Source organism: Pseudomonas sp. 2FE (genome assembly GCF_005503735.1).
Lineage (GTDB): Bacteria > Pseudomonadota > Gammaproteobacteria > Pseudomonadales > Pseudomonadaceae > Aquipseudomonas.
This window is the reverse complement of the sequence record NZ_SCMO01000001.1, coordinates 337,845-394,643: the sequence shown is the minus strand read 5'-3', so window position 1 is coordinate 394,643 and position 56,799 is coordinate 337,845. Positions and strand designations below refer to the sequence as shown.

At 63.8% G+C, this 56,799-nt stretch carries 52 protein-coding genes (2 of these 52 running past the window's edge); 21 read left to right on the top strand and 31 right to left on the bottom strand.

Going from position 1 to position 56,799, the window contains the following annotated elements:
- The 12 genes from maiA to FFS12_RS01900 form a co-directional block, all read right to left on the bottom strand.
- Positions 1-370, bottom strand: partial view of a maleylacetoacetate isomerase gene (gene maiA / locus FFS12_RS01950; protein WP_137885289.1) — the 5' portion only. 272 nt of this gene lie to the left of the window's left edge; 370 of the gene's 642 nt are visible here — the first part of the coding sequence; the start codon lies at positions 368-370; its stop codon lies beyond the left edge, outside the window.
- 37 nt (positions 371-407) lie between these two features.
- Complete coding sequence (locus tag FFS12_RS01945) at positions 408-1,391, bottom strand: fumarylacetoacetate hydrolase family protein (RefSeq protein WP_137885288.1); 984 nt, start codon at positions 1,389-1,391, stop codon at positions 408-410.
- A 74-nt stretch (positions 1,392-1,465) separates the two neighbouring features.
- Positions 1,466-2,605, bottom strand: a complete 1,140-nt coding sequence (locus tag FFS12_RS01940; protein WP_137885287.1) for a homogentisate 1,2-dioxygenase — start codon at positions 2,603-2,605, stop codon at positions 1,466-1,468.
- An 83-nt stretch (positions 2,606-2,688) separates the two neighbouring features.
- Positions 2,689-3,783 carry a 4-hydroxyphenylpyruvate dioxygenase gene (hppD, locus tag FFS12_RS01935; protein ID WP_137885286.1) on the bottom strand — a complete coding sequence of 365 codons (1,095 nt, stop codon included), beginning with the start codon at positions 3,781-3,783 and terminating at the stop codon, positions 2,689-2,691.
- Positions 3,784-4,024: 241 nt separating this feature from the next.
- A complete protein-coding gene (locus FFS12_RS01930) occupies positions 4,025-6,508 on the bottom strand; it encodes an EAL domain-containing protein (protein WP_137885285.1) in 2,484 nt (827 codons plus the stop codon).
- Between the two features lie 405 nt (positions 6,509-6,913).
- Positions 6,914-8,245, bottom strand: a complete 1,332-nt coding sequence (locus FFS12_RS01925) for a hypothetical protein (protein ID WP_171011792.1) — start codon at positions 8,243-8,245, stop codon at positions 6,914-6,916.
- An 87-nt stretch (positions 8,246-8,332) separates the two neighbouring features.
- A complete protein-coding gene (locus tag FFS12_RS19815) occupies positions 8,333-8,482 on the bottom strand; it encodes a hypothetical protein (RefSeq protein WP_171011791.1) in 150 nt (49 codons plus the stop codon).
- A 298-nt stretch (positions 8,483-8,780) separates the two neighbouring features.
- Entirely contained in the window at positions 8,781-10,562 is a 1,782-nt protein-coding gene (locus FFS12_RS01920) for an ABC transporter ATP-binding protein (protein ID WP_137885283.1), read from the bottom strand.
- Positions 10,555-11,157 carry a DsbA family protein gene (locus FFS12_RS01915; RefSeq protein WP_171006442.1) on the bottom strand — a complete coding sequence of 201 codons (603 nt, stop codon included), beginning with the start codon at positions 11,155-11,157 and terminating at the stop codon, positions 10,555-10,557. The genes FFS12_RS01920 and FFS12_RS01915 overlap by 8 nt, the downstream gene beginning before the upstream one ends.
- A gap of 36 nt (positions 11,158-11,193) precedes the next feature.
- Positions 11,194-12,132 carry a rhodanese-related sulfurtransferase gene (locus FFS12_RS01910; RefSeq protein ID WP_137885282.1) on the bottom strand — a complete coding sequence of 313 codons (939 nt, stop codon included), beginning with the start codon at positions 12,130-12,132 and terminating at the stop codon, positions 11,194-11,196.
- A 164-nt stretch (positions 12,133-12,296) separates the two neighbouring features.
- Positions 12,297-12,602: a BolA family transcriptional regulator gene (locus tag FFS12_RS01905; protein WP_137885281.1), complete on the bottom strand. Its 306-nt coding sequence runs from the start codon at positions 12,600-12,602 to the stop codon at positions 12,297-12,299.
- A 12-nt stretch (positions 12,603-12,614) separates the two neighbouring features.
- Entirely contained in the window at positions 12,615-13,136 is a 522-nt protein-coding gene (locus tag FFS12_RS01900) for a DUF2059 domain-containing protein (RefSeq protein WP_137885280.1), read from the bottom strand.
- A gap of 503 nt (positions 13,137-13,639) precedes the next feature.
- On the opposite strand from FFS12_RS01900, the gene FFS12_RS01895 reads away from it, so the two are divergent.
- The 3 genes from FFS12_RS01895 to FFS12_RS01885 all read left to right on the top strand — a co-directional run bounded on the left by FFS12_RS01895 (position 13,640) and on the right by FFS12_RS01885 (position 16,754).
- Positions 13,640-14,653, top strand: a complete 1,014-nt coding sequence (locus tag FFS12_RS01895) for a DUF2804 domain-containing protein (RefSeq protein ID WP_137885279.1) — start codon at positions 13,640-13,642, stop codon at positions 14,651-14,653.
- 93 nt (positions 14,654-14,746) lie between these two features.
- Positions 14,747-16,141, top strand: coding sequence for a class II fumarate hydratase (locus FFS12_RS01890; RefSeq protein WP_137885278.1), 1,395 nt, complete (start codon positions 14,747-14,749; stop codon positions 16,139-16,141).
- On the top strand, positions 16,134-16,754 hold the full coding sequence (locus tag FFS12_RS01885; protein ID WP_137885277.1) for an NAD(P)H-dependent oxidoreductase: 621 nt from the start codon (positions 16,134-16,136) through the stop codon (positions 16,752-16,754). Before FFS12_RS01890 ends, FFS12_RS01885 begins: the two co-directional genes overlap by 8 nt.
- A 50-nt stretch (positions 16,755-16,804) precedes the next feature.
- Here FFS12_RS01885 and FFS12_RS01880 read toward each other — a convergent pair whose 3' ends face one another.
- Positions 16,805-17,773, bottom strand: coding sequence for a DMT family transporter (locus FFS12_RS01880; protein ID WP_137885276.1), 969 nt, complete (start codon positions 17,771-17,773; stop codon positions 16,805-16,807).
- A gap of 294 nt (positions 17,774-18,067) precedes the next feature.
- Here FFS12_RS01880 and FFS12_RS01875 point away from each other — a divergent pair, with 294 nt between their 5' ends.
- The gene (locus tag FFS12_RS01875; protein ID WP_137818491.1) at positions 18,068-18,277 is read left to right on the top strand and encodes a DUF6316 family protein; all 210 of its coding nucleotides are present in this window, start codon (positions 18,068-18,070) and stop codon (positions 18,275-18,277) included.
- A 70-nt stretch (positions 18,278-18,347) separates the two neighbouring features.
- Here the strand turns inward: FFS12_RS01875 and FFS12_RS01870 are convergent, their stop codons facing one another.
- Positions 18,348-19,532, bottom strand: a complete 1,185-nt coding sequence (locus FFS12_RS01870) for a thiolase family protein (RefSeq protein ID WP_137885275.1) — start codon at positions 19,530-19,532, stop codon at positions 18,348-18,350.
- A gap of 137 nt (positions 19,533-19,669) precedes the next feature.
- Complete coding sequence (gene pap, locus FFS12_RS01865; RefSeq protein ID WP_137885274.1) at positions 19,670-21,157, bottom strand: polyphosphate:AMP phosphotransferase; 1,488 nt, start codon at positions 21,155-21,157, stop codon at positions 19,670-19,672.
- Positions 21,158-21,325: 168 nt separating this feature from the next.
- On the opposite strand from pap, the gene mnmC reads away from it, so the two are divergent.
- The 7 genes from mnmC (at position 21,326) to FFS12_RS01830 (ending at position 29,081) form a co-directional block, all read left to right on the top strand.
- Complete coding sequence (gene mnmC, locus FFS12_RS01860) at positions 21,326-23,317, top strand: bifunctional tRNA (5-methylaminomethyl-2-thiouridine)(34)-methyltransferase MnmD/FAD-dependent 5-carboxymethylaminomethyl-2-thiouridine(34) oxidoreductase MnmC (protein WP_137885273.1); 1,992 nt, start codon at positions 21,326-21,328, stop codon at positions 23,315-23,317.
- Positions 23,318-23,438: 121 nt separating this feature from the next.
- The gene (locus FFS12_RS01855; RefSeq protein ID WP_137885272.1) at positions 23,439-23,705 is read left to right on the top strand and encodes a metal-sensing transcriptional repressor; all 267 of its coding nucleotides are present in this window, start codon (positions 23,439-23,441) and stop codon (positions 23,703-23,705) included.
- A gap of 20 nt (positions 23,706-23,725) precedes the next feature.
- On the top strand, positions 23,726-24,268 hold the full coding sequence (locus FFS12_RS01850; protein ID WP_137885271.1) for a rhodanese-like domain-containing protein: 543 nt from the start codon (positions 23,726-23,728) through the stop codon (positions 24,266-24,268).
- Entirely contained in the window at positions 24,268-25,023 is a 756-nt protein-coding gene (locus FFS12_RS01845) for a sulfite exporter TauE/SafE family protein (protein WP_137818486.1), read from the top strand. The genes FFS12_RS01850 and FFS12_RS01845 overlap by 1 nt, the downstream gene beginning before the upstream one ends.
- A gap of 1 nt (position 25,024) precedes the next feature.
- Positions 25,025-25,717: an MBL fold metallo-hydrolase gene (locus FFS12_RS01840; protein WP_137885270.1), complete on the top strand. Its 693-nt coding sequence runs from the start codon at positions 25,025-25,027 to the stop codon at positions 25,715-25,717.
- Between the two features lie 287 nt (positions 25,718-26,004).
- Complete coding sequence (locus FFS12_RS01835; RefSeq protein WP_137885269.1) at positions 26,005-28,761, top strand: hybrid sensor histidine kinase/response regulator; 2,757 nt, start codon at positions 26,005-26,007, stop codon at positions 28,759-28,761.
- A 92-nt stretch (positions 28,762-28,853) separates the two neighbouring features.
- Entirely contained in the window at positions 28,854-29,081 is a 228-nt protein-coding gene (locus tag FFS12_RS01830; protein ID WP_137818483.1) for a YheU family protein, read from the top strand.
- Between the two features lie 88 nt (positions 29,082-29,169).
- On the opposite strand, the gene FFS12_RS01825 is transcribed toward FFS12_RS01830, so the two are convergent.
- The 10 genes from FFS12_RS01825 to FFS12_RS01780 all read right to left on the bottom strand — a co-directional run bounded on the left by FFS12_RS01825 (position 29,170) and on the right by FFS12_RS01780 (position 38,365).
- Complete coding sequence (locus FFS12_RS01825) at positions 29,170-29,502, bottom strand: YnfA family protein (protein ID WP_137885268.1); 333 nt, start codon at positions 29,500-29,502, stop codon at positions 29,170-29,172.
- Between the two features lie 90 nt (positions 29,503-29,592).
- Complete coding sequence (locus FFS12_RS01820; RefSeq protein ID WP_137885267.1) at positions 29,593-30,021, bottom strand: hypothetical protein; 429 nt, start codon at positions 30,019-30,021, stop codon at positions 29,593-29,595.
- 144 nt (positions 30,022-30,165) lie between these two features.
- On the bottom strand, positions 30,166-31,638 hold the full coding sequence (locus tag FFS12_RS01815) for an inorganic phosphate transporter (RefSeq protein WP_137885266.1): 1,473 nt from the start codon (positions 31,636-31,638) through the stop codon (positions 30,166-30,168).
- A gap of 248 nt (positions 31,639-31,886) precedes the next feature.
- Positions 31,887-33,053: a CynX/NimT family MFS transporter gene (locus FFS12_RS01810; RefSeq protein ID WP_256657244.1), complete on the bottom strand. Its 1,167-nt coding sequence runs from the start codon at positions 33,051-33,053 to the stop codon at positions 31,887-31,889.
- Positions 33,054-33,168: 115 nt separating this feature from the next.
- Entirely contained in the window at positions 33,169-33,978 is an 810-nt protein-coding gene (locus FFS12_RS01805) for an SDR family oxidoreductase (protein ID WP_137885265.1), read from the bottom strand.
- A 171-nt stretch (positions 33,979-34,149) separates the two neighbouring features.
- On the bottom strand, positions 34,150-34,521 hold the full coding sequence (locus FFS12_RS01800; RefSeq protein ID WP_137885264.1) for a DUF2784 domain-containing protein: 372 nt from the start codon (positions 34,519-34,521) through the stop codon (positions 34,150-34,152).
- Between the two features lie 52 nt (positions 34,522-34,573).
- Positions 34,574-34,903, bottom strand: a complete 330-nt coding sequence (locus FFS12_RS01795) for a DHCW motif cupin fold protein (RefSeq protein ID WP_137885263.1) — start codon at positions 34,901-34,903, stop codon at positions 34,574-34,576.
- A 123-nt stretch (positions 34,904-35,026) separates the two neighbouring features.
- A complete protein-coding gene (locus FFS12_RS20075; protein WP_137885262.1) occupies positions 35,027-36,418 on the bottom strand; it encodes a diguanylate cyclase in 1,392 nt (463 codons plus the stop codon).
- Positions 36,419-36,587: 169 nt separating this feature from the next.
- Positions 36,588-37,208: a DUF1326 domain-containing protein gene (locus FFS12_RS01785; protein ID WP_171011790.1), complete on the bottom strand. Its 621-nt coding sequence runs from the start codon at positions 37,206-37,208 to the stop codon at positions 36,588-36,590.
- 236 nt (positions 37,209-37,444) lie between these two features.
- Positions 37,445-38,365, bottom strand: a complete 921-nt coding sequence (locus tag FFS12_RS01780; protein WP_137885260.1) for a LysR family transcriptional regulator — start codon at positions 38,363-38,365, stop codon at positions 37,445-37,447.
- Positions 38,366-38,476: 111 nt separating this feature from the next.
- Here FFS12_RS01780 and gstA point away from each other — a divergent pair, with 111 nt between their 5' ends.
- The 8 genes from gstA (at position 38,477) to FFS12_RS01740 (ending at position 47,602) form a co-directional block, all read left to right on the top strand.
- Positions 38,477-39,079, top strand: coding sequence for a glutathione transferase GstA (gene gstA, locus FFS12_RS01775; RefSeq protein WP_137885259.1), 603 nt, complete (start codon positions 38,477-38,479; stop codon positions 39,077-39,079).
- Between the two features lie 69 nt (positions 39,080-39,148).
- Positions 39,149-40,228, top strand: coding sequence for a nitronate monooxygenase family protein (locus FFS12_RS01770; RefSeq protein WP_137885258.1), 1,080 nt, complete (start codon positions 39,149-39,151; stop codon positions 40,226-40,228).
- Positions 40,229-40,746: 518 nt separating this feature from the next.
- Entirely contained in the window at positions 40,747-42,315 is a 1,569-nt protein-coding gene (locus FFS12_RS01765; protein WP_137885257.1) for an ABC transporter ATP-binding protein, read from the top strand.
- Between the two features lie 34 nt (positions 42,316-42,349).
- Complete coding sequence (locus tag FFS12_RS01760; RefSeq protein ID WP_218568605.1) at positions 42,350-43,429, top strand: ABC transporter permease; 1,080 nt, start codon at positions 42,350-42,352, stop codon at positions 43,427-43,429.
- Position 43,430: 1 nt separating this feature from the next.
- The gene (locus tag FFS12_RS01755; protein ID WP_137885256.1) at positions 43,431-44,363 is read left to right on the top strand and encodes an ABC transporter permease; all 933 of its coding nucleotides are present in this window, start codon (positions 43,431-43,433) and stop codon (positions 44,361-44,363) included.
- Positions 44,364-44,468: 105 nt separating this feature from the next.
- Positions 44,469-45,566, top strand: a complete 1,098-nt coding sequence (locus FFS12_RS01750) for a BMP family ABC transporter substrate-binding protein (RefSeq protein ID WP_137885255.1) — start codon at positions 44,469-44,471, stop codon at positions 45,564-45,566.
- Positions 45,567-45,981: 415 nt separating this feature from the next.
- Positions 45,982-47,292, top strand: a complete 1,311-nt coding sequence (locus FFS12_RS01745) for a PAN domain-containing protein (RefSeq protein WP_137885254.1) — start codon at positions 45,982-45,984, stop codon at positions 47,290-47,292.
- A 124-nt stretch (positions 47,293-47,416) separates the two neighbouring features.
- Positions 47,417-47,602, top strand: coding sequence for a hypothetical protein (locus tag FFS12_RS01740; protein ID WP_137885253.1), 186 nt, complete (start codon positions 47,417-47,419; stop codon positions 47,600-47,602).
- Positions 47,603-47,658: 56 nt separating this feature from the next.
- Here FFS12_RS01740 and FFS12_RS01735 read toward each other — a convergent pair whose 3' ends face one another.
- The 5 genes from FFS12_RS01735 to FFS12_RS01715 form a co-directional block, all read right to left on the bottom strand.
- The gene (locus tag FFS12_RS01735; protein ID WP_137885252.1) at positions 47,659-48,060 is read right to left on the bottom strand and encodes a group 1 truncated hemoglobin; all 402 of its coding nucleotides are present in this window, start codon (positions 48,058-48,060) and stop codon (positions 47,659-47,661) included.
- Between the two features lie 278 nt (positions 48,061-48,338).
- Complete coding sequence (locus FFS12_RS01730) at positions 48,339-49,481, bottom strand: YncE family protein (protein WP_137885251.1); 1,143 nt, start codon at positions 49,479-49,481, stop codon at positions 48,339-48,341.
- 383 nt (positions 49,482-49,864) lie between these two features.
- The gene (locus tag FFS12_RS01725; RefSeq protein ID WP_137885250.1) at positions 49,865-51,523 is read right to left on the bottom strand and encodes a cation acetate symporter; all 1,659 of its coding nucleotides are present in this window, start codon (positions 51,521-51,523) and stop codon (positions 49,865-49,867) included.
- Positions 51,520-51,834, bottom strand: a complete 315-nt coding sequence (locus FFS12_RS01720; protein ID WP_137885249.1) for a DUF485 domain-containing protein — start codon at positions 51,832-51,834, stop codon at positions 51,520-51,522. Before FFS12_RS01720 ends, FFS12_RS01725 begins: the two co-directional genes overlap by 4 nt.
- A 425-nt stretch (positions 51,835-52,259) precedes the next feature.
- The gene (locus FFS12_RS01715; RefSeq protein ID WP_137885248.1) at positions 52,260-53,111 is read right to left on the bottom strand and encodes a glycine betaine ABC transporter substrate-binding protein; all 852 of its coding nucleotides are present in this window, start codon (positions 53,109-53,111) and stop codon (positions 52,260-52,262) included.
- Positions 53,112-53,535: 424 nt separating this feature from the next.
- Here FFS12_RS01715 and FFS12_RS01710 point away from each other — a divergent pair, with 424 nt between their 5' ends.
- The gene (locus FFS12_RS01710) at positions 53,536-55,089 is read left to right on the top strand and encodes a beta (1-6) glucans synthase (RefSeq protein ID WP_137885247.1); all 1,554 of its coding nucleotides are present in this window, start codon (positions 53,536-53,538) and stop codon (positions 55,087-55,089) included.
- Between the two features lie 853 nt (positions 55,090-55,942).
- Here the strand turns inward: FFS12_RS01710 and FFS12_RS01705 are convergent.
- Positions 55,943-56,314: a hypothetical protein gene (locus FFS12_RS01705; RefSeq protein ID WP_137885246.1), complete on the bottom strand. Its 372-nt coding sequence runs from the start codon at positions 56,312-56,314 to the stop codon at positions 55,943-55,945.
- Between the two features lie 337 nt (positions 56,315-56,651).
- Here FFS12_RS01705 and FFS12_RS01700 point away from each other — a divergent pair, with 337 nt between their 5' ends.
- A protein-coding gene (locus FFS12_RS01700; protein WP_137885245.1) for a GNAT family N-acetyltransferase crosses the window boundary here: on the top strand, positions 56,652-56,799 show its start. 341 nt of this gene lie beyond the right edge of the window; 148 of the gene's 489 nt are visible here — the first part of the coding sequence; it begins with the start codon at positions 56,652-56,654; the stop codon falls past the right edge of the window.

The following is a 56,799-nucleotide window of genomic DNA, read 5'->3' as shown; positions in this document are numbered from 1 at the left end:
CCCCCAAGGTGCCGGACAAGTATTGCAACACCCGCAGATTGTTCAGCGGGTGGATATCGCAGGCGATATGCAGCGCCAATGCGCGCACCTGCGCGCGCTGGGCCGGATCGCTCGGGAGCAGTGCCGGTTGCGGGTGGGTTTCTTCCAGGTATTCGAGAATCGCCAGGGACTGCGCGATCTTCGTCTGGCCATCGACCAGCAGCGGCACCAAACCTTGCGGATTCAGCGCCAGGTAGTCGGCCGAATGCTGCTGGCCGCCATCCTTGACCAGATGCACCGGCACTTGCTGGTAGGCCAACCCCTTCAGGTTAAGCGCGATGCGTACCCGATAGGCGGCGCTGGAGCGCCAGTAGGAATAGAGAGTCAGCATGGACATCCTTCCTCAGGTAGTGGTCTGAACCGCGGGATCAATGCGGGTATTTTTCCACCGCCTGCTCGATGGCGCCGAAGATGCTTTGCCCATGGGCGTCGAACATCTCGATGCGCACCCGGTCACCGAACTTGAGGAACGGGGTTTTCGCCTCGCCGTGCTCGACGATTTCCAGCATGCGCTTTTCGGCCAGGCAGCTGGAACCGGCGCTGCGGTCATAGTTCGACACGGTGCCGGAGCCGATGATGGTGCCGGTTCCCAGCGGCCGGGTCTTGGCGGCATGAGCGACCAGGGTCGGGAAGTTGAAGGTCATGTCGACGCCGGCATCCGGCTGGCCGAACAGCTGGCCGTTGATCTGCGAGACCAGCGGCCGATGCACCTTGCCCTCGCGCCAGGTATCGCCCAGCTCGTCCGGCGTCACCGCCACCGGCGAGAAACTGGAGGACGGCTTGCTCTGGTAGAAACCGAAGCCCTTGGCCAGCTCGCCGGGAATCAGATTGCGCAGCGACACGTCGTTGACCAGCATCAGCAACTGAATGTGCGCGGCCGCTTCGGCCGCCGAGGCGCCCATCGGCACGTCGTCGGTGATCACCGCCAGCTCGGCCTCCAGGTCGATGCCCCAGGCCTCGTCGGCCATGCGAATCGGGCTGTGCGGCGGGATAAAGCTGTCCGCGCCGCCCTGATACATCAGCGGGTCATGCCAGAAGGATTCCGGCATCTCGGCGCCTCGGGCCTTGCGCACCAGCTCGACGTGGTTGACGTAGGCACTGCCATCGGCCCAGTGATAGGCGCGCGGCAGCGGGCTGGCGCAGGCGCCCTGCTCGAAGGCGAAGGCGCCGGCCTCCAGGCCATCGTTCAGCCGTTGGTACACCGCGTCCAGTTGCGGACGCTTAGCCGCCCACTCATCCAGTGCCGCCTGCAGGGTCGCGGCAATCGCCGGGACTTTCACCGCACGGCTGAGGTCGCGGGAGACCACCAGCAGCACGCCGTCACGGCCTTGATTCAGAGATGCGAGTTTCATAGTTCAACCTGTAGGGTGCGCCCTGCGCACCACTTGTCTGGGCGATGATCAAGGTGCGCACGGCGCACCCTACTTCAACTGTCTTTCCCTGGCGCACGCCAGGAGTTCACGTATTCGGGGACATCGACCTGCGCGGCGGCCGGGTCTATCTCCAGGGCACGACGGCTGTCGATCATCACCGCCACTTCGTCGGCGAAGTTGGCCGGGGCGTCCTGGCTCTTCTTCAGCGCCTTCGGGTGCGGCCCGTGGGGGAAGCCGCAGGGGTGCAAGGTGACCATCCCGGCCTCGATGTTGTCGCGGCTGAAGAAGTTGCCACGGTGGTAAAACAGCACTTCGTCGTAGTCGTCGTTGTTGTGATAGAACGGCACCTTCAGCGCACCTGGGTCACTTTCGACCGGGCGCGGACAGAACGTGCAGACCACGAAGCCGTTGGCCACAAAGGTGGTGTGCGCCGACGGCGGCAGGTGATAGCGATGGCTCATCAGCGGGCGGATATCCCGCCAGTTGAGACGCACCACGGTGTTGTCGCCATGCCAGCCGACCACGTCCAGCGGGTTATACGGATAGGTCACGGTGCTGATCTGGTTGCGCCGCTTAATGCGCACCTGCCAGGTGTTCTCGTCCTGCTGGGCCTTGAACGCGTCGTCGAGATGCGGATGGTCGAGCACCGCCGGATCGAAGATCGCATGCGGGCCAACCAGGCCCTTGTCCGGCAGTTGATAGGCACCGTCGGTGTTCTCGATCAGCAGCATAAAGGTCGGCTCACTGGCCTCGATGCGCCAGGCGGTGCCACGCGGCACCATCAGGTAATCGCCGTCGCGGAACTCCAGGTGGCCGAAGTCGCAGTAGAAGTGCCCCGCGCCTTCGTGAATAAACAGCAGGTCATCGCCGTCGCCGTTGCGTACCAGGTGGCGCATGGCGCCGTTGGTCTTCCACACCCGCAGCTTCATGTCGCCGTTATGCAGGGTGACCGGCGCTTCCAGCGGGCAATCGCGCTCGCTGGAGAGCTGGTTGAAGTTGAAGGCGTGGGGCCGCAACGGCCCCTCCCAATCGATCCAACCGGTGGGCGGATGCTTGTGGTGCAGGTGTGAAGCCGGGCCGAAGAAACCTTCGCGGCCCATTTCCCGCTCATAAGTGCCTGCCGGGAAATCGCAATGCGCCTGCCGTGAGCACTCGCCTTCACGCAGGGGGAAGCTGATCCATTTACGGCTCATGTCAGAACTCCATCGTAGGGTGCGCTGTGCGCACCATTACCTCGGCCCCGGTGCGCGCGGCGCACCCTACGCCAGGCACCAGGTCACTCGGCCTTGAGAACGCCGCGTTTGACCTGATCCTCCTCGATGGACTCGAACAAGGCCTTGAAATTGCCCTCGCCGAAGCCCTGATTGCCTTTGCGCTGGATGATCTCGAAGAAGATCGGGCCGATCACGGTATTGGTGAAAATCTGCAGCAGGATGCCGTCGTCACCCGGCGCACCGTCGATCAGGATGTTCAGTTCGCGTAGCAGGGCAGTGGGCTCGGTGTGGCCGGCGACGCGTTGATCGACCTTGTCATAATAGGTGTCCGGCGTTTTCATGAAGTCCACACCGTTGGCGCGCAGCTTGCGCACGGTCTCGTAGATGTCCTCGCTGGCCAGGGCGATGTGCTGGATGCCTTCGCCGTGGTACTCGCGGATGAACTCTTCGATCTGCGATTTATCGTCCGCCGATTCGTTGATCGGGATACGAATCTTGCCGCAGGGCGCGGTCATGGCGCGCGACAGCAGGCCGGTGAGTTTGCCTTCGATATCGAAGTAACGGATCTCACGGAAGTTGGCGATACGCTCGTAGAAGCCAGACCAGACGTCCATCTGCCCACGCTTGACGTTGTGGGTCAGGTGATCCAGTTCGATCAGGCCGACCGCATTGTCCTGCGGCGTGCGGCCTTCGATGTACTCGAAGTCGACGTCGTAGATGGTCTTGTCACTGCTCTCGTTGGCATAGCGATCGACCAGGTACAGCAAGGAGCCGCCGATGCCCTCGACGCAGGGGATGTTCAGCTCGCCGAAGTTGGCGTGGCTGCCGACCAGTGTGGCGCCCTGGGCTTCGACATAGGCGGCCGCCTGGGCCGCATTCTTGACCCGGAAGGCCATGGCGCAGGCGCTCGGGCCGTGCTTCTCGCCGAACTCACGGACATGGCCGGTCGGGCTGCCGTTGAGGACGAAATTGATGTCGTTCTGCTGGAACAGAAAGACCTCCTTGGAGCGGTGCTTGGCGGTTTCGGTGAAGCCCATGGCGGTGAACAGCTCACGCAGCTGCTGAATGCCCTCGGGCGTCGGCGCGGTGTATTCGACGAATTCGAAACCGTCGGTACCAATCGGGTTGTGCTGCTCGATCTTGTTCACGGCGTTCATTCCGCCTCCTCGTTGTTCTTGTGGGCGCACCGCCCTGCCCTTGAGACAGCGACGGTGTGGATAGCCTCATAACAACCCTTGCCCGAGGGTCGGACAAGCGCAGTGCCGGGCCTTATCGGGGCTTGCGCTCGGCCTATATGGCAAATTTTCCTTACAACATTGAAAAGCGCCGAGAGCCCTCACTGCAGCGGCTTGCCATCCGTAACGATTATTTGCCAAAGCGGTGCGCTCGGCTGCCAGGTTACTCGCCCTGAACGTACAGGTCGCCAACCGGAGGCTGTGCCGAACCGTGCTCCAGGCTGGCATTGGCCGAGTCGCTTGTTAGCCTGTTATAGCTGGTGAACGGCTGCGGTCGGGCGATGGCATATCCCTGGGCATAGTCGACGCCCATGTCGCTCAGCGCCTGAATGATCTGCGGCGTTTCGACGAACTCGGCGATGGTGCGTTTGCCCATCACGTGGCCGATGTGGTTGATCGACTCGACCATGGCGCGGTCGATCGGGTCGTCGAGCATGTCCTTGACGAAGCCGCCGTCGATCTTCAGGTAGTCCACCGGCAAATGTTTGAGGTAGGTGAAGGAGGACATGCCGGCGCCGAAGTCGTCGAGCGAGAAACGGCAGCCCAGCGCCTGCAGCTCGTTGATGAAGCGGGCGGCGCTGGCGAGGTTGGCGATGGCGCTGGTTTCGGTGATCTCGAAGCAGATCAACTGCGGTGGAATCCTGTACTGCTCGAACTGCTCGCGCAGGAAGTCGAGGAAGGCCTCGTCGCCGAAGGTGGTGCCGGACAGGTTGATGGCGCAGGTGGCGATCGGCTCGACCTGCGCGCCGGCCAGCCGCGCGGCGAGGATGCCGAAGGCGTTCTTCACCACCCAACGGTCGATCAGCGGCATCAGGCCATAGCGCTCGGCGGCCGGGATGAAGCGGATCGGCGGCACCAGCTGGCCCTCCTCGTCGCGCAGCCGCAGCAGCAGTTCGAGATGAGTGCCGCCACCCTCGCCCTGGCCGAGCCGGGCAATTTCCTGGGCGTACAGGCAGAAGCGCTCCTCCTCCAGCGCCTGATGGATGCGCTGCACCCAGGCCATCTCGCCGAAGCGCAGCGACAGCTCTGAATCATCCGGGTGATAGACCTGCACGCGGTTGCGGCCTTTTTCCTTGGCCATATAGCAGGCCAGGTCGGCCGCCCGCAGCGCCTCTGCCAGCGTGGTCCGCGCCTGCGCGATATGCACCAGGCCAATGCTCACGCCGATGTTGAAGGGGCGCCCGCCCCAAACGAAGGGCAGGTCCTGCACGCTCAGGCGCAACAGTTCGGCAATCTGGGCGGCCGGTCCGGGCGGGCAGTTTTCCAGGAGGATGCCGAATTCATCGCCGCCCAGCCGCGCCAGCGTGTCGCCTTCGCGCAGGCGCCGTTGCAGCAGGCTACAGACCTGGCGCAACAGCTGGTCGCCGGCGGCGTGGCCACAGGTGTCGTTGACCACCTTGAACTGGTCGAGATCGAGGAACATCAGCGCGTGCTGCCCCGGATGGCGGTCGAGCTTGCCCAGCGCCTGCTCCAGCCGATGTTCGAACTCGCGGCGGTTGGCCAGGCCGGTGAGCGCATCGTGCGACGCCTGCCAGGACAGGCTGGCGATGTACTGGCGCTCGCGCGTCATGTCATGGAGCACCAGCACCGCGCCAGCGATCTTGCCGTCGATCTGGATAGGCGCGCCGACCAGCGCAACGGCCACCGTGCTGCCATCGAGGCGGACCACCTGCTGCGCGTGGGCGCTGCCGCCGTCGATCTTGCCGTCGAGGATCTGCTCGATCAGCGTCAGGCCCTCCTGCTGGCTGTCCTCATCGACCAGGCGAAACAGCGACAGCAGCGGCAAGCCGCGGGCCTGCTCGGCCCGCCACGCGGTAAGCCGCTCGGCCGCCGGGTTCATGTACTCCATGCGCCCGACGCTGTCGGTGCTGATCACCGCGTCGCCGATCGACGCCAGGGTGGTCTGCGCACGCTCCTTTTCCGCGTGCAGCGCGTGCTCGAACGCCTGACGCTGGGCCAGCAGCTTGCTCGTGCGCAGCACCGCCAGCAGGATCAGGATGGCGGCGGTGGCCAGGTTGGCCGCCAGCAGCAGCCGCTGGATGAAGCGCGAGCCTTCGCCGAGCGCGTCGGAAAAGGCCTTGGCGATCGGCGTGACGCCAGCGTTGATGGCATAGATCTGCGCCTTCCAGCGGCTGATCTCATCGCTGCCGGCCAGGCCGCCGGCTATGCCGGCGTGCATCGCCGCGGCCACGCCGGTCAGCTCCAGCAGGTAGCGGTCGCCGACGACCCAGTGCTCGATGGCTTTTTCCAGATAGCTGAAGTGGCGGAAGTTGCGGAACAACCAGATCAGGCCGGGAATGTCCTGCGGATGGTTGCCGCCCCGTAGGAGGCCGGCGCGGGCCGCTGCCAGATCGGGGTCGGGACGCTCGAGCGCGAGCCGCGCGGCATGATCGCCCAGCGGGATGGCGATGGCCGCCTGGTAGGCACGGTAGTCGGCTTCGAGGAAGTTGTCGCTGTACCGGCAGAGGGACTGGATGGCCTCCTTCTGCCCCTTGGACCACAGGCTCTCGCCACCAACGTAGGCGCGCACCGAGGAGAGCAGATCCAGGCTCAAGCCCGCGAGCAACGCCTGCAGCAACACGATAGCGATGAAGGGCCAGATAAGCCCGAACAGGCGGGGTTTGTCGCGAATCCGTTTCTGCCTCATTGCATCCCTTCCCTATTCAGGCGAACGCCAAGCGATCGGGAGCCGTTCGTACCGCCCCCCTTCCCGACCCGCTCATGGTCCTCTTACGCAGGCCCATGCACGGCTCTAAACCGCAGCGTATCCGCAAGACGGCCCCCGAGTGGCGACAACAGACAGCCTCAGTCTAGCGGGAGAATTTCCGCAGCGCCGGCCGGTGGCCATCCCTCGGCAAAACCGGCTTGCACTGGGCAGTGCTTTCATTGCGCTGCCAGGAACTGGCCAGCGCCTTGGATTGGCATGGCCGGTTGACTCCAGCGAATGAGCACAGGGGCAGCCCATCGCTATGACTTTCAATAGCGGCTCCCACCCATTTGACGCGGGCCATGGGCCAGAATCACCTCCGCAACCGAGCAGGCCTCGCGCCCGCTATTTGCTCTCAGGGGGCGGTTGGCGTGACAAGAGCACGTTGAGCAGGTTGTCCTGAAAGTTAATGTTGCTGGTCAGGAACGCGTGGTCCTCGCACAGGAAGAACGCATAAGCCACCGGCAGAAAACTGTCCTCGTTCTGTGGCGCGCCGGGGTCCAGGGTCTCGCGCGCCAGCAGCGACGGCTTGGTGACGCGGCCATCGCCGGGCTCGATCATCAGCTCGTCGTAGGGCACACCGGGCCGGGGCGCGGCAATGTCTGCTGGCGTGAGTCGCACCGTGTCGCGTCCATTGAGCTGCTCCACCAGCAGCCGGGCAGGCGTCATGTGGCAGCCACCGCCAAAGAGCACATAGCGGATTGGCGACACCGGCTCGGCCACGGACAGCATCCAGGCCAAACGCCGTGCACGCTCCAGCTGAGAAACGAAATAGCGCTGCAGCGCCGGCGCGTCGGCAGCGGTGGCCAGGCTGGGTTCGTAGACCGACCAAGCCATGCGCTGCCAGGTGTTGGGGTCAAACAAGTCGTCGTGACGAGGCTTGCCCTCGATGTCCACCAGCCAGTTGTTGAGCGGGTGGGGAAATAGCTGATAGCCACTGGGAAAGGTGGCCAGAGTGCGCGGCGAAATACGGTTCCACCCGACCTTTTCGCCACTGATGAAGGCGTGCAGTGAGCTGACCGACCCCAGGTTGGGCGTGCCCAACAACACCAGTTTGCGCACCCGGTCCGCCCCATCCATGGTCACCTGCTGGGGCGCGCCGTCCAGCACATCGCGGGTGCCAAAGCGCAGGTAGTAGCGCGCGATCAAGCCACCCATGCTGTGCGCCACCACATCGACGCGTAAGGTCGGGTCGGCGTAATCACGGCGCACGGCCGCAATCAGCCGATCCAGTTCCCGCACGCTGCGCAAGGTGTCTTGCCGCCAGTCGTAGGAAAGGACGTAGTAGCGTCGCTCGCCCTTGCGCGCGGGTGTCCCGGGCTGGGCGCGCGCATAGCCACCAAATTGCGTCAAGGTTCGTAAAATTGGCCGGTAAAAGTCGCGCCGCAGCGCCTGCTCGGCAATGCCCGCAGCTTCCAGCCGCGAAGGCCGTGGCGTATTCGTTTGCGGATCGATTTCGAGGGCCAGCTCCGGGTAAGAGGAGAACAGAATGCGCCACCACGGCCCCGGCCAAATCTCTTCGCCGCTGACCCGGTCGCGCAAGCGGGTGCCAAAGGCACCCGGGATCAAGATGACCGGCGCGGCTTCGGCGTCGGTGGTGCTGAGCTGGTAGAGCCGTTTCAGGTCGGGGCGCGGTGACTCGCTGCAGCCCAGCAGGCCCGCCGCAAGCACCAACATGGCGACCAGCCGTGCGGCCGACTGCGCCAGACTCCGGCGGACAGAACTGTCAGAGTGCATGGGCGAAGCCCCGAGGCTACGATGTTTTCACCGAAGCTCCTGGCGAATGGCCAGCTTCAGGCCGGACCACAGGTCGTTGACCGCGCAGGCTGTCATTGCCCCCTGGCCAGTGAGAGTGTCGCCGCTGGCGGCACCCGTCAGGATATTGGTGCCTTCAATACCGCTTACAGTGGCCATGAGCACGCTCCTTCAACGTTGGCGGCATCTTGACGGTATGAGTCTAGTGCGCGGCGAATACCCAGCCATCTTTCATTTGCAGGAACTGGAAAGCCTTTCGTCCGCAGCCGCCTGCACGTTCTGGCCCTCCTCGCCCGTTTTACGGGGCGAGGAGGCATGCTTTTAGAGCCGCAGGCTCGTGTGCCGATGAGCGCCTGAACGCTCCGCGTTCAGGCCGGGGCGCGGAGCGGGGGCTGGGGGCGAGAGGATATAAGGCGCAGACGCCTGCTTGAGTGAACGGCATTCAGGCTGGACTGCGCTAACCCTGTTGCAGGTGGCCGTACAGCTTGGCGTACAAGCCGCCCTCGGCGATCAACTGCTGATGATCACCATCCTCGGCGATGCGCCCGCCATCGAAGACCAGCACCCGATCCGCCTGTTTCACCGCCGACAGGCGGTGGGCGATGATCAAGGTGGTGCGGCCGTTGAGGAACTGGCCCAGAGCCTGGTGCAGGGCGTATTCGGTGGCGGCATCGAGGGCCGAGGTGGCCTCGTCGAGGATCACCACTTTCGGCTCGGCCAGCACCATCCGCGCGATCGCCAGGCGCTGGCGCTGGCCACCGGAAAGGCGTACGCCGGAGCGCCCGACAATGCTCTCCAGACCTTGCGGCAAGGCGCGAATGGTCTGCGCCAATTGCGCGATTTCCAGCGCGCGCCAGCAGGCCTCATCGCTGCGCTCACGACCCATGGTCAGGTTCGCGCGTACCGTGTCGTTGAACAGCGCGGGATGCTGCAGCACCACCGCGACCTGTTCGCGCACGGTTTCCAGGCCGATCTCTTCCAGGCTGCAACCGCCATAGCGGATGCTTCCGGCCTGGGCCGTGTAGAGGCCCAGCAGCAGTTGCACCAGGGTGCTCTTGCCGCCGCCGCTGGCACCCACTATGGCGACCTTCTCACCCGCGGCGATGGCGAGGTTCAGCTCATCCAGCACCGGCTCATCGTGGTAGGCGAAGGTCAGGCCGCGCACCTCGATACCGAGCGTGTCGCGCCCGTCGAAGGGATCGACGCCACCTCGATATTGCGGCTCATCGGCCCGCGCGAGCAGCTCGTTGATCCGCGTCAGCGCGCCACCGGCGGCGTAGAAGGCATATTGCAGATTCAGCAGCTGTTCGACCGGGCCGATCATAAACCACAGGTAGCTGAACACCGCGAGCATCTGGCCGATCGACAGGTCGGAGAACAGCACGGTGAGCATCGCCGCCGCCCGGAAAATATCGATACCGAACTGGAACAACAGACCGCTGGCGCGGCTGGAGGCATCACTCTTCCATTGCGAGGCCACCGCATAGTTGCGTACCTCTTGGGCGCGTACACCGAGGCGGCCGAGGAAGAAGCCCTGGCGGTTGCCGGCACGGATTTCCTGGATTGCGTCCAAGGTCTCGGTGAGGGCCTGGGTAAAGCGCGAGGTGCTGTCGTTCTCGAGCTTCTTCAGATGCTTGACCCGTTTCCCCAACTGCACCGTGGCGTAGATCACCAAGGGATTGAACAGCAGGATCAACAGCGCCAGTTGCCAGTGCATCCACATCAGGATGCCCGCGGTGCCGGTCAGCGTCAGCACCGCGACCAGGAAGCGGCTGAGGGTTTCGCCGACGAACTTGTCCAGGGTGTCGAGATCGGTGACCAGGTGGGTGGTCACCGTGCCACCGCCGAGGCTTTCGTATTCGCCGAGGGAAATCCGCTTGAGCCGCTCGATCAGGCGAATGCGGATACGGTAGACGATGTCCTTCGACAAACGGGCAAACAGCCGCGCCTGCACCACGTTGAAGACCAGCGCCGAGCTGCGCAACAGCAAGGTCAGCAACACCATCAGGCCGATGTAGCCGACGGCGCTCTCCCAACTGCTGGGCAGGAAACGATCCATGACCTTGAGCGCCGCGTCGCCCTGCTTGAGCAGCACTTCGTCGACCAGTAACGGCAGCAGCAGTGGAATCGGCACGCTGCAGAGGGTCGCCAGCACCGCCACGCCATTGGCAATCAGCAAGGCTTTTTTGTGGCGCAGGGCCAGCCGGCGTATTTCCGCCCAGCTCAGCCGATCAAGCATGCGCGCCCCGCGCCAGCCAACGCGCCAGCAGCGGTGCCAGTTCGCTGAGCGGCTGATAGCCATTGGTCAGCAGGGCCAGTTGGCCATTGCGTTCGGCGAGCACGGTGGGGAAGCCGGCGATGCCCAGATCCTGCACCCAGGTGAAATCGGCGGCGGTGGCGGCGTGCTGTTCGGCACTGTCGAAGGCCGTCGCGAATTCGATGCGCGGCAAGCCGGCCGCTTCCGCGAGTTCGACCAGCACGCTGGCCTGTGTGACGTCGCGGCCTTCGGCGTAGAAGGCCTGCTGAATGCCCTTGACCAGCGGCCAGACGCTGGCCGGATCGAGGGAGCGCGCGGCGACCAGGGCACGGCAAGCCGGCTCGGTGTCGTAGACGAAACCCTCCGGCAAGGCGCCATCGAACCTGAACGGCTGCCCGGTGGCCTGCGCGACCGCCTGCCAGTGCTCAAGAATATAGCGCTGGGTGGTCGGCTCCAGCGCCGCGCCACTGCCGGTCCGCAAGCCGCCGGCCACCATGTGCAGTGGCACGCCCGCGGCCTGCGCCTGTGCGGCGAGCGCCTCGAGCACCGGCGCGAAACCCCAGCACCAGGAGCACATGGGGTCCATCACATAGAGCAGGCGAGCTTGCATGGGTCAGGACTCTGCACAAAGTCGAGGGTTGTAGCCCAGAGGGTGCGGTTGATTGCGCGCCTTGGCCAGTTCGATCTGCTTCTGCCGCTCACGGGCACTGTTGCGGGTCTTCTCGCTCAGCGAGTCCCAGCAGTGCGGGCAGCTGATGCCCAGAACGTAATGCGGCGACTGGCGGTCTGCAACCGAAATCGGGATGCGGCAGGCATGGCACTGATCGTAATCGCCTTCGCTGAGGTCGTGGCGAACGGTCACGCGGTTATCGAACACGAAGCAATCGCCGCGCCACAGGGTGTCTTCCTGCGGTACTTCTTCCAGGTATTTGAGGATGCCGCCCTTGAGGTGATAGACCTCATCGAAGCCCTGGCCGAGCATATAGCTGGAAGCCTTCTCGCAACGGATTCCGCCGGTGCAAAACATCGCGACCTTCTTGTGCTTGGCCGGATCGAAGTTGGCTTTTATGTAGTCGGGAAAGTCACGGAAGCTCTTGGTCTGTGGGTCGATGGCGCGCTCGAAGCTGCCAATCGCCACTTCGTAGTCGTTGCGGGTATCGATCAGCAGCACTTGCGGGTCGGCGATCAGCGCGTTCCAGTCTTGCGGCTCGACATAGGTGCCGACCTGCTGGTTCGGGTCGACGCCCGGTACGCCGAGGGTGACGATTTCCTTCTTCAGCTTGACCTTGGTGCGATAGAACGGCTGCTCGTCGCAGTACGACTCTTTGTGATCGATATCGACGAAACGCGGGTCTTGCCTGAGCCAGGCGAGCAAGCCGTCGATACCCTCACGGCTGCCCGAAACGGTGCCATTGAGGCCTTCTTCGGCAATCAGCAAGGTGCCTTTGATGCCGTTATCCAGCAGGCTTTGCAGCAGGGGCTCGCGCAGTGCAACGTAGTCCTTCAGGGTGACGAACTTGTACAGCGCCGCCACGACGATGTTCTGAGTCATGCAGGTGATTGCTCCAGGTGGTCGTCCACGTAAAGGACGGACCGGGTTTTAGAAATGCTAAGGCTATAAATGACGGCGCCGGCTGGGCCGGCGCTGGGTGAAGTCTACCAGAAAGCCACGCCACCCAGCCTGCGGCCAAGCGGCACAGGGCTAATGGCACACAGCTAATGATCGTGCTTACTGCCACCCAGACAGGTTGGCGAATCAGGCGCATGGCCCAACTCCGCCCACTCTTGCGGGGTATAGGTATGCAACGCCAACGCATGCAGCTGGCCCATCAGTTCGCCAAGGCTGGCATAGACCTTCTGGTGCCGCTTGACCGCATTCAGCCCGGCAAATAACGGGCTGACCACCACGGCCTTGAAGTGCGTTTCCAGCCCACGACTGTGCATATGGCTTTCATCCAATACTTCGAGGTACTGCGGTTCCAGCGCGGCCAGCGCCGTCTGGATACGTTCACGCATGCTCATGCGGGGCTCCGTTTAAGGCTTCTTCGCTTCAGGCTTGGCTTGCGCCGGTTGCAGCTCGGCGGTCATATCGGCGAGCAGCTTGTTCACTTCCGGCACCGCAGTTTCCAGCTTGGACTGGGTTAGCTGGGCCGATTGCGCGGTCAGGGCCGGCATTGCTTCCAGCACTTTCTTGCCCAGCGGCGATTGGTAGAAGGCAATCAGATCCTTCAGCTCTTGCTCGCTGAAGTTGCTGGTGTAGAGCTTGACCATGTCCGGCTTGAGTTTATCCCAGCCGACGGCCTTATTCAGCGAGGCATTGGCCTTGGCCTGATAGCTCTCGAGCAGCGCTTTCTTGGCTTCTGGAGCCTGAGCCTGGGCGAAACGCTGGGCAAACATCTGTTGCACTTGGGCATACACCGGCACGGCCAGCTTGTCGGCATGCGCCAGCTTGAGGAAACGCTCGGCATCGGCAGCGTGGCTGGCCGCATCCGCCAACACCTGACCGCTGGCGCACGCCAACAGAACCGCCGTGCAAAGGGTACGAATCGGGGTCATCGAAATTCCTTGTCTTCTCGGGAAGGGCTAACAGGCCGTTGAAAAAGGTAGCGAGCGACGGCTAGGCAAGGCGAAATCAGCCGCAACGTAGCGCAGCGAAGTAACAGCCAAAGGCTGGCCCGCAGGGCGAGCGTAGCGAGTCAAAAGCGCAGTTTACGTGCTGTAAATGAGCATTTTGAGGCTGATTTCAACGCCGCATAGCGCGCGAAGCCCGCAGTAGTTTTTCAACGGCCTGTTAATGATCAGGGCGAACCCCAGGGTTGGCCATTCTGCGCTCAAGCTCGCCCCCGGCTCAAGCGAGCGAGCGAGTTTGTACACAGGATCACACAGACTGTGTAGTGCAGCGCAGCCGTTGATCCATTGTCAAAGTGCCAGTACTTGCCCATCCTTTAGCGGGGTGGGCATGCTGCGCGCCGTCAAAACCACGGCTACTCTGTCCACTGAAGACACCCACGCCCCGCAAGCTCCTGCGCACCTAAATCCTGCACACATGGACGTGCCCGATGAACAGCTTCACTTCCGCTTTCGCGCCAGAGCCCTGGCGACCGCTGTGCGATGCCCAAGGCCAGCTCTCCCCCAAGGCGATTGGTTGGTCACCGCGACCGCAAGTGCATTGCGCCCTGCCCGGCCACTATGGGCGGCGTAAACGCTGGAATCACTGGTGCATCACCACCCCGCACTGGATGCTCTCGCTGACCCTGGCCGACCTCGACTACCTGGGCTACGCCGCCGCTTACTTCCTCGATTTAGAGACCGGCCACGCCGTCGCGCATACCCAGTTACTCGCCTTCGGCCGCGGCTGTCGGTTGCCGGATACGCCAGTGGCAAGCCACGCGTTCGACCACCCACGCCTGCAATTCAAGGCCGATGAACACCCAGGACGCCTGCGCCTGACGGGCGCCGCGCCGGATATCGATGGCCAAGCGTTGCACGTCGCACTGGATATTCAGCGCCCGGCGCATCTGGAGTCGGCCAATCTGGTGGTGCCCTTCGCCGGCCGCGGCTTCCATGCCACCTCCCGGCAATTGGGTCTGCCGACCAGCGGCAGTGTGCAGTTGGGGCGCGCGCACTACAGCTGCGTACCGGGGCAGAGCTTCGCCGCCCTGGACTTCGGCCGCGGTGTCTGGCCGTTGCACAGCCATTGGACGCGCGCTGCCTTCGCCGCCCCCGGGGGTATTGCCGGTAACTTCGGCTCGGGCTGGACCGACAACAGTGGCCTGTCCGAGAACGCCCTATGGTTCGGCGGCGAGCTGCTGCAGCTGGACGCTCCGGTGCACATCGAACAGGCCCCGCAGAGTCCTTTGGCGCCCTGGCGTCTGAGCAGCGCCGATGATCGCGTCGCCCTGGCCTTCAGCCCGCGTCAGCAGCATCAAGCCCGCCCACAGTTTGGCCCCCTCTATGCCGACACCCGCCAGTGGTTCGGCCGTTTCGACGGCGTACTCCGTGGCCCGAGCGGCGAGCGCGTGCCGGTCGATGGCGCCCTGGGCTGGCTCGGCACTACCCGCGCGCGCTGGTAAAGCGCTAATCGGCACGGCTTTAAATCCAGTGGGCACGGAACCAGAGGTGCGCCGAAGCGCCTAAACTTGCGGAACAGTCCCCGGAGAAGAGCCATGAGCCGCATCGAAACCGACAGCCTCGGCCCCATCGACGTCCCTGACGAAGCTTACTGGGGCGCGCAAACCCAGCGCTCACTGATCAACTTCGCCATCGGCCAAGAGCGCATGCCGCTGGCGGTGCTGCACGCCCTGGCCTTGATCAAGAAGGCCGCGGCACGGGTGAACGACCGCATCGGCGAGCTGCCGCCGGAGATCGCCCGGCTGATCGAACAAGCCGCCGACGAGGTACTGGCCGGCCAGCACGACGAGCAGTTCCCGCTGGTGGTCTGGCAGACCGGCAGCGGCACGCAAAGCAATATGAACGTCAACGAGGTGATCGCCGGCCGCGCCAATGAACTGGCTGGCCAGGGGCGCGGCGGCAAGGCGCCGGTGCATCCGAACGATCACGTCAACCGCGCGCAAAGTTCCAACGACAGCTTCCCCACCGCCATGCACATCGCCGCCGTACAAGCCGTGCAACACGACCTGCTGCCGGCGCTTGCCGAGCTGTCTGGCGGCCTGGCCGAACAGGCGGCGCGGCATGCGTCCCTGGTCAAGACCGGGCGCACGCATTTGATGGACGCCACACCGATCACCTTCGGCCAAGAGTTGTCGGCCTTCGTCGCCCAGCTCGATTACGCGGAGCGGGCCCTGCGCGCCGCATTGCCGGCGGTCTGCGAACTGGCCCAAGGTGGTACGGCGGTGGGCACCGGCCTGAATGCCCCGCACGGTTTCGCCGAAGCGATCGCCGCCGAGCTGACGGCGCTGTCCGGCCTGCCGCTGGTTTCCGCGCCGAATAAATTTGCCGCCTTGGCCGGCCACGAACCGTTGGTCACACTGTCCGGCGCGCTGAAAACCCTTGCGGTGGCCTTGATGAAGATGGCCAACGACTTGCGCCTGCTCGGTTCCGGCCCCCGCGCCGGGTTCGCCGAGGTCAAGTTGCCGGCCAACGAGCCAGGCAGCTCGATCATGCCCGGCAAGGTCAACCCGACCCAATGCGAGGCGCTGTCCATGCTCGCCTGCCAGGTGCTCGGCAACGACGTCAGCATCGGCTTGGCCGCCAGCCAGGGCCATCTGCAGTTGAACGTGTTCAAGCCGGTGATCATCCACAACCTGCTGCAGTCGATCCGCCTGCTGGCCGACGGCTGTCGCAACTTCCAGCGGCACTGCATCGAAGGCCTGGAACCCGACGCCGCACAAATGGCCGCGCATCTGGAACGCGGTTTGATGCTGGTGACCGCGCTAAACCCGCATATCGGCTACGACAAGGCCGCGCAAATTGCCAAGAAGGCCTACAGCGAGGGCACCACCCTGCGCGAAGCCGCTCTGGCCCTGAAGTATCTCAGTGCAGAAGAGTTCGACGCCTGGGTGCGTCCCGAAGCGATGCTGGAGACCGGTCACCATGGTTGAAACGACGAAAAGCGGTGCCACCCCGCTGGAGGGGGACGGCAAGCGCATTCTGCTGATTCTCGGTACACCGAAGAGCCGCAGCCTCTGCCATGCCCTCGGCGAGGCTTACGCCCAAGGCGCGCGCAGCGAAGGCCATGTGGTGCGTCAGCTGAAACTGGGCGAGCTGGAGTTCGATCCGGTGCTGCGCGGCGGCTACGACCAGAGCCAGAACCTGGAGCCCGACCTGCTGGAGGCGCAACGGCAGATCCACTGGGCCGAACACCTGGTGTTTGTCTACCCGGTCTGGTGGGGTGGCCTGCCGGCGCTGCTCCAAGGCTTTTTCGACCGGGTGTTCCTGCCCGGTTTCGCCTTCAAATATCGCGAGCGTTCGCACACCTGGGAGAAGCTGCTGAGCGGGCGCAGCGCCGATCTGCTGGTGACACTCGACACCCCGCCCTGGTATTTCCGCTGGATTTACGGCGCACCGGCGCACCGGCAGATGGTGCGCACCATCCTCGGCGCCTGTGGCGTCAAAACCCGCCGCCTGACCGAGTTCGCCCCGATCCGCCGGTCCTCCGAGGAGCAACGGCAGGGCTGGTTACGCCGCGCCGAGTTGCTCGGCACTCGCGCCTGACGCGCCCGTAGGCTGGGTTTCGCCCTGATGGGCTCTACCCAGCCTACAACCTACACATTGTCGGCTGCCGCCAACCGGGCACGGCGTGCCCGCCAGCCCGCGATAACCGATGGCCCGAGCGCGGTCAACGCCGAACCTAGCACCACCAGCAAGGCACCCGCGTAGGCGATCCAGTTGATCTGCTCGGGGTGCACATGATCGGGCCATAAGCTGGCCGCCAGGGCGACCGAGGCAAAGGTCACCAACGGGGTAATCGCCAGCGTGGCGCTGACCCGCGAGGCCTCCCAATGCGCCAAGGCCTCGGCAAAGGCCCCATAGGCCACCAGCGTATTCAGGCAACAGGCCAGCAACAGCCAGCCTTGCAGCGGGTTCAACGCCACTAGCTGCAACGGCTGCGCCCAGGGCGTGAGCAACGCGGCGCAGGCCAGGTAGATCACCATCATCACCTGCATCGAATTCCACACCGTCAGCAGTTGCTTCTGCGCCAAGCCATAAAAGGTCCAGACGAAGGCCGCCAATAGCACGATCAGCACACCCGTGGTGTATGCCGTGAGCGAGGACAACAGCTCGTGCAAACGCTGGTTGAAGAACAAGCCGAAACCCAGCAACAGCACCGCCAGACCGATGCCCTGGCCCAGACTGAAACGTTCGCGAAAAATGAACAGACTGCTGATCAGGAACAAGATCGGCGCCACCTGGATCACCAACTGCGTGGTGCCGGGGCTGAGCAGATTAAGCCCGATCAGATAGAGCACGTAGTTGCCGGTCAGCCCAGCAATGGCCAGCACCAGCAACCAGATGCCGTTCTTGCCCAGCAGGCGAACACTCGGCAGGCGTTTCGCCGCAGCCAGATAGGCCAGCAGGATCGAGCCGGCGACTAACAGGCGATACCAGGTGACCGTGATGGGGTCCATCACCTGCAGCACTTCTTTCAGTTTGATCGGCAAGATGCCCCAGAGCACGGCAGTGGTCAGGGCGAGCAGCAGGCCGTAGAGCCAACGGCCGGATGAGATGTGCATGGCAGCCTCGAATGCGCAGCGACCGCTAAACCAGGGTAAAACCGGGTGGCGGTCGCAAACGGTCATTCTAGGCTGCGACCGCTGGCCAGCACAGGAACAGTTAAAACCGGTTGCACTCGACAACTGTACCCTTGGCCTCGCCCAAAGCCGTCACATGCTTGACGCCAAAAGAATTAAAACCAGAAAAAATGTGCCGATATTATCGGCAAAATCGACCATTTGTCGCTAACTCCAACAACCGTTCAAACACCGATTAAACTGAGAACTAGTCAGCTCGTCTCGGGAGTCAGCGCTATGTTCGGTCAACGTACCAAAGATCCGGCAGCCGCCACGCACTACCGCAGCGAGCGTGTCAGCGCGGTTAATGGCGAGTATTTTTTTGCAACCCGTGAAGGCACTTTGGAAGGCCCGTACTTCACCCGGGTCGATGCTGAACGCGAGATTGCTATTTATGTCCGTCGGCAAATACAGGGCAACGAGATTATCGAGAGCCGGGCCTTCTAGAACACTGAGCCAGCGATAAAAAACCCGCGCCAAGGCGCGGGTTTTTTATCGCTGAAACGGCTGCGCAGGCTTAGCGCACGACCTCGAACAGACCAGTAGCCCCCATGCCACCACCCACGCACATGGTGACGATGCCATAACGCAGGTTACGCCGTTGCAGCTCACGTACCAGATGGCCGACCTGGCGCGAGCCGGTCATGCCGAACGGGTGGCCGATGGAGATGGAACCGCCGTTGACGTTGTATTTCTCGTTGTCGATTTCCAGGAAATCACGCGCATAGAGGCACTGTGAAGCGAAGGCTTCGTTCAGCTCCCACAGATCGATATCGGCAACGCTCAGACCACGAGCCTTGAGCAGCTTCGGTACCGAGTACACCGGGCCGATGCCCATCTCGTCCGGCTCGCAACCGGCAACGGTGAAACCGCGGAAGAAGGCCAGCGGCTTCAGCCCCAGTTCGAGGGCTTTCTCCAGGCTCATCACCAGGGTCATGGAGGCGCCGTCAGACAGCTGCGAGGCGTTACCGGCTGTCACCGAGCCGTCTTCGGCGAACACCGGTTTCAGCGCCGCCAGGCTGGCCAAGGTGGTATCTGCCCGGTTGCAGTCGTCGCGATCCACCACGCCGTCGAGGATGCTCTTCTCGCCGCTGGCTTTGTCTTCCACCTGGTATTTCACCGCCATCGGCACGATTTCGTCGTCGAACCGACCTTCGGCCTGCGCCCGCGCGGTGCGCTGCTGGCTTTGCAGGGCGTAGGCGTCCTGCTGTTCACGGCTCACGTGGTAACGCCGCGCGACGATTTCAGCCGTCTGCCCCATCGGGAAGTAGATGCCCGGCGCATTTTGTTTCAGCAGCGGGTTGATCAAATTGTCGGTGTTGACGCTTTTCATCGTCAGGGTGATCGACTCGACACCACCGGCAACGATGATGTCGCTGCAGCCGGAAGCGATCTGGTTGGCGGCAATCGCAATCGCCTGCAAGCCAGAAGAACAGAAGCGGTTCAGGGTCATCCCGGCCACCTGAGTGCCCAGGCCCGACAACACCGCGACGTTACGGCCGATGTTGAAGCCCTGCGCACCCTCGTTCGAACCGGCACCGACGATGCAGTCCTCGACCGCGGCCGGATCGAGGTGATTGCGGGCCAGCAGTGCGTTGACGCAATGCGCCGCCATATCGTCTGGACGGGTCAGGTTGAACTTGCCACGGTAAGACTTGGCCAGGCCAGTCCGGACGCTGTCGACTATCACCACTTCACGCATGACGCACCTCGTTGTTATTTGTTTAAAGCAGGTTTGTTTAGAGCATGTTTGCCTAGGGATGCCGGCAGGATAAAACCGGACGCCGCGACTGCGCGACGATCATTCACCCTGCGTATGCGCAACCATCCCCTCGGCCGTCAATCACGTGCGAACGCGGCTTGCAGCGCATCGTTGATAGTGCGTAGCACCTTGACCCGGGCGAAGCGTTTGTCGTTGGCCTCGACCAGGGTCCAGGGCGCGATCTCGGTGCTGGTGCGATCGACCATATCGCCGACTGCGTCGCTGTACAGCGGCCACTTTTCGCGATTGCGCCAATCCTCCTCGGTGATCTTGAAGCGCTTGAAGGAGATCTGTTCGCGCTCCTGAAAGCGCTGCAACTGAGTGTCCTGGTCGATCGACAGCCAGAACTTCACCAGCACTACGCCGGCACGGGTCAGCTGCTCCTCGAAATCATTGATCTCGCCGTAAGCCCGTAGCCAGTCCGCCTGGCTGCAGAAACCCTCGACCCGCTCCACCAGCACCCGGCCATACCAGGAGCGGTCGAACACGGTGAACGTGCCGCGCGCCGGGATATGCCGCCAGAAGCGCCACAGGTAGGGTTGCGCGCGCTCCTCCTCGGTCGGCGCGGCGATCGGCACGATGCGGTACTGACGCGGATCGAGCGCCGCAGCCACCCGGCGAATGGCGCCGCCCTTGCCGGCCGCGTCGTTACCCTCGAATACCGTGACCAAGGCATGCCGGCGCATGCGTTTATCGCGCATCAGCCCCGCCAAGCGCGCCTGTTCGCTCGCCAATTGTTCCTGGTAAGCGTCCTTGTCCATCTGCTGGCTCATGTCCAGACTGCCCAGCAGGCTGCGATTGTCCAGGCTAACGGTCAAAGGCCCGGCATGGGGGTGGCGCTGTGGCCGCTGCTTGCGTTTGAGCGCGGCTTGCAGGCCTTCGAGCAAGATCCGGCCCATGGTCAGGCTGCGGTAATACTCGTCGAAACCCTCGATGACGTACCAGGGCGCATAGTCGCGGCTGGTGCGGCGCAACACATGCTCGCCAAAACGGACGAACTTGTCGTAGGTCTGCGATTGCTGCCAGTCCAACGGGCTCAGCCGCCAGCTACGCAGCGGGTCGTCCTGCAAAGCCTTGAGGCGCGCCTTCATCTGCTGCTTGGAGAGGTGGAACCAGAACTTGAAAATCAGCGCGCCCTCGTCACAGAGCATGCGCTCCAGGTTCTCCGCGCCGTCGATGGCCTGATCCAGTACCGCATTCTTGAAGTGTCCATGGACCCGTCCTTGCAGCATTTGGCTGTACCAGTTACCGAAGAAAATCCCCATCCGCCCCTTCGGCGGCAGCTGCCGCCAGTAGCGCCAGGCCGCCGGGCGGGCCAGCTCCTCGTCGGTCTGCTGGTCGAAGGTGCTGACCTGAATCAGCCGTGGGTCCATCCACTCGTTGAGCAGCTTGACCGTTTCACCCTTGCCGGCGCCCTCGATGCCATTGATCAGCACTATCACCGGGAAGCGCGCCTGTTGCTTCAGCTCGAACTGCGCCTCCAGTAGCGCCTCGCGCAGGGCCGGCATCTCGGCGTCGTAGGTCTCCTGGTCGATGGCGTGACCGATCTCGGCGGACTCAAACATAAATGTGGCTCCGTTCCCTGACTCGACGCGCTCAGCCTAGCGGATTGCCGCAGCGCTTGGGCAGCCCTGAAGCCCGGCCAAGCGCAGCGCAATCCGCGCTAGCGTCAGCTACGAGGCGATAGCTCGCGGATCGGCTAGAATGCGCACTTAGCTGTGACAGAAGCCGATATGTCCGACACTCCGCAGATTCAACCCGACCATGCCCAAATAGCCCACGCCCAAATAGACTGGGACGAGCAAGGTCAGCCGCGCTCGCGCGCGTACGACGACGTGTACTTCTCCAACACCTCGGGCCTGGCGGAAACGCGCTATGTGTTCCTCGCCAACAACGACCTGCCGGCGCGCTTTGCCGCCCTGCCCAGCGGCGGGCGCCTGGTGATTGGCGAGACGGGATTCGGCACCGGGCTGAATTTTCTCTGCGCCTGGCAACTGTTCGAGCAAACCGCGCCAGCCGACGCCCAGCTGCATTTCGTCAGCGTCGAGAAATACCCCCTCAACCGCGCCGATTTACAGCGCGCCCTGCGGCTGTGGCCCGAGCTGGAAGCCTTCGCCAGCGAATTGCTGACGCAGTACGTCGCCCTCCATGCCGGCTTCCAGCGCCTGCTGTTCGCCGGCGGGCGGGTGGTGCTGACGCTGCTGATTGGCGATGCCCTGGAAATGCTGCCAGAGCTGGATGCCCAGGTCGACGCCTGGTTTCTCGACGGCTTCGCCCCCGCGAAAAACCCCGACATGTGGACGCCCGAGCTGTTCGCCCAACTCGCCCGGCTCTCCACAGCGGACACCACCTTGGGCACCTTCACCAGCACCGGCTATGTGCGCCGCGCGCTGAACGACGCGGGTTTCCGCATGCGCCGGGTGCCCGGCCTGGGGCACAAGTGGGAAGTGTTGAAAGGCCGCTTCACCGCTGAATCGCGCGCGACCGCCAAACCCTGGTTCGCCCGCCCCGATTTCGCTGCCCCCGAGCGTACCGCACTGGTGATCGGCGCCGGCCTCGCCGGTTGCGCGAGCGCGGCCAGCCTGGCGGCGCGCGGCTGGCAGGTGCAGCTGCTGGAACGCCACGCCGAGTTGGCGCAAGAGGCCTCCGGCAATCCGCAGGGCGTGCTCTATCTCAAGCTGTCGGCCCACGGAACGACACTGTCACGGCTGATCGTCAGCGGCTTTGGCCATACCCGGCGCCTGCTGGAACGCCTGCAACGCGGCATCGATTGGGATGCCTGCGGGGTACTGCAACTGGCGTTCGATGCCAAGGAAGCCGAGCGCCAGGCGCAGTTGGCCAACTCCTTCGCGAATGACCTGCTACAGAACCTCAGCCAGAACGAGGCGCAAGCGCGCGCCGGCATCGGCCTGCCCGCCGGCGGCCTGTATTACCCCGAGGCCGGCTGGGTGCATCCGCCGGCACTCTGCCGCCTGCTGGCCACGCAGCCGAATATCCGCCTACTATTTCATCAAGAAGCACTGGAACTGCGCCGCGCCGGTGAGCTGTGGCAAGCCTGGGCCGGCGATCGGTTGCTCGCCAGCGCGGCGGTGGTGGTGCTGGCCGGCGCCGCCGAAATCCGTCGCTTCCCACAGAGCACCGGGCTGCCGCTGAAACGCATTCGCGGGCAAATTACCCGCCTGGTGGAAACCGCCGAAAGCGCCGTGCTGCGCACCGTGGTGTGCGCCGAAGGTTATGTCGCGCCGGCGCGTCTGGGCGAGCACACCCTTGGCGCCAGCTTCGACTTCAAGAGCGACGACCTGACGCCGAGCGCCGCCGAGCACGCCGGCAACCTCGAGTTGCTACGGGAAATCTCTGCGGACTTGGCGCAACGCCTGCACGCCGAGCAACTCGACCCCGCCGAGTTAGCCGGCCGCGCCGCCTTTCGCTGCACCAGCCCGGATTATCTGCCCATAGTCGGCCCGCTGGCAGACAGTGCGGCCTTCGCCAACGCCTACGCGGTGCTGGGCAAAGACGCCCGGCAAACGCCGGACACGCCCTGCCCCTGGCTGGAAGGCTTGTACGTCAACAGCGGCCACGGCTCACGCGGGCTGATCACCGCGCCGCTGTCTGGCGAGCTGCTGGCCGCCTGGATCGATAACGAACCGCTGCCCGTGCCCCGCGACGTCGCCGAAGCCTGCCACCCCAATCGCTTCGCCCTGCGCAAGCTGATCCGCAACAGCTGACCCTCTCCTGTTGTTCCCTGCAGCACCCCGACACAGGCCATCGGGGTTGCAATTTTTTTACTCCCTCACAATACTCCCCCCTGTATATATACCCCAAGGGGTATCAAAAAGAGACCAGCCCATGACCACAGCGAACGCCAACCAGCAAGACGCCATGCTCAAACGCCTGGCCCGCGTCGAAGGGCAGGTTCGCGGCATCCAGGCGATGATCCGCCGCGGCGAGGAATGCGAGGCCATCGCCCAGCAGTTCGCCGCCGCGCGCAAGGCCCTGGACAGGGCCTACCAGGAGATGCTCGCCTGCCTGCTGGAAGAAGCCGTGCTCGACCCCAACCGCGATGACGCCGAGACCCTGGCCCGGGTTCGCGCCATCTTCACCAAATACACCTGATACTCCCAGGGAGTACCAAAATGCCCGAGACCTTCTGCCTGATCGACGCCCCGCGCTTTGCCGCGGCCCAACACCAAGGACAGGTGCGCTTTCTCGTGGACGTGCGCAGCCCGGCGGAATTCCGCGCCCAGCATGTAGCCGGCGCGCGCAACGTGCCGCTGGACCGGCTGGCCCCGGCGCAACTGATTACCCAGCTCAGGGCCGAGGGCCTGCGGCACGGCGCTGAGCTCTACCTGCTGTGCCAGAGCGGCCAGCGCGCCCGCCATGCCGCCGAGCAGTTGCAACAACTGCTGCCGGGCGCCCAGGTGATAGAGGGCGGCACCGACGCCTGCGTCGCCTGCGGCATCCCCGTCAATCGGGGCGCCGCCAGGGTGATCGGCCTGCAGCGCCAGGTGCAGATCTGCGCCGGCAGCCTGGTGCTGCTCGGAGTGATCCTCGGCACCTGGCTGCATCCTGGCTGGTATGGCCTCGCCGCGTTCGTCGGTGCCGGCCTGACCTTCGCCGGCCTCAGCAACACTTGCGGCATGGCCCTGCTGCTGGCCCGCATGCCCTGGAACCGATGATGGACATGCTGCTGCTCGAAGCGCTCGGCATCGGCGCGGTCCTCGGGTTGCTGCTCGGCCTGACTGGCGCCGGCGGCTCACTGGTGGCCCTGCCCTTGCTGCTGAGCCTGCATCTGCCGCTGCGCGATGCCATAGGTGTCAGCCTCGGCGCCGTCGCCCTCACTGCCCTGGTCGGCGCGCTGCCGCGCGCCCGTCAGGGCCAGGTGGCCTGGCTGCCGGTGCTGCTGCTCAGCCTCAGCGGCTTGCCGGGCAACGCCCTGGGCCAGTGGCTGGGCCGGTTCGTTGCCGAAGCCGTGCTGGTGATTGGCTTCTGCCTGCTGGTGCTCTGGTCGGCCTGGCGCATGTGGCACAGCAGCGGCCTGCCGCGCACCAGCCAGAGGCCGCTGCGTGGCCTGCCGCTGGTCGGCATCGGCCTGGGCGTCGGCCTGCTGTCTGGACTGATGGGGGTCGGCGGTGGTTTCCTGATCGTCCCCGCCCTGCTCTGGCTCACCCCACTGTCGATGCTGGCCGCCATAGCCACCTCGATGACGGTGATCGCCCTGGTCTCCGGCGGCGGTTTCTTGCTCTACCTCAGCGGCGCGCGGCCCTCGCCCCTGCTGCTGGCCGGTCTGGCGGCCGGTGGAGCGCTCGGCGTGCTGGTCGGTAATCACCTGGCCCAGCATCTGGGCAGCCGACTGCTGCAACGCCTGTTCGCCCTGATGCTGGTGCTGGTCAGCCTGTCGCTGGCCAGCCAGAAACTCCTTGGAGGTGCCTGAGATGTTGTTCCGTCAATTGTTCGACAGCACCAGCTCGGCCTACAGCTATCTGCTGGCGGATGCCGGCAAGGCCGTGCTGATCGACCCGGTCAAGGACAGGCTGGACGACTACTTACAGCTGTTCCATGAGCTGGATCTGCGCCTGGTGCTGGCCGTGGACAGCCACACCCATGCCGATCACATCACTGCCCTGGGCGCCCTGCGCAAAGCCACCGGCTGCCGCAGCGGCTTTGGCGTGCAAAGCGGCAGCCACTGCGCCAGTTTCACCTTCAGTGATGGCAAACGCCTTGCCTTCGGCAGACGCGAACTGATCGCCTGGCACACCCCGGGACATACGGACGACTCCTATTGCTTCCTGCTGCCGGCCACAGGCGCGGAACCCGCAAAGCTGTTCAGCGGCGACACCCTGCTGATCCGTGGCAGTGGCCGCACCGACTTTCAGAACGGTGACGCCCGCGAGCAATGGGCCAGCTTGCAGCGCCTGCTGACCCTACCCGGCGCTACCGAGGTCTGGCCCGGCCATGACTACCGCGGCTGGACATGCTCCAGCATTGCCGAAGAAGCGGCACACAACCCACGCCTGCAGGTGGGGGATGTGGAGGCCTACGTCGCGTTAATGAACAGCCTGAAGTTGGCAACCCCGCGCCTGATGGACATCGCCATACCGCTCAACCGAGCCTGTGGGAATGACTGAAGCAGCACCGCTGTCCGCGCCCCGGAACCGCGCCGAAGTCGCCAGCCCAAGCGTTTTGCCTTGCGCAAGCTGAGCCGCGACACCGCAAGCCCAAGCGACCGCCTCGAGGAGCGCTTCAGTCCGCAACTGGAGCACGGCGTGCTAACCCTCGGCAGCCTGATTGCCCCCCGATCGAGCAAGGTAAAAACGTCACTTGATGGCCGGCCGGCGTAAGGGCACAGTGCCAGACAAAAGACGAGGGGAGCAGCACCCTTAGCCCCTCCAGATAACAACAATGAGGTTTACGGATGCCTCGAATTTGCCTGGCGTTGCTGCTGCTCTTACTCACTGGGCAGGCCTGGGCCTGGCTGCCCGCCCCACTGGATCAGGATGAACTGCGCCTGTCGCTCGGGCCTTACCTGGGCTACCTGGAGGATCGCCACGGCAGTTTCACCCTCGAGGAGGTCCGCGCCCTGCCTGATACGGACTTCCGAGCGGTCAGCGGCGATCACGCCAACCTCGGCAAGAACAACTCGGTCTGGTGGTTCAAGGTGCCGTTGCTCAACAGCCGTGCCCATGACTTGGCCGGCTACCTGGAGGTCAACTACCCGCTGCTCGACGACCTGCAACTCTATCTACTCACCCCGGACGGTCGCCTGCGACAGCAGGAAAGCGGTGACCATTTCGCCTTCTCGCAGCGGCCGGTGCAGGTGCGCAATTTCTGGTTTCCAATCAGCCTGCCGGCAGGCGGCAGCACGCTGCTGATCCGCGTGGAAACCACCAGCACGGTATTTGTCCCGCTGTTCTTCAGCACCTACGGCGCCAGCGCCGCCGCCCAGGAAAACCTGATGGGCGTGAATGGCGCCTTCTATGGCGTGCTGTTCGCGATGTTCTGCTACAACCTGTTTCTGTTTCTATCGCTGCGTGAGCCGGCGTACTTCTGGTATCTGATTTACAGCCTGAACATCGGCCTGTTCGCCGCCTGCTTCGATGGCAGCCTGTTCAAACTGCTGCCCGAGCATGTCGCCCTGCAATCGGTGAGCATCTACATCCTGATGTTCCTGCACTGTTTCAGCGCGACCCAGTTCAGCCGGCATTTTCTGCATACGCGGCAGTATTTCCCGCGCCTCGATCTGGGCCTGCGCCTGTTCATGCTGGCCATCTTCGGCTGCCTGGTGTCGCTGCCGCTGATCGGCCTACAAGCCTGGAACATCCTGGCCAGCCTGACCGTGCTGGGCGTCTCCTTCGTCCTCCTGCTCAGTGGCGCCTATGTCTGGCGCCAGGGTTTGCGCTATGGCTCCTACTACATCCTGGCCTGGGGCATTCTGCTGATCTCATTCATCATCGCCACCAGCGGCTCTCTGGGTCTCGAGTTGTTCGGTCTCTACGGCTCGGCAGTGGTCAAAGTCGGCGTCGCTATCGAGCTGATCACCCTCTCCATCGGTCTCGCCGATCGGATCAATCGGCTCAAGGAGGAAGGCTTCCGCTCACGCCAAGCCGCCGAGCAGTCGGAGATCGAGAACCAGGCCAAGAGCCGCTTCCTGGCCAAGATGAGCCATGAGATCCGCACGCCGTTGAACGGTGTGCTGGGCATGCTGCAACTGCTCAAGAGCACGCCGCTGGACCGTAGCCAAGGCTTCTATGTCGACACCATCGCCAGCTCCGGCAGCTCACTGATGGCGGTGATCAACGACATTCTCGACTACGCGCGGATCGAGTCCGGCAAGCTGAGTTTGGAACATATCGACTTCGACCTCGAAGTGCTGCTCTCCGAGACCCTCAGCCTGTTTACCGCCCAGGCCCTGGAGAAACAGCTGCGCCTCTACGTCGGCCTCGAAGGCGGCGTACCGCGACGCATCCAAGGTGATCCGACGCGGCTGAAACAGGTATTGATGAACCTCTTGAGCAATGCCCTGAAGTTCACCGCCGAAGGTCATGTGGCCGTCAACGTCTGCCGCCGGAGCGACAGCCAGGGCGCAGCGCAGCTGATCTTCGCCGTCAGCGACAGTGGCATCGGCATTCCCGCTGCGGCGCTGACCCAGCTGTTCGAGTCCTTCGCCCAAGGCGATTCCAGCACCACCCGCCATTACGGTGGCAGCGGCCTCGGTCTGGCCATCAGCAAGGAACTGGTGGAAATGATGGGCAGCCATATCCAAGTACAGAGCACGCCAGGCCAAGGGACCCGCTTCGCCTTCGATATAGCGCTGCCCGACGGCGACGAACACGCGGATGAGTTGAGCCAACTGCTCAAGGGCCGCACCGCCCTGCTCGCTTCGCTGGACGGCCTCGGCCTCGATGCCCTCAGCCGCCTGCTCAGGCGCTGGGGCATGCGCACCGAGCGCTGCCAAAATCCGCAGCGCCTGCACGACTACCTCGACGATTTCGCCGTCGCTCCGCTGCTGGTGTTGATGGCGCCCTGGCCTGGCAGCGTAGCGGGCTGGCTGGACTCGCTGCGCCCCCGCCTGCAGCCCGGCCAACGCGTACTGCTGCTGTGCCCACCCGAACACTGTCCACAACTGCCGGCCAGCGGCGGCCTGCGCCTGCTCAACCTGGCCCAACCGCTGGCCGTGACGCCCTTGCGCGAGGCGCTGCTGGAGCTTTACCAAGAACGCCGAGCAGAATCACGCCCGCCAAGCGGCGAAATCCGCAACGCTAGCGGCGCGACGCCGTGCCTCCTGGTCGCCGAGGACAATCCGGTGAACCAATTAGTGGTGCAGGGCTTCTTGAAGAAACGCGGCTACAGCGTGCGTCTGGTGAGCAACGGTCTGGACGCCGTCAGCGAATACCAGCGCGACCCCGCCGCCATTCAACTGATCCTGATGGACTGCGAAATGCCCAAGATGGATGGCTTCGAGGCCACCCGGCAGATCCGCCGCCTGGAGCGCAACCAGCAGCTGACGGCGGTACCGATCATCGCGCTAACCGCACACATCCTCGACGAACACCGGCAGCATGGCGCCGACGCCGGCATGGATGACTTCCTCGGCAAGCCACTGGACAGCAAGCTGCTGTACAGCACCCTGGATCGCTACCTGCTCAGCCAGCCGCTGGGCACCTCCAGCTAAGACCAAGGTTTTATCTTGCAGCTTTAGCATGGTCGGGACGACCTCGGAGTGCTTGTGCGCTAAGATCGCCCAGCGTTTTGGAGAAGTGCCCCGTGTTAATCCCCCAGCAGCTGTTAGAAGCCGACACCCTCACCCGCCTGATCGAAGACTTCGTCACCCGTGACGGCACCGACAATGGCGATGAAACCCCACTAGAAACCCGCGTTTTGCGCGTCCGTCGCGCCCTGGATAAAGGCGACGCGGTGATAGTGTTCGACCCGGAAAGCGAACAATGCCAACTGATGCTGAAACGGGAAGTGCCGCGGGAGTGGTTGGACTGACGGGATTGCAAACCCCGCAGGCTGGGTAGACCGATAGCGAAACCCAGCCTGGCCAAGCTGGGCTTCGGCGCATGCGCCTCTACCCAGTCTACGATTGGGGGAAACGCGGCCCCAGCAGAATGACGCTCGCGCCCAGTACACAGAGCGCCGCCCCCAACCAGTCACTGGCCAACGGCCGCGCCCGTTCGATCACCCCCAGCCAGAACAGCGAAGCCACGATATAGATGCCGCCATAGGCCGCGTACGCCCGCCCGGCATAGACCGCTTCGACCCGGGTCAGCAGCAACGCGAACAAGGCCAGACTGAACAAGCCCGGCGCCACCCACCAGGCACTTTTGCCCATCCGCAGCCACAGCCAAAAGGCATAGCAGCCGGCGATCTCGAACAAGGCGGCGAGGCAAAACCACAGGTAGTTGAGCATCCAGCGCCCTCTTGGTTAATTGCAATTTAGCGGGGGGCATGGCGCAGGCCTTACCCAGCGAAAGACCCAGCGCCGGACAAAATGTTCGCCCTAACCGCGTAAGCCGCCCTCGCGCTCCCAGGCGCAGCGCACGCGCAAACCGTCTTCCTGGGGGCTGTGAAAGCCCTTCTCCGACTCCCAGCGAAAGGTATGGGTGCCGTTCAGCTCGGTTTCCAGGTGGACGACCGCGCTGCCCCAGTACAAACGCTTGAGCAGCGCCTCGAACTGCTCGACCCACAGGCTCCACTCGTACTCCACCGCACGGTAGCTGGCACCGAAGTGGATCACCTGCGTCTGGTACAGCCCTTCGCCTGCGTGCTCGCAAAAAGAAAACATCTCCCGCCCCAGAAACGGCCAGGCCTCCCCCGCGGGTAAAGCATTCAGCTCACGGCGGTTGGTCACCCGGCGCAGGCGCCGCTGCTCCGAGTCAGTGGACGGCCAGTCGCGGATACAGCCATAGACGATGGATTCGGACTCCACGCGGGCACTCCAGGAAATGAAGGCAGCCTTCTAACACAGGGCAAGGGCCTGGGGAAACCTCTGCCTTATCAGGCTTGAGCGCCCATCCACACCGCGCGCAGAAAAAAGCCCCGCAGCAGGCGAGGCTTCTTTCAACGCTTCGATTTACCCGACCAGCTTGGTCGCCAGCCAGAATAAGCCCGCCGACAAGGCCATCGCCGTCGGCAAGGTCAGCACCCAGGCCAGCAGGATGTTGCGCACGGTACCGCCCTGCAGGCCACTCTTGTTCGCGACCATGGTGCCGGCGACCCCCGAGGACAGCACATGGGTGGTCGACACCGGCAGGCTGAACACGTTAGCCAAACCAATAGCGCAGGCCGCGGTGATCTGCGCCGCCATGCCTTGGGAGTAAGTCATGCCCTGCTTGCCGATCTTCTCGCCGACGGTCAGCACCACCCGCTTCCAACCGACCATGGTGCCGATCCCCAAGGCCAAGGCGACCGCGAGGATGACCCAGAATGGCGAGTATTCGGTGGTGGCGGTCAGATCCTTGCGCAGCTTCTCCAGGTCAGCCTTCTCGCGCTTGTCCAGGCCTTGCAGCTTGCCGACCTTCTTCGCCGTGTCGTCCAGACACAGCAGGTAGCGGCGTACCTGGATGCGGTTTTCCGCCGGCAGATCCCGGTAGTTCGCGACGCCCGCCAGGTTCGTCAGCAGCGCGGCTACGGTCGACTCGGTCAGTTTGGCGTCGCAGCGGAACCGCTTCGGCAGCTCGGTCGTGTGATTCTTGCCGAGGGCCAGGTATTCGCTGAGGGTGGCGTGGTTGCGCTCGTAGAACTGGCTGAGATGCAGGGTGGCATCGCGGGTCCGTTCGATCTGGTAGGTGGTGCTATTCAGATCCAGCACGAACTGGGCCGGCACTATGCCGATCAGCACCAGCATGATCAGGCCGATGCCTTTCTGGCCATCGTTGGAGCCATGCACGAAGCTCACGGCCATGGCCGAAAGCACCAGCACCAGCCGGTTCCAGAACGGCGGATGCTTCTTGTCGTCGAGTTCGCGACGCTGTTCCGGCGTCTTGTGCATCTTCGACAGCGGCCGCCACCACTTCAGTGCCAGCAGCAGCAGCGCGGCGACCATGAAACCGGCGGCCGGCGAGGCGACCAGGGAGATGCCGATATCGATCGCCTTCTGCCAGTTGACCCCATCCGCCAGCGAGATATCGGTAATCAGCGCATTGGCCAGGCCGACGCCGAGGATCGAGCCGATCAGGGTGTGCGAACTGGAGGCCGGAATGCCGAAGTACCAGGTGCCCAGATTCCAGGCGATGGCCGCGGCCAGCAGGGAGAACACCATGGCCAGGCCGTAACCGGTATCGACATTGATCAACAGCTCCACCGGCAGCAGATGGACGATGGCATAGGCCACGCCGACGCCGCCGAGCAGCACGCCGAGGAAGTTGAAGAACCCGGAGAAGATCACCGCCAGGTGCGGCGGCATGGCTTTGGTATAGATAACCGTGGCCACCGCGTTGGCGGTGTCATGGAAACCGTTGATGAATTCGAAGGTGAGGACGAAGGCCAGGGCGAGTAGCAGGCTCGCGACGACCCAGGCATCAAGCCCGCTGAAGAATTCGAACATGAAGGTTTTATGACCGAGGCTGAAGGGGGCGCGATTATGCCAGATAAAGCCTGTGAGCAAATCCACAAACTGCTGGTTGGTGAAGCTGGCAGACCAACTCGCGCCCTGTATTTCGCAGGCAACAGCTTAAGACTGAGGCTTCCGAGCCGTTGCTAGGGCACCTCAAAAACGCCTTGGAGTGTCGACGCCTCGAGGTTAACCGCAGCCAAAGCGCTGCGTTGGCCAGGGTTGCACTTAATTCTAGGCAGTCAGCACGCCTTGCCCGGCCGTGGGCGCAACTGCCAGGCCAGACCGCTCATCAGCAACGCCAGGCCCGTCAGTACCCTAAAGGGCAACTGATAATCGCCGGCCAGATCGCGGCCGAGGCCGGCCAGAATCGGCGTCAGACTCGCCATGCTGTAACCGGCACAGAGCATCATCGCGGTCCAGCGGCTGACGGCCAGCGGCGTGTGCACTTCGTACAGCGGCAACACCAGCGACAGGGCGAAGGAGCCGCCGAGGCCGAAGCCAATCAGCACCGCCCACAGCTCCGGGATGAAGGTCGGCACCAGGCTGATCATGCCCAGGCACAAGGCTGAGCACAGCCCGCAAAGCAGCAGCAGTTGGTAGCGGCAATCGAGGCGCTGCGCTAGCCAGGGCAACAAGAAGGAGCTGGGCAAGCCGACCAGCATCGAGATGCTGAACAGCGTGTTGCTGCGCAGCAGGGATAAGCCGGCCTCGTGGTAGCGCGCCACCACCCAGGTCGCCAGGGCATAGAACAGCCCGGCCTGAATGGCGAAGAAGCAGCTGATCAGCCAGGCCCGCGGCTCTCTCCAGGGCAGGCCGGAACCGCTGCCGACTTCAGCGGCGCTTTCCGCCCGGTTCGGCAGGCGCAGCCAGAACACCAGCCCGAACAGCGCCGGTAACGCCCAGATGGCCAAGCCATAGGTCCAGCGATCGGCCAATAGCTGCGTGGCTGGCGCCGTCAGCACCGCGCCAGCCGCACCGCCAATCGCCATGCTGAAGGAGTACCAGCCGACGGCGTGGCCGATATGCTCGACGAAATGGCGTTTGATGAAGCCGGAGAGCAAAGGTCCGGCCACGGCGATGCCGGTGCCCAGGAGCACCGCGCTGCCGATCAGGATCGGGCTGGCCTGCCCGGCCAGACGCATGAGCAAGGCCGCCGCGATCAAGCCGAGGCACAGAGCGATGGTCCGTTCCAGCCCCAAGCGCAGCGCCAGCCGTGGCGCCAGCGGGGCCAGCAGGCCCATGCACAGCACCGGTAAGGCGGTGCTCAGGCTGATCAGCCCGCGGCTGAGGGCGAGTTCGCGGGCGATGCGCTCGATCAGCGGGGCCAGCGAGGTGATGCCGGGGCGCAAGTTGATCGCGGCCAGCACCAGGGCCAGCAACAGCATGGCCCGGGATACGGGTTTCACAGAGCTTTCAACACAGTAGCGGCCAAGCGGGCCGGAGGAGCAACCCTACTCCCCCGGCCCGAGCCAGGACAAGCCCGGCCCAGGTCAAAGTTGACCGAACGGACAATTTATCCCATTAACCCTGTTTGCTCTTGGCGCGCATTTTCTCGGCCATATTGGCCATCTCGTCGTAGAGCAGCTGCGGGTTCTTCTGTTTCAGCGCCCAGGCCATGCGGCCTTGCTCATGGGGCAGGATCATGAATTCGCCCTTGGCGATCTCCTGGTAGATGTAGTCGGCGATATCCGCCGCGCTGATCGGCGAGCCCTCCAGCAGCTTGCCGACCTGCGCCTTCATCGCCGGGGTCGGGCCGCGGAAGGAGTCCAGCAGGTTGGTCTGGAAGAACGACGGGCAGACCACGTGCACGCCGATCTCCTGCTGCTTCAGCTCGATCAACAGGCTCTCGGAGAGCGCCACCACGCCGGCCTTGGCCACGTTGTAGTTGCTCATCGCCGGGCCCTGCATCAGCGCCGCCATGGAGGCGATGTTGACGATCTTGCCCTTGCTGCGCTCGAGCAGCGGCAGGAAGGCCTTGCAGCCCTTGACCACGCCCATCAGGTTGATCGCGATCTGCCAATCCCAATCCTCCAGCGACAACTCGCTGAAGAAGCCGCCCGAGGCCACGCCGGCGTTGTTGACTATCAGGTCGATGCCGCCCAGCTTCTCCTCGCAGGCCTGGGCCAGCGCGGTGAGCTGGCTGTAGTCGCGTACGTCACAACGCTGGGTGAAACCATCGCCGCCGGCTTCGCGGACCAGTTGCAGGGTTTCCGTCAGGCCCGGCTCGCTAACGTCGGACAACGCCAGTTGCCAACCTTCGCGCGCCCAACGCAGGGCAATTTCGCGACCCAAGCCGGAACCCGCGCCGGTAATCATCATGCGGTTTTGCATACTGAGGTTGCCTTATATGTTCTGTGGTAGATGGGCCGCAGTGTAGCTAAGGCACTAGTGCAGCCCACGCACCATTAGGCTGCTGAATGACCGAGGCAAACCGCACCAGCGCTTGCGACCTTGGTAAGGCAAAGAACCGCTAGCCTTATCCGCCCGCAGGATCAGCCGCGTTCAGCGCCTGCGCTTGCGCAGCACTAGCGTCAACCGCAGGTAGACCAAGACATTCAGCACAACCACCAGGCCGCCCAACCACAGTTGCAGCTGCGCCGTCAGCCCGCTCGGGTAGATGAGCGGGATCAGGTAATGCTCGACGAAACCACCGCTATAGCCAGACTGACCGGCGGCGCGGCGCAGGCTGTTCTCCCACGGCGTCAGCGGGCAGACCAGATGAAAGAACTCCACCACCGCCCCCCAGAACACCGCCGGCAGATGCACCCAGGCCAGCGCGTGCCATCTCAGCACCAGCAGCCCACCGCCCAGCACGAAGAGGATGAACAGCAGATGAGCCAACACCAGCGCATCGGCGCCCAGACGGTAGATCATCCCGCTGCCCTGCCCTGCGCGCTGAAGCGCTTAGCCGCCATCGGTTAGCCCCTCAATCCAGCACAAACAACTTGGCGCCGAGGGTGGTAGCGGAGCGATGCGGCTCGGCATTATCCGCGACCTGATAACTCATGCCCGGCTTGAGCACAAAGCGGCGGCCATCCGCCAACTCGGTCAGCAACTCGCCCTCCAGGCACAGCAGGATATGGCCCTTCACACACCAGTGGTCGGCCAGATAGCCCGGCGAATACTCGACCATCCGCACCCGCAGCGCGCCGAACTGGCAAGTCCGCCAATAGGCCAGGCCAGTTTCACCGCGATGTTCGCTGGGCTCCACGGCCGCCCAGTCGGTGGTGCCGAAGGGGATATCGCTCAGTTGCATAAGGCCTTCCTTAGGGTTTGCTGATTATTGAATAGGGGCTCAGTCGCTAAGCCGGGCATGCTCAGCCAGCTCGGCCTCGATACAGGCCGCGATCCTCGCCCGCTGCAGCGCCAGCCCCGCTCCCTAGGGCTCAGACGGGGACAACTCCTGACCCGCCTCGACCCGGTTGCGGCCGGCGGCCTTGGCGCGATAGAGCGCCCGATCAGCGGCCTGCAACAGACTCTCCGCCGAACTGTCGGCCTTGGGTACCAGGGTGGCGATGCCCAGGCTCAGGGTGACGTAGCTGGCGGTTGCCGAGTCGATGTGTTCGAGCTTCAGCTCATACACGGCGTTACGCATGGCCTCGGCCAAGGCATAGGCGCCTGCGGCCGCGGTGTCCGGCAGGATGATCACGAACTCTTCGCCGCCGTAGCGGGCCACCAGATCGGGCGGGCGCCGCACCCGGGCATGGAGCCGCGCGGCGACCCGTTGCAGGCAGCGATCGCCGGCCTGGTGACCGTAGTGATCGTTGTAGGCCTTGAAGTTGTCGATATCGGCCATGATCAGGCTGAGCGGGCTGCCCTGGCGTTGCGCGCGCCGCCACTCCAGGCTCAGGGTGCGCTCGAAGCCGCGGCGGTTGGCGATTCCGGTCAGCGGGTCCTGGGTCGCCAGCAACTCGAGCCTGTCGTTGGCCGAACGCAGGTCGACTTCCACCTGCTGGCGCTCGATGATTTCCCGTTCCAGGGCCCGGTTGATCGAGCTCATCTCCTGGCTGAGTCCTTGGGCTTTCTCGCTGGCGCGGTGCAGGCGGCCGATCACCAGGGCGAGCAGGGTGGAGAACAGGGCCAGGATGCTCAGGGTGACGACGGCGGTTTCGATCAGCAGTGGACGGGCACTGAGCCCCGCGCTGTCGAGTGGCTGGTCGACCTCGAGGATGCCACGCACCTCGCCGACCTTCCAGCCGCGCCGGGGGGAATCGGGGTGGCTATTGTGGCAGTCGACGCAGGCCGGGCGCATGAGGTCGGCCGTGGCGTAGCGCAGCACCAGCTGATCGCCCTGGCGTTCGAAGCGGTAGAACGGCTGCTCAGGGTCGGCTTGCAGGGCTTGCCAGGCCTGCCGGCCGAAGTCGTCCTTGAGACCGCCCTCCTGCGCATGCCAGGGAAAGGGGTAAGGGCTGTACAGCCTGGTGCTGACGCCGGAACCCTGCTGGCCCAGGCGGTTGCCGAGCAGCATGCTCAGGGTCGCGGGCAAGGGAATGGCCTGGGGCGTGGCCTGGTAATCGTGGGTGACGCTCATGCCGTAGGCACGGGCGCGGGCGACCACCTCGGAGGTGTAGAGGCTGCGGAACTCGCTGAGGGTGGCCGTATACAACCGGGCGCTCTTGAGGGCGGCGTCTTGCAACTGCTGGCTGAAGATCTGGTGCAGGCTCCAGCTCAGGCCGGTCAGGCTGAGCAGGAGTATCAGGGCCATGCCGATGACGGCATGGCCCTGGAAGAGGTCGAGGGTCCGGTCCAGCCAACGGGGTGGGGAAGGCATCGTTCGTTCGGCGTCCTGGGTCGGGGGGAACCGCGTGCTCAGAGTATAGGAATAGCAAACCTCCTTGCATCGGTCGCGGCTTCGACCTACGAACCCGTTCAAGATCGTTGCGAGCCTGTTTTCAACGCAGCATGACACGCGTAGCCCGCAGCAGATCGTAAACAGGTTCTTAACCGACGCAGCCCTGCTCCGTGAACTTCACCCTGGCGACGGCACCGTACTTGTTCGCGTAGCTCGCCAACAGCTCAGCATCGCGCCACCACCAGCGCTTGGCGTTGGTCATCAGGCCTTTCTTGTATTCGATGCCGTGGGGCAGGTCGAGCCACGGGCGGATCACGCTGCCATCGGGGTAGCTCAGCAGCTCGCTCTCTGCCTCGGCAAAACCCTCGATGCGCACACCGCCCAGGCCATCCTTGAACGCGAATTCGATGGGCACGACTTTCGTCGGCAACCATTTGCTGACGAGTTGCGCGCCGAACAGGTCGAAGAGCCCGCCGCCCGCCTTCCCCGTGCCTATCGCCTCGAGGGCCTGACGCTGCTCCGCAGTGGCGCCGCTGTCGATATAGGCACAGGCGCTCCCCTGGCCTTGCTCGACCGGGCCCGGGAAGCTGTAGTAGAGCGCGAACCGTGTATCGTCGAGGAGTGTCGTGCCGAACCGGCCCGAGAGGATGTGCCAGGCGCCCCAGCCCATGCAGCGACCCTCGGTCGGCCGCGCATTGAAGTTACAAGGGCAGCCCCAGTCGCAGTTGCAGGCCGTGAAGTAGTCGGCTTCGAAGTTCCACTGAGTCATCTTTCCTCCTCTGCCCAGCCCGCAGTGGCGCAAGGCATAGTCGATAAACCAGGATTTCTGGCGGCGGTCGGTACGTTGAGCGTTGAGTGGAACCCCGGCCGCGCCCATTTCCCGCCGATCGAGCTGCAATCGAACGGCGGAATCAACCGGCACCCAGCTGCGCGAGCGAATGAGCGCCCCGCTTGCAGGTCCGTGACTACAGTCTAGTCAAGCCCGCCGCGCGGAATGCGAGCGACTCATTCGCGCTGGTCGGCCAGCGCCTCCAGCAGAAAGTCGACGAAGCTGCGCACCCGCAGCGAGAGATGCCGGCCATGGGGGTAAAGCAGCGTGAAGGGCCGGGAGCGGCCGGCGAAGGGCTGCAACACCTCGACCAGGCTGCCGCGGCGCAACTCCTCCTCGACGATAAAGCCATAGGTCTGCAACAGCCCGGCGCCGCTACGCGCCAGGGTCACGCCGCCCAGCAGATCCTCCGCGCAGCAATAGCCGCCGGCGGTGACCAGCTCCAGCTCCTTGCCGTCCCGGCGGAACGACCAGGGGATCGGCTTGCCGCTGCTCGGCAGCAGGAACTGGATGCACTCGTGCTCGGCCAGCGCCTCCAGGCTAGCGGGCACTCCGGCGCGCTGCAGATAGGCCGGCGCGGCCACCACCAGCAGCGGCGCATCCTCCAATTTGCGCGCGATCAGGCTCGAGTCCGCCGGCACCCGCGCGCGTATTGCCAGGTCGAAACCCTCGCCGACAAAGTCGACATTGCGGTTGCTCAGATGCACCTCGACCTCGACCGCCGGGTAGCGCGCGCGGAACGCCGGCAGCAGCGGCAGCACCCGGTAGTGGCCGTAAGGCGTGCCCATGCTGATGCGCAGCAGCCCGGCCGGGGCCGCCTGCTGACCCGACACCTCGCGCTCGGCCTCGACCAGTTGCGCGAGCGCCTGCCGGCACTGCTCGAAATAGGCCCGGCCGCCTTCGGTCAGGCGAATCTGCCGGGTGGTCCGCAGGAACAGGCGCACGCCCAGCCGAGCCTCCAGGCGCGACACCGAGCGGCTCACCGCCGCCGGAGTCACGCCTGCGGCCAGGGCGGCGGCGGTAAAGCCGCCCAACTCGGCGGCCAAGCAAAACAGTTCCATGCTGCCCAGCAGCACTCCACCCAACTGACGCCCCATCTATTAGTTACACCCTGTATCAAGTGAATTGAGTGAGGCGCCGTTTATCCGCCTGGAGATTGCCAATAGCCTAACCCACAGCTACATCCACATCGACAGAGGGAACTCACCATGAAGCTTTACTACTCCCCCGGCGCCTGCTCCCTGGCCCCCCACATAGTGCTGCGCGAAGCCAGACTGCCCTTCACCCTCGTGCGGGTCGACACCCAAACGCACCAGACCGAGCACGGCGCCGACTATTACCGGATCAACCCCAAAGGCTATGTGCCGCTGCTGGAGCTGGATAGCGGCGAGCGCCTGAGCGAAGGGCCGGTGATCACCCAGTACCTCGCCGACCAGGTCGGCAACCATGAGCTGATGCCCGAGGCCGGCAGCCTGGCGCGCTACCGAGTGCTGGAATGGCAGAATTACATCACCTCGGAGCTGCACAAGGCCTTCGGCGCGCTGTTCAACCCCGCCCTGGACGCGACGGCTAAGGCGGTCTACAGCGCCGCCCTGGCGAAGAAGTACGCCTGGGTCTGCGAGCAACTGCGCGGCAAGCAGTACCTGACCGGCGACAACTTCAGTGTGGCGGACGCGTATCTATTCACCGTGACGAACTGGGCTCCCCATGTCGGGCTCGATCTCTCGGCCTACCAGGACCTGCAAAGCTACTTGAAGCGAGTCGCGGCGCGGCCCGCCGTGCGCGAGGCGCTGGAGGTCGAAGGCTTCTGACCCCGCAACAGCCCCGCTCCGGCCCAAGCAGGGCCGGAACCCACTCAGATCAATGGAAGAGATCCCCACATGTGGAAAAGCACTGAAGTCTCACGGCGCCTGAACCTGGCCGCACCGATCATTCAAGGGCCCTTCGGCGGCGGCCTGTCCAGTGTCGATTTGGTCGTCGCCGTCTGCGAGGCCGGCGGTTTAGGCTCCTTCGGCGTGCATCACCTCGCCGGGGCGCAGATCAGGGAAGTCGCCCACAACATCCGCTCACGCACCCAGCGCCCGTTCGCCCTCAACCTGTGGATACCCTTCCAGGACAGCGAAAACCCTAGCCTCAGCACTGAAGAATTCGCGCGCAACGTCGAGCGGCTGACGCCTTACTACAACGAATTGGGTATGCCCCCGCCGGTACGCCCTGAACGCTTCACGCCGAGTTATGAGGAACAAGTCGAGGCCGTGTTGGAGGCCCGCCCGGCGGCCTTCAGCTTCGTCTACGGCGTACCCTCCCCCGAGGTTCTGCGCCGCTGCCGCGAGCTCGAGATAGTGACCATCGGGGCCGCCGCCACCGCGGACGAGGCGCTCGCGCTCGAGCGGGCCGGGGTCGACCTCATAGTCGCGACCGGCTTCGAGGCCGGCGGGCACCGGGTCTCCTTCCTGCGCGCCGCCGAGCACTCGCTGACCGGCACCTTCGCCCTGGTGCCGCAGGTGGTCGATGCGGTCAAGGTTCCGGTCATCGCCGCCGGCGGCATCGCCGACGGCCGTGGCATAGCCGCCGCCTTGGCCCTAGGCGCCCAGGGCGTGCAGATCGGCACGGCGTTCCTGGCCTGTGCCGAGTCGTCGGCCAGCGAGGTGCACCGGCGCATGCTGTTCAGCCCGGAGGCGAAACACACCGCGCTGACCCGCGCCTTCAGCGGCCGGCTGGCCCGCGGCATCCGCAACCGCTTTATCGATGAGCTGAGGGCGGAGGAAGCGAATCTTCCCCAATACCCCGTACAGAATTGGTTCACCGGGGCAATCAAGGCGGCGGCGATCAAACAGAATCGGGCCGACTTGATCTCGCTCTGGGCCGGCCAAGCGGCGCCCTTGCTGCGCCACCACGATGCCAAGACGCTGATGCAGGCGCTGCTGGAGGAGGCTTCGGCAGTAATCGACAGGGCTTAGCTCAGAGGGCCAGGCCTGGCCCTGCCCCCCCCGGCGAGCCTAGCGCGAGCGCCTTGTCCGCCGCGGCACGGCCTAGTCGCGCTCGGTTCAGTACGTAGGGTGCGCTCTGCGCACCAGTTGCAGCGGGCATTGGTGCGCACAGCGCACCCTACGAAGCCATGCCGTCGAGTCGATATTTCTAAGACCGAACCTAAGCGCTCCCCCGCGCTTGGCGTCCCTAATTAGGCAATCCAACGCTCGGCTTCTGCGCGAATACCGCTATCTTTTCAGAGAGTCGCGAGCGACCCGGTGCGCGTCCCGCCTGGCACCTTGTTTACATATCAACGTTAAATTGTTCACAACCTGTTGCACAGTTTTACAGAAACGTAGTACACAACAGCACGCTCCCGCGCATAACTCGCCGGGCAGCGGGTGGGCACCTCGAAGGGAACAGCGGCGGACACCGCGCCGAATCCCCCAAGGCGCCGAGCCCGGCTCGTCAGAGCTGCTAAGGTCACCGCAGACAAGGAGAAAACTCAATGCATGAGTTCGCTGCAGCCACACCCGATACGCTGCCTAGGTTGACCTTGAAAGGCATCTGTAAGGTCTATCCCACGGTCGTCGCCAACGATGGGATCGACCTGTGCGTCATGCCCGGCGAGATTCATGCCGTGCTGGGCGAGAACGGCGCCGGTAAATCGACGCTGATGAAGATCATCTACGGCGTGACCCGCCAGAGCGCCGGCGAGATGTTCTGGGAGGGCCAGCCGGTCGTGGTGGAAAACCCGGCCCATGCCCGCAGCCTGGGCATCGGCATGGTGTTCCAGCACTTCTCGCTGTTCGAGACCCTGACCGTGCTGGAAAACGTCGCCCTGGCCCTGCCGGGCAACCCCGATTTGCCGGATCTGGCCCGCCGCATCGAGTCGGTCTCCACGCGCTACGGCCTGCCGGTCGATCCCCGTCGGCATGTGCATGCGCTGTCTGTCGGCGAGCGCCAGCGGGTCGAAATCGTGCGCTGCCTGCTGCAAAACCCGCGGCTGCTGATCATGGACGAACCGACCTCGGTGCTCACCCCGCAGGCGGTGCGCGTCCTGTTCGAGACCCTGCGCCGGCTGGCCAGCGAAGGCTGCTCGATCCTCTATATCAGCCACAAACTCGACGAAATCCAGGAGCTGTGCCACAGCGCCACAGTGCTGCGTAGCGGCAAGGTCACGGGCGCCTGCATCCCCTCCCAGGAGACGCCCAAGAGCATGGCGCGGCTGATGATCGGCAAGGATCTGCCGGCCTGTGTCCACACCGCGGTCCAGGCCGGCGGCGAGGTCCGGCTGAAACTGGCGGGGCTGTCGCAGGCCTCGCCCGATCCGTTCGGCACCGATCTCAAGGACATCCAGCTGGAGGTGCGCTCCGGCGAGATAGTCGGCATCGCCGGGGTCTCGGGCAACGGCCAGGCCGAGCTGTTGGCGGCCATTTCCGGGGAGACCCCGCTGAGTGAGAAAGACCAGGTGCAGATCTGCGGGAGCCCGGCGGGACGCTTGCCGCCCGACCAGCGCCGACAGATCGGTCTGTGCTTCGTGCCGGAAGAGCGCCTGGGCCGCGGCGCAGTGCCGAGCATGGCGCTCAGCGACAATGCCATCCTCACCGCCGCCACCGCAAAGGCCCTGGTCAAGCGCGGGCTGATCGATTTCCGCGCCGCCAAGGCCTTCGCCCAGGAGTGCATCGAGCGCTTCAACGTCAAGTGCGGCGGGCCGGCCGCGCAGGCCAGATCGCTGTCCGGCGGCAATCTGCAGAAGTACATCATGGGCCGCGAAATCCTCCAGGCCCCCAAGCTGCTGGTCGCCGCCCAACCGACCTGGGGCGTGGACGTGGGCGCGGCGGCCTTTATCCGCCAGCAGATCATCGACCTGCGCAACAGCGGCTGTGCCGTGCTGGTGGTCTCCGAGGAGCTGGATGAGCTGTTCGAGATCTGCGACCGCATCGCGGTGATCGCCAAGGGCCGGCTGTCGCCGAGCCGGGCGTCGGCCGAGACCTCGGTAGAAGACATAGGCGTGTGGATGAGTGGCATGTGGCCGGGCGCCGAGAGCGCGCCGGCAGCGACCCACCATCAATAAACCAGCCATCAATAACAAGGGAAAGCGAGCCATGTTGTCCTTCACGCTTGAAACCCGCCCCGAAGCCTCGCGCACCATGAGCTATCTGTCGCCGTTGATTGCGGTGGCACTGACCGTGCTCGGCGGGCTGCTGTTGTTCTCCGCCTTGGGTAAAGACCCGGTCGAAGGCTTCCAGGTGTTCTTCCTCAATCCGCTGCGCCACTGGTACGGGGTGGCCGAACTGCTGCTCAAGGCCATCCCGCTGATGCTCATCGCGGTGGGCCTGGCCATCGGCTTCCGGGCCAATGTCTGGAATATCGGCGCGGAAGGCCAGTTCATCCTCGGCGCCTGTGCGGCGACGGGAGTGGCGCTGGCCTTGGGGAACCACAGCGGCCCACAGGTGCTGCTGGCGATGGTCGTCGCCGGGGCGCTCGGTGGCGCGGCCTGGGCGGCGATCCCGGCGTTCCTGCGCACCCGCTTCAACGCCAATGAGATCCTGGTCTCGCTGATGCTGGTGTACGTCGCCCAGTTGCTGGTGTCCTGGCTGGTGTTCGGCCCCTGGATGGACCCCGAAGGCTTCAATTTCCCGCAGAGCAAGATGTTCTCCGAGTCGGCGCTGCTGCCGATGCTGGTCGAAGGCACGCGGCTGAACCTGGCCTTAGTGATGGCGCTGGGGGTGCTGGCGGTCGGCTATGTGTTTATGCAGAAGAGCTTTCTCGGCTTCAAGATGCGCGTGGCCGGCGAGGCGGCGGATGCGGCGCGCTATGCCGGCTTCTCGGCCAAGCGGATGGTCTGGATCGGCTTGCTGGCGGGCGGGGCCAGCGCGGGCCTGGCCGGCATGGCCGAGGTGGCCGGGCCCATGGGCCAGCTGACCGACAAGGTCGCCAGCGGCTACGGCTTCGCCGCCATCATAGTGGCCTTCGTCGGGCGGCTGAATCCCATCGGCATCTTCTTTGCCAGCCTGTTGATGGCGCTGCTGTTTCTCGGCGGCGAGCAGGCGCAGCTGTATCTGAGCCTGCCCTCGTCGATCTCCAAGGTGTTCCAGGGCATGTTGCTGTTCTTCCTGCTCGGCTCCGACCTGTTTATCAACTACCGGCTGCGCGTGCGGCTGACACTGGCCAAGGCGGGAGACTGAGATGGAGCAGAGTCTGATTACCTCGATCCTGTTCGCCACCCTGGTGGCGGGCACGCCGCTGATTATCGTGGCCCTGGGCGAACTGATCACCGAAAAGGCCGGGGTGCTCAACCTGGGCGCCGAAGGCACCATGGCGATGGGCGCGGTGGCCGGTTTCGCCGCCACCCATTACACCGGCAACCCCTACCTCGGGGTGCTGGCCGGCATGGCTGCCGGCGCGCTGATGAGCCTGCTGTTCGGCCTGCTGACCCTGACGCTGATGGCCAACCAGGTGGCCTCCGGGCTGGCGCTGGCGATCTTCGGCGTCGGCCTCTCGGCCTTTATCGGCAAACCCTTTGAGTCGCTGACCCTGCAGGCCGTGCCGGCGATCCGCATTCCGCTGCTGGCCGATATTCCGCTGCTCGGGCCGGCGCTGTTCAACCAGCAGTCCTTGGTCTACTTCTCCTGGGCCCTGCTCGGCGGCGTGCTCTGGTTCCTCCACAAGAGCCGCGCCGGGTTGATCCTGCGCGCCGTCGGGGAATCGCCTTCCTCGGCCCATTCGATCGGCTATTCGGTGATCGGCATCCGCTACCTGGCCACCACCTTCGGCGGCGCCATGGCCGGTATCGGCGGCGCCTTCCTGTCGGTGTTCTACACCCCGTTGTGGGTCGAGGGCATGGTCTCGGGCCGCGGCTGGATCGCCCTGGCGCTGGTGGTATTCGCCACCTGGCGGCCATTGCGGGTGATGGCCGGGGCCTACCTGTTCGGCGGGGTGATGATCATCCAGTTGTTTATCCAGGGCTCGGGCCTGCAGATCGATGTGCCGTCTCAGTTCCTCTCGGCGCTGCCCTATCTGGCCACCATCCTAGTGCTGGTGCTGATTTCTCGGAACCTGCAGAGCATCCGGCTGAATTCGCCCCAATCGCTCGGCCAGCCCTACCGGCCGGACGCTTGATCCAGCGGCGGGCCGTGAAAGGGGGGCGGCCCGCCTTGCGCAAGACCCCCCCGACAACAAAAAAGCGGCTTACGAACCTGTGCTATTAAGCAAGGAGAGAAACTGATGGGTAATCGCAGACATTTCATCAAGACAGCGGGTGGCATGGCAGTGGCGGCGGTGTTCGGCGTCGGCCTGCTCGGTCAGGTGCAGGCGGCCGACCCGCTCAAGGTTGGCTTCGTCTATATCAGCCCGATCGGCGACGCCGGCTGGACCTACCAGCACGATCAAGGGCGCCTGCAGATGGAACAGGCGCTGGCCGGCAAGGTGGAGACCAAATACATCGAGAACGTGCCGGAAGGCGCCGACGCCGAACGGGTGATCCGCGAGCTGGCCAGCAGCGGCTACACGCTGATCTACGCCACCAGCTTCGGTTACATGAACTACGTCGATCGCGTCGCCAAGCAATTTCCGAACGTCACCTTCATGCACGCCACCGGCTACAAGATGGGCAAGAACTTCGGCAACTATAACGCCCGTTTCTATGAGGGCCGCTATCTGAATGGCGTGATCGCCGGCAAGCTGAGCAAGTCCAATGTCATCGGTTATGTCGCCGCCTTCCCCATCCCCGAAGTGGTGATGGGCATCAACGCCTTCGCCCTCGGCGCCCGCAGCGTCAACCCCAAGGCCGAAGTCCGGGTGATCTGGGCGAACAGCTGGTATGACCCGGGCAAGGAGCGCGAAGCCGCGCTGACCCTGATCTCCCAGGGCGCCGACATGCTCACCCACCATACCGACTCGACCGCGGTGGTGCAGGCCGCCGAGGAAAAGGGCGTGAATGCCTTCTCCTACCATTCGGACATGGCGAAGTACGGACCCAAGGCGCAGCTCTCCGGCACCACTCACCAATGGGGTGACTACTACACCCAGACCACCAGCCAAGTGTTGGACGGCAGCTGGAAGCCGACCTCGACCTGGGGCGGCGTCAAGGCGGGGATGATCAAGATAGTGCCGCTCAACCCGTCCGTTCCGGCCGAGGTGAAGGACCTGGTCACCAAGCTGGACGGCGAGATGCAGGCCGGCACGCTCCACCCCTTTGCCGGCCCGGTCGTGGACCAGGACGGCAAGACCCGCGTGGCCGCCGGCCAGGTGATCACCGATGCCGATCTGAACAAGATGAATTACTTCGTGCAAGGCGTAGCCTCCAAGCTGCCGCAGAAGTAACCCGGGCCAGTACCAGCAAAAGGCCAACCTGTGGGTTGGCCTTTTGCTGGGCGCCTATCGCCTAGAATCGGCTGGGCGGGCTTTTCTAGCCACGCTCGAACCTTACCGAGCAACGCGGAAGAGTCGTCATATTGGGAAATAAATCAGTCCTCCTTTTCTCCCCACTCCTAGCCCTTTTCAGAAAATAAATCTGTCCCCTTTTCTCGCACCTTTTCTCGCCGCCAGTCAGCAGGCATAGCGGTAAGCCCCCTCGGAAGCCTTGAGGGCGGATCGGGTTAAACAATTGGGCGAATTCTTTTGACCCATCCCCATCTTTTTTGACGATGCGCACTATGCCTTTCCACCCCCTGCCGCTCGCGAAACCCGGCCATCTTGCCTAGGCTCTTTGCAGTCCAGCGTTTGCACGGGTGCTGCCATGGAAACTTCCTTCTCCTCTCTCTGCCGCCGCTTTGCCCTGCTTCTGCTCGCCGGCGCCTGGGCGGCCTTGGCGATCGCCGCCTCGCCCGGCGAAACCGCCAAGGACAGTGCGGAGGATCTCGTCAAGGACGTGATCTTCCAATCCCTGGGTGCCGTCGGCGGCGTCGTCGACGCGGTCGACGATCTCGCGCTCGATCCCGTGGTGAGCTATGCGACCACGGCCGACAAGCCGGAAACCATCGACGACGAAGCGGCCGACGCGGCCTTCCTGAAACTCCTCGAAGGCAGTATCAACGTCACATTTCCGGAACTCGGTTTCGCCATCAAGGGCGGGAAGCTGATCGTCGGCGGAACCGCCGCCGCCATCGAGATCGCCTTGAACGAGGCTTATGAATCCGGACGCGACGTGGCGCTGTACCAGACCATCTTCGGTACCTCCGACGGCCCGGATGTTTTTCTCGGGAATATCGATCAGCTATTCGCTCAGCAATCGTTTTTCGGCGACTTTCTCGCCCGGCGCTCGCCACCCATCACAGCCGAGACGATCGGCGAACAGGTGAAATCGAAACGCGAGCTGGAGAAGCTCTGGTTCACCTATTACAAGAACACGCTGCAAGGCGGCCCACTCGGCCTGTCGCCGGCATTGCGCGAGCAGGTGGACACAAGGCTGAACGAAGCCTGGCCGCAGATGCTCGCCTATTGGCAGGCCAAACGCGCCCAGGTCGTGCTGGCCAATGCGCGTACGGTGTATCACGACCGCCTGCGCGCGGCTGTCGAAAAGCTGGCCGACCAGAAGCAGCAGGACCAGGAGCAACAACAAGCCGGTGCCGGGGATAACGGCGGCGCCACGGAACAACCTAGCGTCGATCAAGAGCAGATCGCAGGCTGGCGCGCGACGCTCGAATGCCTGGAGGAAGGCGCGCGCAAGTACCCGAACTATTGGCAGGATTGCAACGGCAACTGGACCCTGCGTTCGCGCGACGTGGAAATCGCCTACTACCGGGATTTATTGCGCCAGGCCGGCGTCGAGACCGGCGGCTCACCCGATGCAACGGCCCCGCCCGGTGAAGCGGTAGCCGGCCCGCTTGAGCAGGGCATCAACCGCTACGGCGGCGATTATCGCTACGAGGAAATGTCGAACACCGATCCGGGACAGTGCCAGGCGCTCTGTCTCCGGGAAGCCCGCTGCATAGCGTTCTCCTATGTTCGCCCCGGCATCCAGGGCGAACATGCCCGCTGCTGGCTCAAGGACAGCGTGCCGGGGCCTTCGGACAACGCCTGCTGCACCTCGGGCACGGTGACACGCTGACCGCCGCACGAGCTATCCGTGAGGAGCTAAAAGGGTCGTAGTGATTTATCTAGCAGGACGCCTTAGTTGAAAATAAATCACTACGACCCCTTTAGCTCTTTAGCTACTGTCCGTCCCGGCGGAGGTGAAGGATCTGGTCACCAAGCTGGAAGGCGAGATGAAGGCCGGCACCTTCCATCCGTTTGCCGGCCCACTCGTGGACCAGGACGGCAAGACCCGCGTCGCCGCCGGCCAGGTGATCACCGATAGCGATCTGAACAAGATGAATTACTTCGTGCAAGGCGTAGCCTCCAAGCTGCCGCAGAAGTAACCCGGGCCAGTACCAGCCAAAGGCCAACCTCGCGGTTGGCCTTTGGCTGGACGGCTTCATCCCTCACCAATGACGATGTCGCCGTAAGTGCTCTGGACAATCGCTTTCAGCTCCGCCTGCTCGCCGGCGGGCACCTTGAACTTTTCGAGCGTCTGCTGGAAGTCATCCATAAAAGCCTCCCACTCTTTGGGCGTGATGTTCAGGTGCTGATGAGCGTCACGCATCGAGCGTCCGGTATATTTCTGTGGCCCCCCGCTAGCCCAGCCGACCATTTCGGTAACGAGATACTTGAAGCCGGCTGGCGGCACCTTGTGGTGGGCTTCGTTCACGGCCGGATTCGCATTCAGGCGGGCATCCGCCATGACGCGGTCGATAAAGTCATCGACCACGACCGCGATGCTGTAAATTCCGCCCAGACGCTCATAGAGGCTGGGTTGAGGTGGTTGCTGGGTTGCCATGTGCGTGTCCTTTCGTGTGTTGGTTTTTGTGCATAACGAACACTTCGTAAGCCGCCTGACTATAAATAGACCCCAAATGGGGTAATAACGCCTTCACGGGCGAGGTGGGTAACCTTCCACTCCACACCCACCGTTCTGGCATGCCGCTTTGCGCTGCCCAGTTGGTAGGGCGGGTAAGACCCGCCAAATAAAAGCAACACAACAATATCGGCTAATCATCAGTTTTTCACCGCGCGGGTTTCAGCCATACAAGGCTCAACCTCCGCGCCGCGATTCGCTCATGGCCGCTGGGGTAAGAGCACGATGCAGTTGGGGTTCAGTCCCATGTTCTTGAGCGTGTCCACGCTGGCGATGGGCTTGCCCTCGGCCACGTCAATCACGGTTATGGAGCCGTCGCTCATGCCCGGCAGGTTGAGCAGGCTGTTCTGGACGAAGAGGTAGCGCTCGTCAGGGGAGAATACCAGGTGGTGCGCCCCAGCCGCCGCCGGGATGGCCTTGAGGAACTTGGGCTTCTGTGGGTCACTCACGTCGTAGACGCTGACGTGCCCTGGCTTGGCGGTGGTCACATAGAGCCGGTCACGCTTTTTGTTGTGCTCCATCTCCAGGGCCACCCCGTGGTTGCGTGAGCCGTAGTCGTCCACCTGACTGAAGCCGAAGCCCTTGGTGCTGGGATTCCAGGCCGCCATCCAGAGCGTGCCCCCGTACATGTTGGTGATGTAAGCCACCGGCGGGGTCGCGCCGGGCATAAACATTACCTCGACCGGCGACTCGCCGGAAGGCGAGGGCTTACGCGATACTTTGTGGGTGGAGAGCACCTTGCCTGTGCTCGCCTCCAGCACGGTCACAGTCTCACCTGGGTCGCCGAGGTCGGAGGGCCGCACTGTGCTCGTGATCATGACGCGGTCAATGCCATTGTGGATGCTGATGCCGTGGGGATACTTGATAAAAGCCGGCCCTCCAGCGGGCGATCCGATGGTTTTGATGGGCTTGTCAGTGGCTGCGTCACCCATCACCACGTTACTCGAGCCCATGCAGGTGAGATACCAGGTCCGGTTGTCCTCCGAGAAGACCACATCCTCCAGCACCTGGCAGTCCAGCACCGGCACCGCCTTCATCCGATAGGGGAAGCGGGTAAGGTCCATCACATGAAGGACACTTTTGCCAAGAGCAGTGATGTAGGCCTTGCTCTTGTCGCGGTTGAAGTAGATGTGGTGGGCCACGAGGTCAGACGGCAGAGGGATCTCCATCAGCAACTTCCCGAAGCTCGGCGACTTCGGGTCGACATCGACGACCGCCAGCCCTTCCTTCCTGATGATCTGCTCAGGCTTGGTCTCGTAATTGAGCAGGGCCAGGATCTCGGCCTGAGCCTGAGAGGCAGACAGGACCATCACGGTCAGCAGCGTACGGACGAAGATTTTCATAGAATTCTCCTTTCCTAGATGGAATATGGCGACAGCTCGCATTCAAACTCCGTCAGACCAGTCAGACAGCAGCCTGACTATAAATAGACCTCAAGTGGGTAATAACGCCTTTACGGGCGTGGTGGATAACATCCCAGCGCATCAACTGCTCTGGCATGCCGCTTGGCACTGCCCAGTGTGCGGATAAGGCGATTATCCGCCACCTGGGGCGGGCTATCTGCGGGAAGGCATTGGGAGAGAAGGTTCAGGCCTCCCCCCGCGCAAGGCGCATTCCAGCGAACTGCTTTGAGGCTAGCCCTTCCCCGATCGTCCAGCAAAAACCACTCGTCCAGATAAAAAAAAGGCAGCCCGCAGGCTGCCCAAATCACTCAGAGAGTTGTTGCTTAGTGAGCCGCGGCACCGCTGGCACCCAGGCCAGTTTGCGAGCGGACGAATTGCGGCAGGAAGCGTGCGCGCTCATCGGCAGCGGCAGTGGACTTGTCCGTAATGGAGAAGAACCAGATACCGGCAAAGGCCACGATCATCGAGAACAGCGCCGGGTACTCGTACGGGAAGAGGGCCTGGGCGTTACCCAACACCTGCACCCATACGGTTGGGCCGAGGATCATCAAGCCCACTGCGGTCACCAGGCCCAGCCAGCCGCCGATCATGGCGCCACGGGTGGTCAGGTTCTTCCAGTACATGCTGAGGAACAGCACCGGGAAGTTGCAGCTGGCGGCAATCGAGAACGCCAGGCCAACCATGAAGGCGATGTTCTGCTTCTCGAACAGGATACCCAGGCCGATGGCGAGTACGCCGAGGGCCACGGTGGTGATCTTCGAGACCCGCAGTTCATCCTTCTCGTTGGCTTTGCCCTTCTTGATCACGCTGGCGTAGATGTCATGCGACACCGCCGAAGCACCCGCCAAGGTCAGGCCGGCCACCACCGCGAGGATGGTGGCGAACGCCACCGCCGAGATGAAGCCGAGGAACAGGCTGCCACCCACGGCATTGGCCAGGTGCACCGCGGCCATGTTGTTGCCGCCCAACAGGGCGCCGGTCGCATCTTTGAACACCGGGTTGGTGCTGACCAGCAGGATCGCGCCGAAGCCGATGATGAAGGTCAGGATGTAGAAGTAGCCGATGAAACCAGTCGCATAGAACACGCTCTTACGGGCTTCTTTGGCATCGCTCACCGTGAAGAAGCGCATGAGGATGTGCGGCAGACCGGCAGTCCCGAACATCAATGCCAGGCCGAGGGAGATCGCCGACACCGGATCTTTCACCAGCGCGCCGGGGCTCATGATGGCCTGACCTTTGGTGTGCACTTTCACCGCTTCGGAGAACAGCGTGCCGAAGTCGAAATTGACGTGCTTCATCACCATCAAGGCCATGAACGAGGCGCCGGAGAGCAGCAGCACGGCCTTGATGATCTGTACCCAGGTGGTCGCCAACATGCCGCCGAACAGCACGTAGAGCACCATCAGGATACCGACCAGGATCACCGCGACGTGATAGTCGAGGCCGAACAGCAGCTGAATCAGCTTGCCGGCACCGACCATTTGCGCGATCAAGTAGAACGCCACCACCACCAACGAACCGCTGGCGGACAGGGTGCGGATTTCCTTCTGCTTCAGGCGGTAGGACGCGACGTCGGCGAAGGTGTACTTGCCGAGGTTACGCAGGCGCTCCGCGATCAGGAACAGAATCACCGGCCAGCCCACCAGGAAGCCGATCGAGTAGATCAGGCCGTCGTAGCCGGAGGTGAACACCAGGGCGGAAATACCCAGGAAGGACGCCGCCGACATGTAGTCGCCGGCAATCGCCAGGCCGTTCTGGAAACCGGTGATCTTGCCGCCGGCGGCATAGTGGTCGGCCGTCGAGTTATTGCGCTTCGAAGCCCAGTAGGTGATGAACAAGGTGGCGCCGACGAAGGCGACGAACATGACGATGGCCGACACGTTCATCGGTTGGCGTTGGACCTCGCCGGTCAGCGCTTCGCCAGCCCAGAGGGCCGGGGCACAGGCGAGCAAGCCCAGCGTGGCAAGCAGACGCGCGATCATTTTTGCACCTCATCCAGAATGGCCTGGTTCAGATCGTCGAATTCACCGTTGGCACGGAATACGTAAATGCCGGTCAGGACGAAGGCCGAGACGATCAGCCCCACCCCCACCGGAATGCCCCAGGTCGTGGTCGAACCCGGGCTGATCGGCTTACCGAACAGTTGCGGATCGAAGGCTATGACCAGGATGAAGGCCACATAGAGGCCGAGCATGATGGCTGAGAGTATCCAGGCGAACCGCTCGCGCTTGGCTACCAGTTCTTTAAAGCGCGGACTCTGTTCAATCCGCCGGTAGATGCTGTCGTTGCTCATTTTGTTGTCGTCCTCCGCAGCACGGGTTGCTGGTGAGGTCACTCTAGAGCGCTGGGACGCACGCGACAGACGACCTTAGTCTTAGTCGAGACCATAGTCTTAGAAGATGCCTAAAACTGTCTGCGCATCAATGATGCTGCGTTAAACATGGCTTCGCTCGCCCTACGGGCCAGCCTGCGGCCGTTACTTCGCTTCGCTACGTTGCGCCTTGTGACCCACATGGATGTGGGGAATGCCGCTACCCGTAGGGAACGGGTGCGGCCCTGACCTTCGCTCGACGAGTTTTAGATCATCTTCGCCGCTCTGTTTTTTAAGTCAGAAACGACAAAGCCGTTCAGTGCGGACACTGAACGGCTTCGATAACAGCGACCGCGAGTTCGCGGAATCAGATCACCGCGAACCCCGGCCCAAGTCCGGCGGCAGTATTATTGCACCCACTCCTTGACCCGCTCCGGGTGCTCGCTCACCCACTTCTGCGCAGCCGCCTCGGGCTTAGCGCCCTCCTCGATGGCCAGCATCACTTCGCCGATTTCACTGGGTTTCCAGGTGAATTTCTTCAGGAAGGCCACCACTGTCGGCGCCTTGGCTTCTAGACCTGGATTGGCAATGCTGTCGACGTGCTCGGCGGCACCGTAGACGCCTTTCGGATCGTCGAGAAAGCGCAGCTGCCACTTGGCGAACATCCAGTGTGGAATCCAGCCGGTGACGGCAATGGGCTTCTGCGCCTTGATCGAGCGCGCCAACTCGGCGGTCATGGCGCTACCGGAACTGGCCTGCAGCTTGTAGTCCAGACCGTAGTCCTTGATCGCCTGATCGGTCTTGAGCATCACGCCCGAGCCGGCATCGATGCCGACGATGCGCCCGGCGAAGCCGTCTTTCTGCGCCTGCAGGTCGGCGATGCTCTTGGCCGTGACGTACTCCGGCACGATCAGGCCGATCTTCGCGTCATTGAAGTTCGGGCCGAGGTTGACCACCTGATCCTTCAGTTTCTCGTAATAGGGTCCATGGGTGACCGGCAGCCAAGCCGACAGCATGGCGTCCAACTGCCCTTTCGCCACGCCCTGCCACATGATGCCGGTGGCCACTGGCATCAACTTCACCTCATAGCCGAGCTGCTGTTTAATCACCTCAGCCGCCACATGGGTAGTCGCCACGCTGTCCGACCAACCCTCCACGAAGCCGATCTTGAGGGTCGGTTTGTCCGCCGCAGCGGTCAAGCCCGCACTCAGTGCCAGTGCCAGACTGGCGCCTAACCCAAATAGCCGTCGCATCTTCATCGTTGCTTCCCCGAAAGTGGTGCGCACAACGCGCGTAAAGCATCTGAAATGGTGTTGTTGGTTTGGGATTCGCCCCCGTCACGCCCCACTGCAAACCAGCGGCCCTCATCAGCGGAGTACTGATGGGTCAATAGTTGACCAACGACACGACGACACGTGCTCCGATAACGACATCAAACCAGCGAGAAGCGACATTCGCCCGGCGGATCGGGAATTCAAAAGACCTATGACCATTAGCAGCGGCTCTAGACGTCGTACATAAACGCGTTTCCTTCACCGCTGAGCGTGCCACGCGCGGTCGAGGCTAACGAGATCTCCAAAGCTACAACGGTGGCCTGCGCGGCAATGGTCGCCTGCGCGGCTATGCGCGAAACGCCGGGAATGCAGGTAAGATGCGCGGCTTTGCTCCCAGACGCGCCCGATCATGCCCGCTACCGCCCGCTTCCCAGCCTTACCCTATGTGTTCGCCTGTCTGCTCGCCCTGTTTGCCCTCGCCGGGCTCTGGTATGGCCTCGGCCAGCCGGTCGTGCTGCCGGACGCAGCGACACCGACGCACAAGTTGCAGTGCGCCTCTTACACGCCGTTCGATAAGGATCAGTCGCCCTTCGACCAGCCTTTCGCCCTGCGCCCGGAACGGATGGATGCGGATCTGGCGCTGCTGGCCACGCGCTTCCACTGCATTCGCACCTACTCCATGACCGGCCTCGAAGCCATTCCCGCGCTGGCCCGTAAGCATGGTTTGCAGCTGATGCTGGGCGCCTGGGTCAACGGCAACCCAGTGGACACCCAGAAAGAAGTCGAGGCGCTGATCGAGTCCGCCAACGCGAACCCCGACGTCGTACAGTCGGTGATAGTCGGTAACGAGACCCTGCTGCGCAAAGAAGTCACCGGCGCCCAACTGGCACAACTGATCGGCCAGGTGAAGGCTCGGGTCAAACAACCGGTGACCTACGCCGACGTCTGGGAGTTCTGGCTGCAGCACCCGGAAGTCGCGCCCGCCGTGGACTTCCTGACCATCCACCTGCTGCCTTATTGGGAAGACGACCCGGCGGGGATCGACGAGGCCCTGGCGCACGTCGCCGAGATCCGCCAGGTGTTTGGCAACAAATTCGCCCCCAAGGACATCCTGATCGGCGAAACCGGCTGGCCAAGCGAAGGCCGTCAGCGTGAAACCGCGCTGCCGAGCCGGGTCAACGAAGCCAAATTCATCCGCGGCTTCGTCGCCCTGGCCGAGCAGAATGGCTGGCACTACAACCTGATCGAAGCCTTCGACCAGCCCTGGAAGCGCGTCAGCGAAGGCGCCGTGGGTGGTTACTGGGGCCTGTTCGATGCCGATCGGCAAGACAAGGCCGTACTCGCCGGCCCGGTCTCCAACCTGCCGAACTGGACTGTTTGGCTGAGCGTTAGCGGCTTGATCTTCCTCGCCACCCTGCTGCTGGCCGGGCGTCCGGCCTCCACCCGTGCGGCCCTGCTTTTGCCGCTACTGGCCGCCCTCGGCGCCGCGTGCATCGGGCTCTGGGGCGAGTTGGCGCGGGTCACCAGCCGCTTTGCCGGTGAATGGCTGTGGGCTGCGTTCCTGGTCGGCTTGAATCTTCTGGTGCTCGCGCATGCGGCGCTGGCGCTGTCGGCCAAAGCGGGCTGGCGCGCCCGCCTATTCGCCTGGCTGCAAGCACGCGGCGGCTGGTGGCTGGCCGCCGCCGGCTTCGCCGGTGCGGTACTGATGCTCAGCCTGGTATTCGACCCGCGTTACCGCAGCTTCCCCAGCGCGGCGCTGTTGCTGCCGGCGGTGGTGTACCTGTGCCGCCCGGTAGCCGGCCCACGCCGTGAAATCGCCGTACTGACCTTGATCATCGGTGCCGGCATCATCCCGCAGCTGTACCAGGAGACCCTCGGCAACCTGCAAGCCATAGGTTGGGCGCTGGTCTGTGTACTGCTGGTCGCGGCGCTATGGCGCAGCTTGCGCATCAGAACGAAGTAACTCTCCGCTAGCCCGGAATGCATCCGGGCTACGGCAAGCAAAACCCAAAAAAGGGATGACTGAGTCATCCCTTTTTTGGTTCTTCACAGATTACCGGGGACGTGGGGCTAACAGCGGACAGGCAAGAGAATGGTGCTTCTTGACCCTGAGTCATTCCCCGTTGCCGTGCGGGCGGATAGTCCGGGTTTCGCCCCCTCGGGCGAGTCACTTTTCGCAGTCGCGCGAAAAGTAACCAAAAGCGCTTGCCCCTGCATCTGGCCCGCCTGCGGCGGGTTCCCGCGCTCCATCATTGTTCCGGGGGCCCGCGCCGAAGGGCCATCCCTGGCCCATCGGCGCTTTCGCGGCATCCCTGCCGCTCAACCCCCTACGCAACGATTCCACTCGGCCTCCTGAAGGGGCGCCGCCCCCGCCCCACCTGATGTATCAATCCACCAGGCAGCTGTTGGCTTCAAGTGTTTAAAAAACGTGCAGGCGACACCCCGGGTTCCCGTCAGGAGGCCGAGTGGAGGTACTGAGTAGGGGGACGCGAGGCAGGACGCCGAGCGAGGCACGATGGGACAGGGACGTCCCTTCGTGGCGTGCCCTCGGAGCAGTGCCGGAAGGAGGGCAGTCAGAGCGCAGCGAAGACCCGGATGCCGGGGTGCGCTTTCTTTTGCTTACTTTTCTTTGCGCAATTCAAAGAAAAGTGAGGCGCCCGAGGGGGCGCAACCAGGACTATCCGCCCGCGCGATAACAGGCTCGGACACAGCTTCAAGGCCAACAAACGGCACGGTTCTAGCGACCCTCTTGCCTATCCGCTGTTAGCTCTCATGTCCCCCGGTAGCCCGTGAAGACCTTTTTATATCCCGCGGACTCAGGCCGCTGGACGTGGCGCCCGCACCAAACGCAGCGCGGCGATCACCACGGCAAACACCGCCAGACTGGCGCTATACAGCACCAATGCCGGCAACGCGAACAACAGCGCCAACACCGCCAGCCCCCGACCCAACCGGCCCGGCACAAAGAAGGCCACGACCGCGCCGCTCAATGCCGCCCAGGCGAGCACCCGGAAGTGGATCAACAACCCCAGCCCGGAGCGCACTTGGCACTCCCAACGCTGCGCCTCATCCACACACAGGCCGACCCACTGGCCATCCTCCATCAGCGCAAAACGCAGCCCATAGCTGGCGGCCAACCACAGTGGCAGAACGATCAGCAGCGCGATCAAGGGCAAACGGCGGGACATAGGGCTCTCCGAGGGATGAAAACGGCGCCCAGCATAATCGCCCGCCCGCCGTATGCAAGCCTAAATCCACACCTCCATACCGGCTCGGCGCTGACGGATGGATCGGCTCGGGCACTTGCCCCTCTACATTAGCCCGCTTGCCGGTAAGAACCTGTTCATGATCTGCTGCGCGTCGGCCATGCGGCGTTGAAATCGAGCTAAAAATGCTCATTTACTACTTGTAAACTGCGCTTTTTCGCCCGGTTTCGCCTTGCCTGACCTTAGCTCGCGAGATCGTGAAAAGGCTCTAAGAGCTCGAATACGGCAAGCTCAGGCATCCACCACGAAAGGAATTCGTATGTCCCGCATTCACCTACGCGCCGCCCAGCGCGACGACATCCCACTCATTCTCAGCTTGATCCGCGAACTCGCCGAGTACGAAAAGCTCAGCGAGCAGGTCGTCGCCGACCCGGCGCAGATGGCCGACCACCTGTTCGGCACGCGGC

What these genes read in the sequence shown, in the direction of transcription:
- FFS12_RS01885 (WP_137885277.1), top strand. Translation starts at nt 16,134, where the DNA reads ATGGTTGAAACGACGAAAAGCGGTGCCACCCCGCTGGAGGGGGACGGC.
- gstA (WP_137885259.1), top strand. Translation starts at nt 38,477, where the DNA reads ATGAAGCTTTACTACTCCCCCGGCGCCTGCTCCCTGGCCCCCCACATA.
- FFS12_RS01825 (WP_137885268.1), bottom strand. Translation starts at nt 29,502, where the DNA reads ATGCTCAACTACCTGTGGTTTTGCCTCGCCGCCTTGTTCGAGATCGCC.
- FFS12_RS01855 (WP_137885272.1), top strand. Translation starts at nt 23,439, where the DNA reads ATGACCACAGCGAACGCCAACCAGCAAGACGCCATGCTCAAACGCCTG.
- hppD (WP_137885286.1), bottom strand. Translation starts at nt 3,783, where the DNA reads ATGAACGCCGTGAACAAGATCGAGCAGCACAACCCGATTGGTACCGAC.
- FFS12_RS01925 (WP_171011792.1), bottom strand. Translation starts at nt 8,245, where the DNA reads ATGTTGGTGCTTGCGGCGGGCCTGCTGGGCTGCAGCGAGTCACCGCGC.
- mnmC (WP_137885273.1), top strand. Translation starts at nt 21,326, where the DNA reads ATGTCCGACACTCCGCAGATTCAACCCGACCATGCCCAAATAGCCCAC.
- FFS12_RS01755 (WP_137885256.1), top strand. Translation starts at nt 43,431, where the DNA reads ATGGAGCAGAGTCTGATTACCTCGATCCTGTTCGCCACCCTGGTGGCG.
- FFS12_RS19815 (WP_171011791.1), bottom strand. Translation starts at nt 8,482, where the DNA reads ATGGCCACTGTAAGCGGTATTGAAGGCACCAATATCCTGACGGGTGCC.
- FFS12_RS01845 (WP_137818486.1), top strand. Translation starts at nt 24,268, where the DNA reads ATGGACATGCTGCTGCTCGAAGCGCTCGGCATCGGCGCGGTCCTCGGG.
- FFS12_RS01835 (WP_137885269.1), top strand. Translation starts at nt 26,005, where the DNA reads ATGCCTCGAATTTGCCTGGCGTTGCTGCTGCTCTTACTCACTGGGCAG.
- FFS12_RS01940 (WP_137885287.1), bottom strand. Translation starts at nt 2,605, where the DNA reads ATGAGCCGTAAATGGATCAGCTTCCCCCTGCGTGAAGGCGAGTGCTCA.
- FFS12_RS01780 (WP_137885260.1), bottom strand. Translation starts at nt 38,365, where the DNA reads ATGGGGCGTCAGTTGGGTGGAGTGCTGCTGGGCAGCATGGAACTGTTT.
- FFS12_RS01805 (WP_137885265.1), bottom strand. Translation starts at nt 33,978, where the DNA reads ATGCAAAACCGCATGATGATTACCGGCGCGGGTTCCGGCTTGGGTCGC.
- FFS12_RS01895 (WP_137885279.1), top strand. Translation starts at nt 13,640, where the DNA reads ATGAACAGCTTCACTTCCGCTTTCGCGCCAGAGCCCTGGCGACCGCTG.
- FFS12_RS01800 (WP_137885264.1), bottom strand. Translation starts at nt 34,521, where the DNA reads ATGATCTACCGTCTGGGCGCCGATGCGCTGGTGTTGGCTCATCTGCTG.
- FFS12_RS01905 (WP_137885281.1), bottom strand. Translation starts at nt 12,602, where the DNA reads ATGAGCATGCGTGAACGTATCCAGACGGCGCTGGCCGCGCTGGAACCG.
- FFS12_RS01795 (WP_137885263.1), bottom strand. Translation starts at nt 34,903, where the DNA reads ATGCAACTGAGCGATATCCCCTTCGGCACCACCGACTGGGCGGCCGTG.
- FFS12_RS01720 (WP_137885249.1), bottom strand. Translation starts at nt 51,834, where the DNA reads ATGAGCAACGACAGCATCTACCGGCGGATTGAACAGAGTCCGCGCTTT.
- FFS12_RS01765 (WP_137885257.1), top strand. Translation starts at nt 40,747, where the DNA reads ATGCATGAGTTCGCTGCAGCCACACCCGATACGCTGCCTAGGTTGACC.
- FFS12_RS01730 (WP_137885251.1), bottom strand. Translation starts at nt 49,481, where the DNA reads ATGAAAATCTTCGTCCGTACGCTGCTGACCGTGATGGTCCTGTCTGCC.
- FFS12_RS01710 (WP_137885247.1), top strand. Translation starts at nt 53,536, where the DNA reads ATGCCCGCTACCGCCCGCTTCCCAGCCTTACCCTATGTGTTCGCCTGT.
- FFS12_RS01815 (WP_137885266.1), bottom strand. Translation starts at nt 31,638, where the DNA reads ATGTTCGAATTCTTCAGCGGGCTTGATGCCTGGGTCGTCGCGAGCCTG.
- FFS12_RS01890 (WP_137885278.1), top strand. Translation starts at nt 14,747, where the DNA reads ATGAGCCGCATCGAAACCGACAGCCTCGGCCCCATCGACGTCCCTGAC.
- FFS12_RS01715 (WP_137885248.1), bottom strand. Translation starts at nt 53,111, where the DNA reads ATGAAGATGCGACGGCTATTTGGGTTAGGCGCCAGTCTGGCACTGGCA.
- FFS12_RS01900 (WP_137885280.1), bottom strand. Translation starts at nt 13,136, where the DNA reads ATGACCCCGATTCGTACCCTTTGCACGGCGGTTCTGTTGGCGTGCGCC.
- FFS12_RS01785 (WP_171011790.1), bottom strand. Translation starts at nt 37,208, where the DNA reads ATGACTCAGTGGAACTTCGAAGCCGACTACTTCACGGCCTGCAACTGC.
- FFS12_RS01915 (WP_171006442.1), bottom strand. Translation starts at nt 11,157, where the DNA reads ATGTGCTCCTGGTGCTGGGGTTTCGCGCCGGTGCTCGAGGCGCTCGCC.
- pap (WP_137885274.1), bottom strand. Translation starts at nt 21,157, where the DNA reads ATGTTTGAGTCCGCCGAGATCGGTCACGCCATCGACCAGGAGACCTAC.
- FFS12_RS01930 (WP_137885285.1), bottom strand. Translation starts at nt 6,508, where the DNA reads ATGAGGCAGAAACGGATTCGCGACAAACCCCGCCTGTTCGGGCTTATC.
- FFS12_RS01880 (WP_137885276.1), bottom strand. Translation starts at nt 17,773, where the DNA reads ATGCACATCTCATCCGGCCGTTGGCTCTACGGCCTGCTGCTCGCCCTG.
- FFS12_RS01705 (WP_137885246.1), bottom strand. Translation starts at nt 56,314, where the DNA reads ATGTCCCGCCGTTTGCCCTTGATCGCGCTGCTGATCGTTCTGCCACTG.
- FFS12_RS01850 (WP_137885271.1), top strand. Translation starts at nt 23,726, where the DNA reads ATGCCCGAGACCTTCTGCCTGATCGACGCCCCGCGCTTTGCCGCGGCC.
- FFS12_RS01745 (WP_137885254.1), top strand. Translation starts at nt 45,982, where the DNA reads ATGGAAACTTCCTTCTCCTCTCTCTGCCGCCGCTTTGCCCTGCTTCTG.
- FFS12_RS01840 (WP_137885270.1), top strand. Translation starts at nt 25,025, where the DNA reads ATGTTGTTCCGTCAATTGTTCGACAGCACCAGCTCGGCCTACAGCTAT.
- FFS12_RS01770 (WP_137885258.1), top strand. Translation starts at nt 39,149, where the DNA reads ATGTGGAAAAGCACTGAAGTCTCACGGCGCCTGAACCTGGCCGCACCG.
- FFS12_RS01725 (WP_137885250.1), bottom strand. Translation starts at nt 51,523, where the DNA reads ATGATCGCGCGTCTGCTTGCCACGCTGGGCTTGCTCGCCTGTGCCCCG.
- FFS12_RS01920 (WP_137885283.1), bottom strand. Translation starts at nt 10,562, where the DNA reads ATGCTTGATCGGCTGAGCTGGGCGGAAATACGCCGGCTGGCCCTGCGC.
- FFS12_RS01875 (WP_137818491.1), top strand. Translation starts at nt 18,068, where the DNA reads ATGTTCGGTCAACGTACCAAAGATCCGGCAGCCGCCACGCACTACCGC.
- FFS12_RS01735 (WP_137885252.1), bottom strand. Translation starts at nt 48,060, where the DNA reads ATGGCAACCCAGCAACCACCTCAACCCAGCCTCTATGAGCGTCTGGGC.
- FFS12_RS01750 (WP_137885255.1), top strand. Translation starts at nt 44,469, where the DNA reads ATGGGTAATCGCAGACATTTCATCAAGACAGCGGGTGGCATGGCAGTG.
- FFS12_RS01910 (WP_137885282.1), bottom strand. Translation starts at nt 12,132, where the DNA reads ATGACTCAGAACATCGTCGTGGCGGCGCTGTACAAGTTCGTCACCCTG.
- FFS12_RS01870 (WP_137885275.1), bottom strand. Translation starts at nt 19,532, where the DNA reads ATGCGTGAAGTGGTGATAGTCGACAGCGTCCGGACTGGCCTGGCCAAG.
- FFS12_RS20075 (WP_137885262.1), bottom strand. Translation starts at nt 36,418, where the DNA reads ATGCCTTCCCCACCCCGTTGGCTGGACCGGACCCTCGACCTCTTCCAG.
- FFS12_RS01945 (WP_137885288.1), bottom strand. Translation starts at nt 1,391, where the DNA reads ATGAAACTCGCATCTCTGAATCAAGGCCGTGACGGCGTGCTGCTGGTG.